Here is a 57,145-nt window from a genome sequence, read left to right as displayed (position 1 = left end):
GGGACGGCGGGCAGCGGCTGCTCGATGAACTGCCGCTGGCCGCCGTCGCGGTGCAGCGCGAAGACGAGCCTGCGGCTGACGGCGACCGCCGCTTGCGCGCCGTGGTCGCGGCGGATCAGCTCCAGGCACGCGTCGAGGGCGGCCGAACTGCCGGCGGCGGTGACGATGTCGCCGTCGTCCACGAACAGCACGTCCGGATCGAGCCGTACGGCGGGGAAACGGTCGGCGAACTGGCGCGCCCAGCGCCAGTGGGTGGTAGCCCGCCGGCCGTCCAGCACCCCGGCGGCGGCCAGCGTGAACGAGCCGCTGCAGAAGCTGACCAGCCGGGCGCCACGGGCGGCGGCGCGGCGGACGGCGTCCAGCACGGCGGGCGAGGGCGGGGTCTCGGGGTCGGGGCGGTTGGGCGCGATGACGGTGTCGGCCCGGTCCACGGCGTCGAGCCCCGCGACACCGGAGAGCTGGAAGAAACCGGAGTGCATCCGTACCGAGGGGGACTCGGCGCACAGCTCGAAGTCGTACCAGGGCCCGTCGATCTCCGGCCGGTCGAGTCCGAACATCTCGGTGGCGACGCCCATCTCGAAGGGGTTGGAGCCGTCGGCGACGATCATGACGACCCGGTGCGAGGAATCTTGCGGCATACGCGATTCCTAGCACTCACGCGACGGGGCGGGCAACACCCACGATGGAGCCATGACCACTGAGCGCACGCAGCCCAGCACCCGGCCCATCGCCCTGGCCGCCGCCCTCGACTCCTTCGACGCCGTGTGGAGTCCGCGCATCGTGACCCGGGTCAACGACTACGACATCCGTATCGCCAAGGTGGTGGGAGAGCACATCTGGCACGTCCACGAGCAGACGGACGAGTTCTTCCAGGTGCTGGAAGGCGAGCTGCTGATCGGGCTCCGCGAGGACGGTGGCGAGCGGACCGTCACCCTGCCGCGCGGTTCGGTCTTCACCGTGCCGCGCGGGATCTGGCACAAGCCGTCCTCGGCCGGCGGCGCCTCGATCCTGGTCGTCGAGCCGAGCGGCACGCTCTCGGTGGGCGACCGGCACGACGAGGTGCCCGGCCATGTCGACGCCACGACGGGGCACGCCCTGTGACCGCCGCGCGGCGGCTGAGCCACCTGCTCGAACAGAGGTGCCCGACCCGTACGCGGGCTGAGAGCGGCGGCGGTCAGCGGTGGCCCAGCCGCGCCGAGAGGGCGTTCGCGCCGTTGGACGCGAGCTGGGCCAGCTCGCTCTCCCGCTCGTCGCTCCAGCGGATCATCGGTACGGAGATGGACAGGGCGGCGACGACCCGGCCCCTGCTGTCGCGGACGGGCGCCGCCACGCAGCTGACGTCGGGGTTGGACTCGCGGTGCTCAACCGCCGTACCGCGCTCCCTGACCCGGTCCAGCTCGGCACGGAGCGCGGCCGGGTCGGTCAGGCTGCCGGGGGTCATCGCGGCCAGTTCGCGGCCGGCGAGCCGCGCCTCCAGTTCGGTCCGCGGCAGCATGGCGAGCAGCATCTTGCCGACCGACGTGCAGTGGGCGGGCAGTCTGCGGCCCGCGGCCGAGACCATGCGGACGGCGTGGGTGGAGTCCACCTTCGCGATGTAGATGACGTCCGTGTCCTCCAGGACGGCGACATGGACGGTCTCGTCGCAGGTCTCCGCGACCTCACGGGCGACCTGCTGTCCCTCGGCGGCCAGGTCGAGTTGTTCCGCGTAGCGGCTGCCGAGCTGGTAGGTGCGTACGCCGAGCCGGTAGCGGCCGGGCTGGTCCGGCAGGGCGACCAGGTACGAGCGGGCGGCGAGCGTGGTGAGCAGTTCGTGCACGGTGGTGCGGGGCAGCCCCAGCCTGCGGATGACGTCGGGCGCGGTGAGGGTGCCGTCGCCGTCCAGGAACAGCTCCAGAATGTCCATCGCCCGCGTGACCGCGGGGACCAGCCGTCCCATGTCCGACCACCAACCTCGTTCGGTGTTCCGGCCGTTGGCCGATATGACGAACACAGGTTAGCTCTCGGCACACCCATTGACACCCCTCGGTGGAGCTGAATACGGTCACGCCCAGCATTTCGAACGCTTGACGAAATTTCGAACAAGCTCTGCGGACCGGGCTCGACGGAGAGGCCAACTGCCTTGCGGATCACCGGAATCAGCACGCATGTCGTCGGGACGCCCTGGCGCAACCTCACCTACGTCCTCGTCCACACCGACGAGGGTCTGACCGGGGTCGGCGAGACCCGGATGCTCGGCCGCACGGACGCGCTGCTGGGCTATCTGCGGGAGGCCGAGGCCAACCACATCGCCGGGTCCGACCCGTTCGCGGTGGAGGATCTGGTCCGCCGGATGAAGTACGGCGACTACGGGCGGGCCGGCGAGATCGTGATGTCGGGCATCGCGGTGGTCGAGACGGCCTGCTGGGACATCAAGGGAAAGGCGCTGGGTGTCCCGGTGTGGCAGTTGCTCGGCGGCAAGGTGACCGACCGGGTCAAGGCGTACGCCAACGGCTGGTACACCACCGAACGCACCCCCGACGCCTACCACAAGGCCGCCGAGGCGGTGGTGGCGCGCGGCTACCGGGCCCTGAAGATAGACCCGTTCGGCACCGGGCACTTCGAGCTCGACCGGGCCGCCTCCAACGAGGCGGTGGCGCTGATCGAGGCGGTGCGCGACGCGATCGGGCCCGACGCCGAGCTGATGCTGGAGATGCACGGCCGGTTCAGCCCCGCCACCGCCGTACGGCTGGCGCACGAACTCGCGCCGTTCGCACCGGCCTGGCTGGAGGAGCCGGTGCCGCCGGAGAACCTGAAGGCGCTGCGCAAGGTCGCCGACAAGGTGGATCTGCCGATCGCCACCGGCGAACGCGTTCATGACCGGATCGAGTTCCGCGAACTCTTCGAGTCGCAGGCGGCCGACATCATCCAGCCGGACGTCGGGCACATCGGCGGCATCCTGGAGGCCAGGAAGCTCGCCGCCACCGCCGAGACCCACTACGTACTGGTCGCCCCGCACAACGTGGGAGGTTCGGTACTGACCGCCGCCAGCCTGCAACTGGCCGCCTGCACACCGAACTTCAAAATCCTTGAGCACTTCAACGACTTCGCGGACGCCGACATCAAGAAGGTCGTCACCGGTGCGCCGGAGGTCGATCCGCGGACGGGGTGCTTCGAGGTGTCGCACGCACCGGGGCTCGGTGTCGAGTTCGACCCGGAGGCGGCGGCCGAATTCCCGCAGCAGCAGGCGCGGTTCGACCTGTGGGCGGACGGCTGGGAGAAGCGCGCACCGAAGGCTCCGCGATGAGCAGCCGGGCGATCGTCGTCGAACGGCCCGGCGCGCACCGGCTGGTGACCGGTCCGGTGCCGGTACCGGGCCCCGGCGAGGTGCTGGTGCGGGTCGCCGCCGCCGGGATCTGTATGAGTGACCGGGAGGTGTACGACGGACGGCGCGACGCGGGTTACGTCCGCTACCCGGTCACCCCGGGCCACGAGTGGTCGGGGACGGTCGAGGCGGTCGGCGAGGGCGTCGACCGGCGGCTGACCGGACGCCGGACGGTCGCCGAGGGGTTCCGTAACTGCGGGGTGTGCGACCGGTGCCGCGAGGGCGAGACCTCGCTGTGCGCTGCGGGGTACGACGAGACGGGGTTCACCCGGCCCGGCGCCTTCGCCGACCATCTGCTGGTGCCCGCCCGGCTGTTACATCCGCTGGACGACGCGGCGGACCTGCGGTCGGCGGCGCTCCTTGAGCCGGCCGCCGTGGTGGCGGCCGCCGTAGGGGCCGCCGCTCCGCAGCCGGGTGAGCGGGTCGTCGTGGTGGGGACGGGAACGCTGGGCCTGCTCGCCGTCCAGTTGCTCGCCCGCTACTCCCCCGCCGAGCTGACGGTCGTCGACCCACGGACCGAACGGGCCGAGCTGGCACGGGAGTTCGGCGCGACGAGCGTGCGCACCCCCGAGACGGCCACGGACGAGCACGGCCGCTACGACCTGGCCCTGGAGACGGCGGGCGCCCCGGCGACAGCGACCGCGGCCTGTGCGCTGGCGCGGCGCGGCGGCCGGGTGCTGCTCACCGGCATCTTCCCGCCGGACGCGACCGGCATCGACCCGGCGAACCTGACGCTGCGTCAACTCACCGTGCGGGGCGTCTTCGGCGCCCCGACCGCGGCCTGGGCCTTCGCCGTACGGGCGTTCACCGCCGGGCTGCTCGCACCAGGACCGCTGATCAGCCACGAGTTCCCGCTGGAGAAGTACGCCGAGGCCGTGGCGCTGGTGGGCGGCGGCGGCCCCGGCACCGGCAAGGTGCTGCTGCGCCCCTGACCACGCCGGGGCCCTGGCCCGGCACGCCCGACGTTCCGAACCTCGTCCGGTATGTCGAACAAAGAAACCGACCGAAGGACTCGTCCGTGACCGACGCATCAGCTTCCGTCCCCCGGCGCCCCGGCGAAGAGGCACTCGCCGCGCTCGGCCTGGCCGCCCCCGAGCACAACCCGGCGGACACCTCTCCCCACGCGTTCCCCGACGGCGGCAGATGGCGCACCGAAATTCCCTCGGTGGAGGGGCCCGAGGCCCTTGCCGAGGTGTTCAAGGAGTCGGCGCGCCTCGATGTGCCGATCCACCGGGTGAGCCAGGGCAGCGGCGTCTGGATGCTGTCCGACACCGACATCACCGACATGGCCGACGCGTGCGCCGCGCGCTCCGTCGAGCTGTGCCTGTTCACAGGCCCGCGCGGCACCTGGGACATCGGCGCCGCCACCCGCAGCGACTCGGGCGGCGCGGGACTGCGCGCCCGCGGCCATGACGCGCTGGCCGGCTGCGTCGAGGACGCGGTACGCGCCGCCGAGTTGGGGGTGCGGTGTCTGCTCGTCGCCGACGAGGGGGTCCTGTGGACCCTGCACCGGCTGCGGGAGCGCGGCATCCTGCCCGCCGACACCACGCTCAAGGTCTCGGCGCTGGTCGGCCCGGTCAACCCCGCGTCCTACGCGGTGGTCGAACAGCTCGGCGCCGACTCGGTCAACATCCCCTCGGACCTGTCACTCGCGCAGCTCACCGAGATCCGCCGGGCCAGCCGGGCGCCGATGGATCTCTACATCGAGGCGCCCGACGATCTGGGCGGCTACGTCCGGATGTACGAGACGGCCGAGCTGATCAGGCGCGGTGCGCCGCTCTACCTCAAGTTCGGCCTCTCCAAGTCCCCCGGTATCTACCCCTACGGAGCCCAGCTCCGCGAGACCGCCCTGAGCAGCGCCAGGGAACGGGTCAGGCGCGGCCGGCTCGTACTCGATCTGCTCGGCAGGCTCGGCGCCGACGGCGGTATGTCACCGCTCGGCTCCCGGCTGCCCGGGCCGCTCAACCGCTTCCCACTCCTCCACGAAAAGGACTGATGCCGTCATGCGCACCCGCGGATCAACGCTCGCCGTCGTCGCCACGGCCCTCGCCCTCTCGCTCGCCGCGTGCGGGCAGAGCAGCGAGGGGGGCAGCAAGGCCGAACAGAAGGACGGCGGCAAGGGCGGCACCATCGGCATCGCCATGCCGACCAAGTCGTCGGAGCGCTGGATAGCCGACGGCAACAACATGGTCGCCCAGTTCAAGAAGCTCGGCTACAAGACCAATCTGCAGTACGGCGAGGACGACGTCTCGCAGCAGGTCTCCCAGGTCGAGAACATGATCACGACCGGGGTCGACGTGCTGGTGATCGCCGCCATCGACGGCCGCGCGCTGAGCGACGTACTCCAGCAGGCCGCCGACAAGGACATCAAGGTGATCTCGTACGACCGGCTGATCCTGGGCACCAAGAACGTCGACTACTACGCCTCGTTCGACAACGAGAAGGTCGGGGTCCTGCAAGCGTCGTACATCGTGGACCGGCTCGGTCTGGCCAAGGGCGCGAAGGGCCCGTTCTCCATCGAGCTGTTCGCCGGGTCGCCGGACGACAACAACACCCGCTACGTCTTCGACGGCGCGATGAAGACGCTCAAGCCGTACCTCGACAAGAAGCAGCTCGTCGTCAGGAGCGGCCAGACCCGGCTGAACCAGCTCACGACGCTGCGCTGGGACGGCGGCACCGCGCAGAAGCGCATGGACAACCTGCTGACCAAGGCGTACGGCTCGCAGGACGTGGACGCCGTGCTCTCCCCGTACGACGGCATCTCGATCGGCATCCTGTCGGCGCTCAAGTCCGACGGCTACGGCACGGCGGCCAAGCCGTACCCGGTCGTCACGGGGCAGGACGCCGAGGTGGCGTCGGTGAAGTCGATCATCGCTGGGCAGCAGACCCAGACGACGTTCAAGGACACCCGGGCGCTGGCCAAGCAGGCCGTGCAGATGGCCGACGCGATGCTCACCCACAAGAAGGTCGAGGTCAACGACGAGACGACGTACGACAACGAGGCCAAGGTCGTGCCGGCGTTCCTGCTGAACCCGGTGAGCGTCGACAAGTCCAACTACAAAGCCGAACTCGTCGACTCCGGGTACATCAAGGCGAGTGACCTCGGGTGACCGCTCCGGTGCTGGAAATGCGGTCCATCGTCAAGACGTTCCCCGGGGTCAGGGCGCTGTCCGAGGTCTCCCTCACGGTGGCGCCCGGTGAGGTGCACGCCGTCTGCGGGGAGAACGGCGCGGGCAAGTCCACGCTGATGAAGGTGCTCAGCGGCGTCCATCCGCACGGCAGTTACCAGGGCGAGATCCTGTTCGAGGGCACGCCCTGCGCCTTCAAGGACATCGGCGCGAGTGAGGCGCGCGGCATCGTGATCATTCATCAGGAGCTGGCCCTGATCCCCTACTTGTCGATCGCGGAGAACATCTTCCTCGGCAACGAGCGGGCGACCCGGTCCATCATCAGCTGGAACGAGACGCTGCGGCAGGCGGCGGCGCTGCTGAAACGGGTGGGGCTCGACGAGCATCCGCAGACGCGGGTCGCCGACATCGGCGTCGGCAAGCAGCAGCTCGTGGAGATCGCGAAGGCGCTCGCCAAGAAAGTGCGGCTGCTGATCCTGGACGAGCCGACGGCCGCACTCAACGACGGGGACAGCGCGGCGCTGCTGCGGCTCATCCGGGAGCTGAAGGCGCACGGCATCACCTCGATCATCATCTCGCACAAGCTGAACGAGATCGCCGAGGTCGCCGACTCCGTCACCGTCCTGCGGGACGGCAGGACCGTCGAAACCCTCGACGTGGGCGCGGAGTCCACGACCGAGGACCGCATCATCCGCGGCATGGTGGGCCGCGATCTCGACCACCGTTTCCCCGAACGCACCCGTTACGAGGGCGATCCGGGGACGCATCCGGCGCTGGAGGTGCGGGACTGGACCGTGCACCACCCCATCGACCAGCAGCGCAAGGTGGTCGACGGGGTCTCGTTCCAGGTCCGCAGGGGGGAGATCGTCGGTCTCGCCGGGCTGATGGGCGCCGGCCGCACCGAGCTGGCGATGAGCGTCTTCGGGCGCTCCTACGGCCGCGACATCAGCGGCACCGTCCTCAAGGACGGCCGGGAGATCCGGACCCGGACGGTGCCGGAGGCGGTCGGGCACGGCATCGCGTACGTGACCGAGGACCGCAAGCGCTACGGGCTGAACCTGATCGACACGATCGGCCGGAACATCACGCTGAGCGCGCTGTCCAAGGTTTCCAACCGCGGCTTCGTCGACGGGCACGAGGAGCGGCGGGTCGCCGAGTCGTACCGCGCTTCGATGAACATCAAGGCGCCGACCGTCTTCGAGCAGGTCGGCCGGCTCTCGGGCGGCAACCAGCAGAAGGTCGTCCTCAGCAAGTGGATCTTCGCGGGTCCCGAGGTGCTGATCTTGGACGAGCCGACCCGCGGCATCGACGTCGGTGCCAAGTACGAGATCTACACCGTCATCGACCGGCTGGCCGCGCAGGGCAAGGCGGTCGTCCTGATCTCCTCCGAACTGCCCGAACTGCTCGGTATGTGCGACCGGGTCTACACGATGGCGGCCGGCCGGCTGACCGGCGAGGTGCCGAGGGCCGAGGCGACCCAGGAAGTCCTGATGCGCCACATGACCAGGAACGTGAGGTAGTCGCCATGGGTCAGGACACCACCGGGGCGCTGCTGCTGGAAGCGGCGCGGCGCAACATGCGGCAGTACGGGATGCTCGTCGCGCTCTGTCTGATCGTCGTCCTGTTCGAGATATGGACCGACGGCGTGCTCCTCAAGCCCAACAACGTCACCAATCTGGTGCTGCAGAACAGCTACATCCTGGTCCTCGCCATCGGCATGATGATCGTCATCATCGCGGGCCACATCGATCTCTCGGTCGGCTCGCTGGCCGCCTTCGTCTCGGCCGCCTGCGCGGTGATGATGGTGGAGCACCAGGTCCCCTGGGTGCTCGCGCTGGTGCTGGGGCTCGCCATCGGGGCGGTCGCCGGGGCCTGGCAGGGCTTCTGGATCGCGTACGTCGGCATTCCGTCGTTCATCGTGACGCTCGCGGGCATGCTGCTCTTCCGCGGCGGCACCCAGATCCTGCTCGGGTCGCGGTCGCTCGGTCCGTTCCCGGAGGGCTTCCAGAAGATCTCGACGGGCTATCTGCCCGAGGTCGGCCCGGACACGAACTACCACAATCTGACGCTGCTGCTGGGCCTCGCGCTGCTGGCCTTCGCCGTCTTCCAGGAGGTCAGGGACCGGCGCAGGCAGCGGGCCTACGAGCTGGAGGTGCTGCCCCGCAATCTGTTCCTGCTCAAGTGCGGGGCGCTGGCCGCCGCCGTGCTCGCCTTCACGATGACGCTGGCCAGCTACCGCGGCGTCCCCGTCGTCCTGCTGCTGCTCGCCGCGCTGCTCATCGGGTTCGGCTTCGTCATGCGCAACGCGATCGTGGGCCGTCATGTGTACGCGCTCGGCGGCAACCAGGCGGCGGCGAAGCTCTCCGGGGTCAAGGACCGGCGGGTCACCTTCCTGGTCTTCGTCACCATGGGGGTGCTCGCCGCACTGGCCGGGATCGTGTACGCGGCCCGGCTCAACGCGGGTGTGCCGCAGGCCGGGGTCAACTTCGAACTGGAGGCCATCGCCGCGGCCTTCATCGGCGGCGCCTCGATGAGCGGCGGTGTCGGCACGGTGTTCGGGGCCGTCATCGGCGGTCTGGTGCTCGGCGTGCTCAACAACGGCATGTCCCTGGTGGGCGTCGGCACCGACTACCAGCAGGTCATCAAGGGTCTCGTGCTGCTGGCCGCCGTCGGCTTCGACGTGTGGAACAAACGAAAGGTGGGTGGCTGACGCGCGGCGGGCCCGCCCTCTCGGCGATGATCGGTACCGGCCGGGTGACCTCCGCGCCGACCGACACGAAGGGCGGTTCACTGGATGAGGCTGACGATTCTGGGCGGTGGCGGTTTCCGGGTGCCCCTGGTGTACGGCGCGCTGCTCGGCGACCACGGCGAGGGCCGGATCACCCGGGTCACGCTGTACGACGTCGACCGGGGGCGGCTCGGCGCCGTCGCCCGGGTGCTGGCCGAGCAGGCGGCGGGCGTGCCGGGGGCGCCGGAGGTCGTCGCCACCACGGATCTGGACGAGGCGCTGCTCGGCGCCGACTTCGTCTTCTCCGCGATCCGGGTCGGCGGGCTGGAAGGGCGCGCCGCGGACGAGCGGATCGCCCTGGCCGAGGGGGTGCTCGGGCAGGAGACGGTCGGCGCGGGCGGTATCGCGTACGGGCTGCGCACGGTCCCCGTCGCCGTCCGTATCGCCGAGCGGGTGGCGGCGCTGGCGCCCGACGCCTGGGTCATCAACTTCACCAACCCGGCGGGGCTCGTCACCGAGGCCATGTCGCGGGTGCTCGGTGACCGGGTCATCGGGATCTGCGACTCACCGGTGGGGCTCGGCCGGCGGGTCGCCCGGGTGCTGGGCGCCGATCCGGATCAGGTCTGGATCGACTATGTGGGGCTGAACCATCTGGGCTGGCTGCGCGGGCTGCGGGTGGCGGGCAGGGACGAGCTGCCCCGGCTGCTGGCCGACCCGGCGGCGCTGGGCTCCTTCGAGGAGGGCCGGCTGTTCGGCCCCGAGTGGCTGGCCTCGCTCGGTGCGATCCCCAACGAGTATCTGCACTACTACTACTTCAACCGCGAGACCGTACAGGCCTACCGGTCAGCCGAACGCACCCGTGGCGCCTTCCTCCGCGACCAACAGGCGGGTTTCTACGCCGGGTTGGCCGGACCCGAGAGCACGGGGTCCGCGCTGGACGCGTGGCACCGTACGCTCTCCGAGCGCGAGGCCACGTACATGGCGGCCAACCGTACGGCGGCCGGGGTGGGCGAACGGGACTCCGCCGACCTGGAGCCGGGCGGCTACGAGAAGGTCGCGCTCGACCTGATGCGGGCCGTCGCACGTGACGAGCGGGCGACCCTGATCCTGAACGTCCGCAACGGCACGACGCTGCGGGTGCTGGACGCCGACGCGGTCATCGAGGTGCCGTGCCTGGTCGACGCGAACGGCGCGCATCCGATGACGGTCGGTCAACTTCCCGGCCACGCGGTGGGGTTGGTCACCGCGGTCAAGGCGGTCGAGCGCGAGGTCCTGGAAGCGGCGAGCGGCGCCTCACGGGCGAGCGCGGTCAAGGCGTTCGCCCTGCATCCCCTGGTCGACTCGGTGACGGTGGCCCGGCGGCTGCTGGACGGCTACACGGCGGCGCACCCGGGGCTCGGCTATCTGCGGCGGAGCTGAGTCGCCCGGCTCGGACCGCGTCCGGAAATGACGCGTGCGATGCCGCAGCGCACCTGAAAAGTGCTGCGGCACCGCACGCGTACCCCACCCGTTCTCTCTATGGTTTGCGTGCCACGCCCGCGTAGCCCGGTATCGGTTCGCCGCCGGGTGCGGAGGTGGCCTCTCCCGGATCCGGACGCCACCGCTCGGCCAACGCGACGCCCGGCTCGACGAGTTCGAGTCCGGTGAAGAACTCGGCGAACTCGTCACGAGAGCGCAGGGCCAGCGTGAGGCCCCGGTTCTCGTACAGGGAGCGGGCCTGTTCCGCGCTGTCCGGGGTGAAGTCCCCCGTTGCGTGGGAAAGGACGAGATAGCTGCCCGGAGACAGCGGTTCGAGCAGTCGCCGCACCAGGTCGTGCGCGCCGTCCTCGTCGGAGACGAAGTGCAGCAGCGCGACGAGCGACAGGGCGACAGGCCTGTCGAAGTCCAGGATCCCGGCCGCGGCCTCGATGATGGCATCGGGTTCGCGGGCGTCGGCCTGGACGTACTCCGTGGCGCCCTCCTGGGTGCTGCGGAGCAGCGCCTCTGCGTGCCGGAGGACTATCGGGTCGTTGTCGGTGTAGACGACACGGGAATCGGGGGCGACCTCCTGGGCGATCTGATGGAGATTCGGTTGGGTCGGGATACCCGTCCCGATGTCCAGATACTGCCGTACTCCGCCGGTGGTACCGAGCCAGCGGGTGGCGCGGTGCATGAAGCCCCGGTTGACCTTGGCCATCTCGTGCGCCCTGGAGTCCAGGGTGAGCAGCTGCCGCCCCATCTCCTCGTCGACGGGATAGTTGTCCCGCCCGCCGAGGAGCCAGTCGTACACCCGGGCCGGATGCGGCTTGCTGGTGTCGATGGGGAGGTGCCCGGTCATGCGCGCTCCATGAGTCTCAGGGTCTGTGGGCAGGATCTGCGGAACAGGAGTGGCTGCGGATCAGGTCAGCAGGAAGTCCGCCTGCCCTGACTTGGCCCCCTGGATGAAGGCCTCGATCTCGCCGGTCGTGTAGATCAGTGCGGGGCCTTCAGGGTCGGCCGACTGACGCACCGCGACTCTGCCGTCGGCCAGCTTCATGGCCTCGATGCAGTTGCCGCCGTTGCCGCCGCTCCACGGCTTGTGCCAGCCATCGGCGCCAAGGTCGGTGGCGGGCATGCCGTTGTATATGGGATCCATTCACAGCTCCTTGCGGACATCCTTGAGGATCTCCTTCGTGCGTTGTGCAGTCGCGGCCTGCGCCGCCATCCGGTCCATGACCTCCAGGTGAGTGGCCACCTCCGGGCGTGCGTCGAGATAGACCGCGCCCGTCAGGTACTCGCTGAAGACCATGTCCGGAAGTTCTGGTACAGCGAAACGGAAGATCACGAACGGCCCGTAGGTGCCGGGATGGTGCCCGCTCGCGAATTCCGCGATCTGTAGCGTCACATTGGGCAGGTCGGCGGCTTCGAGCAGCCGGTCGATCTGCTCCAGCATGATGTCCGGGTCGTCACCGACGGGCCGGCGCAGCACCGTCTCGTCCATGACCACCCAGAATCTCGGTGCGTCCTCCCGGGTGAGCAGCGACTGGCGCTCCATCCGGAGTGCCACGTGCCGTTCCATCTCCGCCGGCTGGGCCTGCCCCACGGCCCCCGCGTGCATGACGGACCTGGCGTACCCCTCCGTCTGGAGCAGCCCGGGAACGAAGTGCGGTTCGTAGGCCCGCAGGAGGGATGCGGCGCCCTCCAGGCTGACATACATGCTGAACCAGTCCGGCAGGATGTCGTGGAAGCGCTGCCACCAGCCGGGCTTGTTCGCCTCCTCCGTGAGGTCGACGAACGCGTCCGACTCCTCCTGAGCGACCCCGTAGGCCCTGAGCAGCACCTGTACATACGGGATCTTCAGCGTGACCTCGGCCGTCTCCATCCTGCGGATCGTGGCCGGCGCCACGCGGAGCAGCTTGGCGGCCTCTTCGCGTTTCAGGCCGGACCGCTCGCGCAGGTCCTGCAGACGTCTGCCGAGCACGACCTGACCCACGGTCGGGGCTGACCGCGGTTCACTCACTTTGGAGACCTCCCCACGCACGATTGGCAGCAGTCTGCCATGACTCCACGACGAAGAACACGGCACTCTGGAATTTTCAGAGTGCCACTTGCCAAGTGTCCCCGACGGGTGGAGAGTGGATGAGTGAACCAGTTCACGCGATTGTCGCGCTGTGCCGTGGGAGAGGCGTCACGCGCAGCAGTCGCTTCCCCACCGTTAGGAATCGGTCGTGGCACCTGGTAACGCGCTCACCCCCCAGCTGATCACCGTGTGCCCTGGCAACGTTGTCCGACGCTACGGATTCGAGTTGCCCGCCCGTGCGGAGTCGGTAAGCCGTGCTAGAAAACTGACCCAGGACCGGCTACGCCGGTGGGAGGTGGCCGAGGAGACCTGTGAGACCGCCGTCCTGGTGGTGTCGGAGCTGGTCACCAACGCCGTGGTGCACGCCGCCGGCGACCACGTCATCTGCGAGATACGCGAGGAGCAGGGGCGGCTGCGGATAGCGGTCGAGGACCAGGGTTACGGACCGACCGGCCCCCAGCTGCACCGCGCGGCCGAGGACGAAGGCGGACGGGGACTCTTTCTCGTCGATTCGATGTGCAGCTGCTGGGGAGCGCACGACACATCCGGATACGGACCCGGGCGTGTCGTCTGGGCCGAGCTCTCACCGGAGAAGGAGACGGAGGCCCCGTGCTGAGGACCGCGCTGCACCGCTTCACCCAGGGCCTGCGCGCCGAGCACGCCGGCCGGGTGCAGCTTCCGCTGCCGGCCACTCTCCCGGCCTCGCTGGGCTGTGACGCGGTGGGCGTCCCGGCCCGGCACGGTTTCCGGCTGATGGCCCGGTTGCCGCGCAGCGGCTGTGTCTTCGCCGACGCGGACTGGTGGTGGTGGATCGTCCCCGCCGGCTCCGACCTGGAGCTGGCCTGGCCCGAGCCCGCCCGCTACGTGGAGGGGACCAGCGTGCCGGCGGCGCGCCCCCGGCTGATCCACTGGCCGGACGACCCGACGCCGTACACGCCGCCGATCCCCTTCTACCTCATGGTGTGCCAGCTGGCCGGCACGGCGCCCGCCTGGGACTCGCAGGTCCCGCGCACCGTACCGACCCCTCGCTGACCGCCTCTCCCGGCCGGCTCTCCCGGCCCGGGCAGAGCCGCCAAGGCCGTCAGGGCTGTCAGGGCTGTCAGGGCTGACCGAGTACGAACAGCGCCGCGCGTGCCACCGCGGCGTCCGGGCTCTCCCAGCCCCGTACCCGCACCGTCACGCTCTCGCCCGGCAGCAGCGTCAGCAGCCCCTGGTCGGCCACGGCCGCAGGGGCGAGCCTGTCCGCCTGGAGCAGCAGGTCCCGCAGCAGCGTGTGCGCGGTGATCACGACGCCCACGCCCTCTCCCGTACCGTCGTCGGGCGCCAGCGCCACCTCGTACTCCGGCACGGGGTAGCGGAACGCGAGGTCGCGGACCGGTACGTGCAGGGCGCGCAGTCCGTCCGCGTCCGCGACGAGGTACTCCTCCCCGGAAGCCGCGTCGGGCAGCAGCGCGTCCGGCACCGGCGCGCTCGCGACCGTACGGGCCTCGGCGACCAGCGTCACCCGCTCCCGGCCGAGCACGTCGCCCGCCGCCGACATCCGCCGCAGCTCCACCTCGGCGTGCCACGGCCGCGCCGACTGGTTGACGGCGTGGACGACCGGGCGTCCTTCCCTGAGCTGTACGGTCAGCAGCCGGTCGGCGTAGAGCCTGCGCAGCTCGTACCAGAGCGGTTTCAGCCTGGCGTCGCCGTCGACGGCCGCCCACGAGGTCACCGGCCAGCAGTCGTTGAGCTGCCAGACCACGGCGCCCGCGCTCAACGGCCAGTGCGAGCGCCAGTGTTCGACGCCCGTGGCCACCGCGCGCACCTGGTTGACCTGCGTCAGGTAGTGCCAGCGGTCGAAGTCTTCCGGGATCTCGAAGTGCCTGGCGAGACCGCGCTCCAGCTTGCCGTTGCCGTCGGACGCCTTCTGGTGGTGCAGCATCCCCGGTGAGTCCGGGCGCAGTTCCTCCCCGGGCAGGGCGCGCCGCAGCGTCGCGTGTGCGGGCGGCGCCTGCCAGCCGAACTCCGCGACGAAGCGCGGGACTTCGTCGAGGTAGTCGGTGTAGTCGGCGACGTTCCAGACGTCCCAGGAGTGCGTGACGCCGTGCGCCGGGTCGTTGGGGTGGTGGTCCCACGACCCCGACCAGGGGCTGCCGGCCCAGTACGGCCGGGTCGGGTCGGTGTCGGCGACCACCCGCGGCAGCAGTCCCAGGTAGTAGCCCTCGCCCCAGGAGTCGCCCGCCAGCCGCTCCTCCCAGCCCCAGTCCCGGAACGCCCACAAGTTCTCGTTGTTGCCGTTCCACAGCACCAGACTGGCGTGCGGCATGAGCCGCGCGACGTTCTCCCGTGCCTCCGCCTCGATCTCGGAGCGCAGCGGCTGCTCCTCCGGGTAGGCGGCGCAGGCGAAGAGGAAGTCCTGCCAGACCATCAGGCCCAGTTCGTCGCAGACGTCGTAGAAGTCGTCACGCTCGTAGATACCGCCGCCCCAGACGCGTACCAGGTCCACATGGGCCTCGGCGGCCTGGCTCAGGCGCTCGCGGTAGCGCTCCGTCGTCACCCGGGAGGGGAAGATGTCCTCCGGGATCCAGTTCACGCCGCGGACGAACAGCCGCTCGCCGTTGACGACGAACGTGAAGCCGCTGCCGTGCGCGTCGGCCGAGGTGTCGATCTCGACGGTACGGAAGCCGACGCGGCGTGACCACCGGTCGAGGGCGGCGCCGTCCTCGTCGTGCAGGGTGACCTCGCAGTCGTACAGCGGCTGCGCGCCATGGCCGTTGGGCCACCACAGGTCGACGTCCGGTACGACGGCGGTCACCGTCGCCGCGTCCCCGTCGAAGCTCCCGGAGACCTCCTGGCCGCCGACCCGGACGGTGGCGGTGAGCGTACGGCCCGCCGCCCGGTCGGTGCGCTCCACGTCGAGCCGGATCTCCACCCGCCCGGCGGATCCCTCGACGGTGACCAGCGGGCGTACCCGGTCCAGCCGCGCCGTGGACCAGTGGTCGAGCCGTACGTCCTTCCAGATGCCCGCGGTGACCAGGATCGGTCCCCAGTCCCAGCCGAAGGCGCAGGCCATCTTGCGGATGAAGGGCGCCGCCTCGGGATACGCCTCACGGCGCGCCCCGATCTGTTCCCTGACGGCGTCGGCCGCGGCGTAGGCCGAGGTGAACCGTACGGAGACCGGGGTCGCAGCGCCGCCGGCCGCGTACCGGCCGGTGATGTCGAACCGGTAGCCGCGGTGCATGTTGGCCGTCCGGCCGATCACCTCGCCGCCGACGCTGATCTCGGCGGCCGTGTCCAGCCCTTCGAAGACCAGGTCGGTCCGCTCGTGCGCCGTGTCGCGCGCGCCGAGCGTCGTCTCGTACTCCCAGTCGGTGCGGCCCACCCAGTCGACGTCGAGTTCGTTCCGTCCGATGAACGGGTCGGGGATCCGGCCCGCCGCGAGCAGGTCGGTGTGGACACAGCCCGGCACCTGGGCGGGCAGCGCCTCCCCTTCGTGCCGCAGCGTCCAGCCCTCGGTGTGGGGAACCGCTTCCCTGCTGCGGGGGCGGTGGTTGTCGGTATTCATGGTGATCACCTCACGACTCGCGATTTCGTGCGTTCAGGCCTGTCGTTCAGAGCTGCCGTTCCGGGCTGCCGTTCAGAGCCGTCGTTCAGGGCTGTACGCGCCGGACCTCGAAGAGCAGGGCCTGCGCGGGGGCCAGCGTGGGCAGCGGCACCCCGGCGCCGGCGAGCACGGCGCCGGGCAGGGTGACCCAGCCGTCGAGTGCGGCGGTGTACCACGCGGGGCCCGACACCTGGTGGGCCACCGGCAGGCCCGCGTCGTCGCGGACCCGTATCTCGTAGCGCGCCGCCGGGTCGAGGCCGGGCAGCCGGGTCCTGCCCGACTGGCCGTCGCCCGACGTCCCGGTCCTGGCCCAGCAGTAGAGCGCCGAGCCGCCGTCGGCCGCGACCACGCCGTGCAGCAGTACGGCGTCGTCCGCCAGGTCGGCGCGGACCACGCGACCGCTGTGCAGCAGCGCCCGTACCGCCTTGTACAGCGCCACCCAGCGGCGCAGCGCGGTCAGTTCCTCCGGTGTGCGGGCGGTCAGGTCGTCCTCGATCCCCGCGTGCCCGAAGAGCGCGGTGAGCTGACGGAACGACGCGTCGGTCACCCGGCCCGTGGTGTGGCTGCGGGGGCCGCCGACATGGGTGCCGATCAGCTCGGGCGGCAGCAGCTGGCCGGTCCAGCGCTGCACCGACTGGCGCTCGACCGGGTCGTTGCAGTCGGACGCCCAGACCCGGTCGGTGCGGGCGAGGATGCCGAGGTCGACCCTGGCCCCGCCGGACGAGCAGCTTTCGATCTCCAGCCGGGGGTGGCGCTCCTTGAGTGCGTCCAGCAGCCGGTAGGCGGCCTCGGTCTGGGCGTGCACACCCGGCCGGTCCTGACCGCCGGGACCTCGGCCGACCGCTTCGTGCAGATCGCGGTTGTGGTCCCATTTGAGGTAGTCGATCCGGTAGCGGGTGACCAACTCGTCCAGCGACGTGAGGAGATGAGCGAAGGCGTCGTCGTGCGCCAGGTTCAGTACGTACTGATGGCGCGCGCTCGGGCCGAGGCCCACGGACGGGCCGAGGATCCACTCGGGGTGCTCGGTGGCCAGCCGCGAGTCGAGGTTGACCATCTCGGGTTCGACCCAGAGGCCGAACTGCATGCCGTGGCCGTGCACCCGGTCGGCCAGCGGTCCCAGTCCGCCGGGCCACACCTCGGGGTCCACGGCCCAGTCGCCGAGTCCCGCCGTGTCGTCACGGCGGCCGGTGAACCAGCCGTCGTCCAGGACGAGCCGTTCCACCCCGATGTCCGCCGCCCGCTCGGTGAGTGCCAGCAGCCGGTCGACGCGGTGGTCGAAGTAGACCGCCTCCCAGGTGTTCAGCGTGAGCGGGCGCGGCGTCACCGGGTGCTGGGGACGGGCCCTGAGCAGGGCGTGGAACCGGTCGGCGAGCGCGTCGAGGCCCTGGTCCGACCAGACGAAGTGGCAGACGGGCGCCGTGTAGCTCTCCCCCGGTGCGAGACGGATCTCGCCGGGGGCGAGGGACTCGCCGCCGCCGAGGACCGCGCCGTGCACCCCGGCGCCTTCCGGTGAACGCTCGGCCAGCCAGCGCTGGTTGCCGCTCCAGGCCACATGCAGGCCCCACACCTCACCGGTGCGGAAGCCGAAGCCCGGCACCCCGACGGTGAGCAGATGGGGCGCGTCCTGTCCCGGCTTGCCCCGGCGTACCTCCCTGACATGGCTGCCGTGCGCGAGGGTGCCGCGCTGGGGTGCCCGCTCGCGGCACCACTTGCCGGTGAAGTCGAGGATCTCGACGGCCCGTGCGGGCAGCGGCAGCAGCGTGGTCACCCCGGCCAGGTCGTACGGGGTGGCGTCCTGACCGTCCGTCAGGACCTGCCGGGTGAGTTCGGTCCGCACGCTCAGCACCCCGGAGAGCTCCAGCAGGTAGCCGAGCGTGATGTCGAGTTCGCTGACGTCGTCGGCGAGTTGGAGCACCAGCTCGCCCGCGCTCTCGTGCGCGACGACCAGCCGCAGCCGGGGGGTGGTCGCGACGCCGCTTCGGTGGCCCTGGTGGGCGGGGGTGCCGGACCAGTTCTCGGCCTCGGTCGGCCAGACGGTGAACTGCCGTACGGAGTCGGGCGCGTTGTTGAGGACGACGCCTTCGGCGGTGCGGCTGAGCGCCGCGAGGTCGTCGTCCGTCAGGGGGCCGAGGTCCGCGCCCCAGTGCAGTACGCGGGGCAGCGGCCCGGTCAGCTCGACGGCGAAGCTCACTCCGGCCGCGCGCAGATGGGCGATCCGCGCGGTGGTGCGGGTCATGCGGTGGGTCCTTTCGAATCAGCGGACACGACCTGGGCCCTGTCCGGTCGACCGCCGCGGGCCCGCGAAGATCGGCCGGACAGGGCCTAGTCCTTCACGGCCAGGAGCTTCTTGGTCTGCTGGGTCATGTCCTTGAATATCTCGTCGTTCGCGTCGTGCGCGAAGAAGTTCTGGAACATCGGCTCCAGCACCGAGCCGATGGCCGTGCCGTTCGCGTAGGGCGGGTAGGCCAGGAGTTCACCGTCCTTCTCCGCCTTGATGAAGACCGACAGGTCGACCCCCTTCGTCGCCATGGACCTCGCCGAAGCGTCCATGGAAGCCGGGATGGAGGGGAAGAAGCTGCCGGACGCCGACGCCTTGGACTGGCACGCCTCCGAACCCATGTAGGAGACCCACTTCCAGGTCAACGCGGGGTGCTTGGTGCCGGTCCAGATGACGTTCCCGTTGGAGTTGCTGCTCGTGCCGCGCTTGCCGCCAGGGCCGGCCACGTTCGGCGAGATACCGACCTTGAGCTTCGGGAGCTGGGCGAACTGGGTGGCCTCCCAGGAGCCGCCCGGGTAGATCGCCACCTTGCCCGAGCCGATCATGTCCGTACCGCTGGGGGTGTTGCCCGCCGAGGCGAACTCGCCGTCCTTCGGGGCGAATCCACGGTCCGTGAGCTGCCGGAAGTAGTTCATCGTCCGCACGAAGCGCGGGTCGGCGTAGTCGAACTTGCCGGGCCAGGACGGCTTGTCACCGAGCCGCCAGCCGAGCGACGAGACGAACGGGCTCCAGGTGGTCTGGCCCGTGAAGTCCTTCGTGGCCATCGTCCCGATGCCGTAGGTCTTGACGTGCTTCTTGTCGAAGCCCGGCTGGTCGCCGCGCACGCCCTTCTTGTCGACGGTCAGATGGGCGACCATCTTCTGGAACGTACCGCCGTCGTCCGGGTTCCAGTTGAGCGCCCTGACGTCGGCGGGGGTGTAGCCGGCCTTCTTCAGCATGTCCTCGTTGAAGTAGAGCGCGGCGGACGCCCAGTCCATGGGCAGCCCGTACTGCTTGCCGTCGGTGTACTTCCACGCGTCCACACCGACCGAGAACTTGCCGATGTCGAAGTGGGTCTTCTTCATCAGCTCGTCCAGCGGCATCAGCTGCTTCAGCGAGGCGTACTGCTGGAGGTACTGGACGCTGTTCATGAACGCGTCCGGCGCGGTGCCCGCGACGAAGCCCGCCAGCAGTTTGGTGAAGTAGTCCGCGCTGTCGTACTGCGAGATCTTCACCGTGACCCCGGGGTTGGCCGCCTCGAAGGCGGTCGCGCACTCCTGGTAGCCGGCCGCCTGTTTGTCGTCCCAGGTCCACCAGTTGAGTGTGGTCCGGCCCGCCGGACCCGCGTCCGCGCCGCAGCCGCTGAGCAGTGCGGCGGTCGCCGAGAGGACCAGGCCGGCGGTGAGCTTGGCCCGTACGCGTCGTGTGAACCGGATCGTCATCGTTCCTCGATTTCCTGGGCCGGTGCGGAGCGGAAGGCGGCGAGCGCGTCGGCCACGTCCTGCGCGCCGCCCGCCTCGTGTCCGTTGAACTCCCACGTACGGATCGACTTGGGCCCCCGGTAGGCGTGGTAGGCGCCGAAGGCGGTGGACGGCGGGCAGATGTCGTCCATCAGCCCGGTGGAGAAGTGGCCGGGCGCCTGGGCCCTGCGGGCGAAGCCGACGCCGTCGAAGTAGCCGAGCGTGCTGAGGACGGCGTCCGCGGCATGCCGGCGCGCGCCGAGGTAGCCGGTGAGTTCGGCATAGGGGAAGGTGCCGGTGACGGCGAGCGCGCGGCGGATGTCGGTCAGGAACGGCGCCTGGAAGTGTCCGGCCGCCAGGTCCGGCACCAGACCGGCGGCGGCGAGCGCGATGCCCGCGCCCTGGCTGTTGCCGGTGACGGCGACCCGCGCCGGGTCGACGGTGTCCAGGGTGCGTACCGCGTCGATCGCGCGGACCGCGTCGGTGAAGACCCGCCGGTAGTAATACGTCTCCTTGTCCTCGACGCCCCGGGTGAGGAAGCCCGGGTACGCCGGGCCGCTGCCGACCGGGTCGGCGGTGTCGCCGCCCGCGTGCGCGCCGCCCTGGCCGCGCGTGTCCATCAGCAGGTGCGCGTAACCGGCACTGGCCCACACCAGGTCGTCGTACGGGCCGCCCCGGCCGCTGCCGTACCCGTGGAACTGCACGACGGCGGGCAGCGGGCCCCCGCGCTCGGCGGGCAGCCGCAGCCAGGCGTGCACGGGGTGCCCGCCGTAACCGGCGAAGACCAGGTCGTACACCTCTACCGTGCGCAGTTCGGTGCGGACGGGCGTCAGCACCGGGTCGCCGCCCGCCGCGCGCGCCTCGGTGAGCGTGGCGCCCCAGAACGCGTCGAAGCCCTCGGGTTCCCGGTAGCCGCTGCGGTACGCGTGCAGCCCCGGCAGGTCCAGGTCGCTCAGCATGCGGGCGCCAGCTTCCCGTCGAGGACGATCTCCTGGCCGGCCGCGATCCGGACCGAGACCAGCGCGTCCCCGTGGCGCAGCCGGACCGGGCTCGTCCCGTCGCCGGAGATCCGGCGGACGGTCACCGAAGTGAGCGTGCCGTCCTGCCAGTCGAGGTCGGTCTCCAGACCGCCCCGGCAGCGCAGCCCGCGCGCCTGTCCCGCCGGCCATCGCGCGGGCAGGGCGGGAAGCAGGGTGATTGTCTCGCCGTGGCTCTGCACGACGAGTTCGGCGAGGGCGGCGGTGAAGCCGAGGTTCCCGTCGATCTGGAAGGGCGGATGGCTGCTGAAGAGGTTCGGCAGCAGACCGCCCCACCGCGAGCCGTCGACCGGGGCGTGTTCCGCCGGGTCGTACGACAGCGGGCGTACGGCTTCCAGGAAGAGGTCCCTGGCGATGTCGCCGTCGCCGAGGCGGGCGCGCAGCGCGATCTTCCACGCCCAGGACCAGCCCATCGCGCCCGGCCCGCGCCGGTCGAGCACCGTGCGGGCCGCCGCGGCGAGTTCGGGGGTGGTGTCCGGGTCGATCTGGCCGAGCGGGTAGACGGTGACCAGCTGTGACATGTGCCGGTGCGCCGGGTCGACCTCGGGCAGGTCGGTCGCCCACTCCTGGAGCCAGCCGCCCTCGGTGACGGCGGGGGTGCGCAGCCGGGGCAGCGCCGCCCTGATCTCCGTACAGAGCGGGTCGTCGATGCCGAGCACGTCGGCCGCGGCCAGACAGCGCTCGAACAGGGCCCTGATCAGGCCCATGTCCATGGTGGTCGAGCGGGTCAGGGACGCGGGGGTGCCGGCGGCCGAGCGGAAGAGGTTCTCGGGCGAGGTTGCGGGGAGGGTGTCGAGCTGTCCGTCGTCGCCCTCGACCAGCCAGTCGAGACAGAAGGCCGCCTGGCCGCTCAGCAGCGGCCAGCCGCGCTCGCGCAGAAAGTCCGCGTCGCGGGTGAAGTCGTAGCGGTCCCAGCCGTGTTGGACCAGCCAGGCACCGCCCATCAACCAGAATGCCCAAGAGGGGTTGCCGTGTTGCCTGCCGACCGGCAGGGACCAGCCCCACATGTCGGTGTTGTGGTGGGTGACCCAGCCACGGGCCGCGTACAGCTCGCGGGCGACCGGGGCGCCGTTCTCCGCCGCCCGGTCCAGCAGGTCGAACAGCGGCAGATGGCAGTCACCGAGTCCGGTCACCTCGGCGGCCCAGTAGTTCATCTCCGTGTTGATGTTGACGGTGTAGTTGGACGACCAGGGCGGCCGCAGTTCTGCGTTCCAGATGCCCTGGAGGTTGGCGGGCGGCCCCGCGCCCGCGCGTGACGCGGAGGCCAGCAGATAGCGGCCGAGCTGGAACATCACCGTGGCGGCGAGCGCGTCGTCCGCGCCGGAGAGGAGATCGCGCTCGACGTCGAAGGTGCCGCTCCCGCGCTGTCCGACGCGCAGCGAGGTGGCGCCGAGCAGTGCGCGCAGGTCCCGCTGATGCTCCGTCATGAGCTGCTCGGCGCCCAAGGCGAGGGCAAGTTCGGCCCGGGTGGCCGCGTGCGCGCGGTGGCCGGCGCGGGTCCTGCCGTCCTGGCCGGGGGTGTGCGTACGGGACCAGAAGTCGGCGCCCGCCGTGGAGGAGGCGACGGTGATCAGTGCGCGGGTCATCCCGCGCACGGCCCAACCGCCGTCCCGCGCCGTGACGTCGCCGTCGGTGTCGACACGGACGGCGAGCGCCGCGTACGGGTCGTAGCCCGCGCGCTCGGGGCCCTCGGACGTCGACTCGTCGGCGTACCGCAGCGGTTGGGCCATGTCCTCCTCGTGCAGCGGCGCGCCGTCGACCGGGACGGCCACACCGATGAGGATGCCCGACTCCCCCGTCTCGCGGTGGAGTTCGCGCAGCGGGCTGGCGAGGTCCAGGGCCAGGTCGACCTGACCGTCCGTCACGGCGATCTCGACGCACAGGGCGCCGGCGGGCCGGTCGGCCCAGGTCTGTCGGCGCAGGGTCCGGGCGCCGTACCGGATCTCCTCCTCGACGACACCGTTGTCGAGGTTGAGGGTGCGGCCCGTGAAGCTGCCGGGCTCCGCCGCTTCGAGCCTCATGGTGAGGTCGGCGAAGGGCAGGAACTCCTGGGTGTAGTCGCCTTCGAAGGACATCACCAGGGCTTCGGCGCGCGGGTGGTCGCCCGCCGTGACGGCGGCGCGGATCTCGGCGAGCCGTTCGGGTCCCGCACCGGCGGCGCGCACCGCGTCCAGGGCCTGCGCCGGGCCTTCGGGGGTGCCGGACCAGAGGGTCGAGTCGTTGAGCTGGATCCTGGCGGTTTCGACGCCGCCGAAGACCATGGCACCGAGCCTGCCGTTGCCGACGGGCGCCGCCTCGTTCCAGTCGGCGGCGGGCCGTGCCCAGTGGAGCCGCAGATCGTCGGGGGTGCTGACGGGTTTCACAGATCCGTACATGGGTCCGTACTTCCTACTTCAGGCCGGTGAAGCCGATGGAGTTGACGATGCGGCGGCCGAAGACCATGAACAGCACGAGCATCGGCAGGGCGGCGATGAGGGTCGCCGCCATCAGCCCGGCCCAGTCGGGCGCGGCCTGCGGGGACGACTGCTTGAAGACGCCGAGGGCGAGGGTCAGCGGCCTGGCGTGCTCGCCGTTGGTGACCAGCAGGGGCCAGAAATAGTCGTTCCAGGTGTTGATGAACGTCAGCAGGGAGAGCGTCGCGATCGGGGCGGCCGTCATCGGCAGGGTGATCTTGAAGAAGATCCGCATCCGGGAGGCGCCGTCCACGATCGCGGCCTCCTCGATCTCGGTGGAGAGCCCGAGCATGAACTGCCGCAGGAAGAAGACGTTGAACGCGGAGAACAGGGCGCCCGGCAGGATCAGTCCGGCGAACGAGTCCATCAGCCCGAGGTTGCGTACGAGCACGAAGTTCGGCAGCAGGGTGAGGATCCCGGGCACCATCAGCGCGCAGAGCAGGACCGTGAAGACCGCGTCACGGCCCTTCCAGCGCAGCCGGGAGAAGGCGTAGGCGGCCATCGCCGAGAAGAAGACGACCAGCGCGGTCTGGACGGTGGCGTAGACGATCGAGTTGCGCAGGTAGAGCGCGGTGTCGAGGGAGGCGCCGGAGCCGCCCTGCGACTGGGCCTCGGCGGTCGAAGCGAGGCCGAGGGCCCGTTTGAAGGCGCCGACGGTGAAGTCGACGGGGAGCAGGGACGACGGATCCGTGGGCAGGGCCACGTTGTTGGAGAAGGCCGTCCGCAGGATCCAGTAGAACGGGAAGATGGTGACGACGAGCACGACGACGACATAGATCCAGGCGACGGCCTTGCCGGGGGAGAATCGCGGGCGCGCTCCCGCTGCCGGGCGCGGCCCGGCTGTCGTGGCGGATGACGACAGGGTGGACATGGTCCGGCTCCTCAGCTCAGGTCGGATTCGTTGGCGCGGGCCAGCCGCATCTGGGTGAAGGTGATCGCGATGAGCATCACGAACAGCGCCAGCGACATCGTCGAGGCGTAGCCGAAGTCCAGTTCCCCGAAGGCTTTCTCGTAGATGTACATCTGGAGCACGTTGGAGGCGTTGGCCGGGCCGCCCTTGGTCGTGACCTGCACGATGTCGAAGACCTGGAAGGATCCGATGACGGTCAGGATCACCACCATGACCAGGATCGGCCGCAGCAGCGGCACCGTCAGCCTGCGGAACATCTGCATCTCGCTCGCCCCGTCGAGCCGGCCCGCCTCGTAGACCGTCGGCGGGATGGTCTGCAGCCCGGCGAAGATGAGTACGGCGTTGTAGCCCATGGACTTCCAGATGCTGATCGCGGCGAGCGAGGGCACCGCCCAGTGGCTGTCGCCGAAGAACAGCAGATGCTGCCCGGTGACCTTCTCGATCAGCGCGCTGATGATGCCGAGCTGCGGGTCGAGCATCCACTGCCAGACCAGGGCGGCGACCACGCCCGAGATCAGGAACGGCAGGATGATCAGGCCCCGGATCACGGTGGAGTTGGTCAGCCGGTGCAGTACGACGGCGGTGATCAGCGAGAAGAGCACCCCGAGGACGACGGAGACCGCGACGAAGTAGGCGGTGACGCCCAGCGAGTGCCAGAAGACGCTGTCGTGGATCAGCTCGCGGAAGTTGGCGAGGCCCACCCACTTCGCCGGGGTGAGGATGTGGAACGTGGTGAAGCTGAAGTAGAGGCCGCGCACGGTGGGGTACGCGAAGAAGACCAGGAACCCGACGACGGCCGGGGTGATGAGCAGCCACGCCAGCTTCGCGTCGCCGCGCCGGTGGGTGGCCACGGCGCCCGGCCGCTGCGAGCGGCGGCCCAGGGGCCCGCGTACGGCCTTGAGGCCGGGCGGCGCAGTGCGAGCTGACAGTGCCATGGCTGCTCCATTTCGCCGCTTCGTCGCGGCTGTTCCGTGGCTCCCTGAGTGAGGGGGAGCGCCGCGACCCTAGTCAGGGTTTCCTTCCAGGGTCAATATATTGACCCCCACTGTTTGCGGCGGATTTACGGCTGGTCGGAGCGTGAAGGATCGCAATAGCGGTCCATTACCTGCCCTGAGAAGGTAATATTCCGGCCGTGAGTCTCTCCCAGCAGCCACCCGCCGCCGCCCTGGTGTTCCAGACCCTGTTGACGCAGGGGCCGCTGACCCGGGCCGAACTCGGCCGCAGGACCGGACTGTCGTCCGGAGCCGTCACCAAGGTCTCCACCCCGCTGCTCGCCGACGGCTGGATCACCGAGATCGGCCAGCCCGTCGGGGAACGGCAGCCGGGCAGGCCGGCCACGCTCGTCGCCGTCCGGCCCGACCGGGCGCGGTTCGTCGGCGTCAAGGTCACCGCCGACGAGCTGATCGGCGTCCTGGCCGACCTGACGGCGACCCCGCTCGCCACCCGCCGGGTCACGCTCGGCTCCCGGGACGTCGGCACGGTCGTGCGGGCCATCGCACGGCTGGTGGGAAAGCTCGCCGCCGAGCCCGGCGGGGAGCACGCGCCCGAGGTGCACAGCGTCGGTGTGACCATCTCGGGCGATGTCGACGGGCACACCGGGGCCGTACGGTACTCACCGTTCCTGGACTGGCGCGGTGTGCAGCTCGCCGCCCTGGTGGAGAGCGCGACGGGCATCGCGACCGTCATCGACAACGACGTACGGGCGCTGACGGTGGCCGAGCAGTGGTTCGGCTCGGGAGCGGGACTCTCCTCGTTCGCCCTGGTCACCGTCGGCGCGGGAATCGGCTGCGGAATCTCGATCAACGGCCATGTGGTCTCCGGCGCGCACGGGGTGTCCGGCGAGATCGGCCATCTGCCGGTGGGCGGCTCCGACCGGGTCTGCACCTGCGGCAACACCGGCTGTGTGGAGGCCATCGCCTCGGCCCAGGCGATCGTCGACCAGGTCAGGGAGGAGACCGGGGACACCGCGCTCACCCTGGCCGACGCCACCCGCCTCGCCCACAACGGCGACGAGGCGGCCCGCCGGGTCTTCACCCGGGCGGGCAGGGCGCTGGGTCTCGCCATAGCGTCGGTGGCCAACCTCTTCGGACCCGAGCGCATCATCATCTCCGGTGAGGGCGTCGCCTCGTACGACCTGTTCAGCGACGAGATCCGGCGGGCCTTCGGCGCCCAGGCGTTCGGCACGGCGGCCGACTGCGATCTGGTGGTGCGCCCGCTGCCCTTCGAGGCGTGGGCGAGGGGCGGGGCGGCGGTGGCGGCGCAGCGGCTGTTCGCGCCGGGCCGGACGGCCGGATCGGCGCTCCCCGCCGGATGAACCGGCGGCCGTCACGGCGCGACGGACGGGTGCCCCGCGGCCTCCGTCGTGGGGCGGACCTGCCAGGACACCCCCTGTGCGCAACGCCGATCACATAGGCTCGTCAGCGACATGAACAACAACCACACATCCCTCGGCCCCAAAGCGGACAAAGAGACAGTGCGCCGGCACAATCTGAGCCTTGTGCTGCGCGCGGTACGGGACGAGGGCGAGGCGACCAGGGCCGGGGTCGCCGCGCGCGTGGGACTGACCAGGGCCGCGGTGTCGTCCCTGGTCGAGCAGTTGCTGGAGAGCGGCTTCCTCTCCGAGTCCGGCAAGACGTTCAGCGGACAGGCGGGCCGGCCGGGCACGGTGCTGAAGGTGACCCGTTCCGGGCCGGCCGGGATCGGTGTCGAGATCAACATCGACTACGTGTCGGTGTGTGTCGTCGATCTGTCCGGCACCGACCGGGTCCGGCTCACCGAGCACATCGACAACAGGGGTGCGCTGCCCGCCGAGGTGCTGGCCCGTGGCGCCCGTATCGCCGCGCGCACCCTGGAGTCCGCCGCCGAGCAGGACTTGCTGCCCGTGGGGGTCCAACTGGCGCTGCCGGGGCTGGTGTCGGGCGGTACGGTCCGGCAGGCCCCCAACCTCGGCTGGAACCGGGTGCCCGCCGAGGAGCTGTTCGCGCGCGCCTTGGCCGAACTGCAGCCGGAACAGCCCGTGCTGCCGGTGAGTTCGGAGAACGAGGCCAATCTGGCGGCGCTGGCCGAGCTGTGGTTCGGCGGCCTCGGCCCGTTGCGCTCGTTCCTGTATCTGACCGGTGAGATCGGCGTCGGCGGCGCGCTGGTCCTCGACGGTGAACTGCTGCGCGGCGCGCACGGCTTCGCCGGGGAGATCGGCCATGTGGTCGTCGACTCCGAGGGTCCGCTGTGCCGTTGCGGTTCGCGCGGCTGTCTTGAGCAGTACGCGGGCCAGTCGGCGCTGCTGCGGGCGGCCGGCATGGACGAGAACTCCGGGGTGCCGGGCGTCGCGGAGCTGGAGCGCAAGGCGCGCGGCGGTGACGCGCAGGCGGTGGCCGCCGTCGAGCAGGCGGGCACGATGCTGGGCCGCGTCCTGTCGGGCGCGGTGAATCTCTTCGACCCTGACGCGGTCGTACTCGGCGGGATCTACCGCGAGTTGATGCCCTGGCTGTCGCCGTCGGCCGACCGGGAGCTGACGGCCCGGGTGGTCTCGGGCCTGTGGCCGCGCGACAGCGGCCGGCTGCGCGCCTCCTCGTCGGCGGGCGACGCGGCGCGCGGCGCAGCCGCCCTGGTCGTACGGGCCGTCCTGGCCGACCCGGTGGCCTATGTACGGCGCGAGGCGAACCGCTGACAGCCGCGTGAGCGCGGGCAGCCGGAGGCCCGGGCAGCGGGGCTGCCCGGGCCGAACGGCACCCTCGCGAACGCGTCTGCCCGGAAGGCGGACGGGTCAGCGGGCGCCGAGCAGGTGGTCCATCGCGAGCTGGTCGAGCGCCTCGAACGCCATGCCGCGCTCGGCGGCGGCGTCGACGTCGAAGTCCTCGAAGGCGGCGCGGTCGGCGAGCAGCGCCGCCACTCCGTCGGCCGCCGTGGGCTGGGCCAGCTCGTCCAGGCGCGCTGCCCGCAGCGCCTCCTGGACCTGCGGGTCGGCGCGGAACGCGGCGGCGCGCTCCTTGAGGATCAGGTAGTTGCGCATGCAGCCGGCGGCCGACGCCCACACCCCGTCGAAGTCCTCGGTGCGCGGCGGCTTGAAGTCGAAGTGCCGCGCGCCTTCCCAGCCCGCGCTCTCCAGCAGGTCCACGAGCCAGAAGGCGGCGCGCAGATCGCCGGCGCCGAAGCGCAGGTCCTGGTCGTAGCGGGTGCCGTGCTGGCCGTTGAGGTCGATGTGGAAGAGCTTGCCCGACCACAGCGCCTGCGCGATGCCGTGCTGGAAGTTGAGCCCGGCCATCTGCTCGTGCCCGACCTCCGGGTTGACGCCGAACAGCTCGGGGCGCGCGAGGCGGTCGATGAAGGCGATGGCGTGGCCGACGGTGGGCAGCAGGATGTCGCCGCGCGGCTCGTTGGGCTTCGGCTCGATGGCGAACTTGATGTCGTAACCCTGCTCCGTGACGTACTCGGCGAGCAGGTCGAAGGCTTCCTTCATCCGGTCGAGCGCGAGGCGCACGTCCTTGGCACCGCCCGACTCGGCGCCTTCCCTGCCGCCCCAGGCGACGAAGGTCTTGGCGCCCAGCTCGGCGGCGAGGTCGACGTTGCGCAGGACCTTGCGCAGTGCGTAGCGGCGCACGTCACGGTCGTTGGCGGTGAAGCCGCCGTCCTTGAACACGGGGTGCGTGAAGAGGTTGGTGGTGACCATCTCCACCGTGATGCCGGTCTCTTCGGTCGCCTGCCGGAACCGCTTGATGTGCGCCTCGCGCTCCGCGTCGGTCGAGCCGAACGGGATGAGGTCGTCGTCGTGGAAGGTGACCCCCCACGACCCCAGCTCGGCGAGGCGCTTCACGGACTCGACCGGGTCCAGGGCCGGGCGCGTGGCGTCACCGAAGGGGTCCTTGCCCTGCCAGCCCACGGTCCACAGGCCGAAGCTGAACTTGTCCTCGGGGGTGGGGGTGAAGCTATCCGTCATCTCTGGCCGCCTTCGACACCTCAAGGTCCGGCACGTGCCGACCTTTTGTTTCCTGACATGACTAATATGGCACGGCGCCCCCGGTACGCAAAAGCCCCCGTTCGCGCTCATCTGTGTCCGACCGGTCGAACGTGCACGGGCAGGACCACGGAGAGTCAATGATCGCCGCCCCGGTTCCGGTGCGGCGCCCCATCGCGTAATTTGTTTTTCCCACGTCCAAAACTGTGTTCCACAGCCGGTCAGGAAGAGGTACGTCCATGTCGCGGAGCCCGGTCGTGATCGGCGTCGACAGCTCCACCCAGTCGACCAAGGCGGCGTTCACCGACGTCGAGACCGGCAAGCTGCTCGCCGTCGGGCGCGCCTCGCACCGCGTCACCGGCGAGGGCGGCGCGCGCGAGACCGACCCCGAGGTGTGGTGGAGCGCGCTGCGCGAGGCCGTCACCGCGGGGCTCAAGGAGTCCGGTGTCGACGCCTCGGCTGTGACCGGTATCGCCGTCGCCGGCCAGCAGCACGGACTGGTGGTGCTGGACCGTACGGGACGGCCGCTGCGTCCGGCGATGCTGTGGAACGACACCCGCTCCGCCCCGCAGGCAGCGGCGCTCACCGAGGCGCTGGGCGGCGCCGCCGCCTGGGCGGCACGCACAGGTTCGGCGCCCGTCGCCTCGATCACCGCCACGAAGTGGCAGTGGCTGCGCGAGAACGACCCCGCCGTCGCCGAGGCGACGGCGGCGGTCCGGCTCCCCCACGACTTCCTCACCGAGCGGCTGGCCGGCACGGCCGTCACCGACCCCGGTGACGCCTCGGGCACCAACTGGTACTCCACGGCCACCGGCGCGTACGACCCGGAGCTGCTGGCGCTGCTCGGCCTCGACGCCGCGCTGCTGCCGGCCGTCGCGACCACCGGCGGCGCCCGGATCGGCTCGCTCACCGCGGGCGCCGCCGCCGAGCTGGGACTGCCCGCCGGTATCGCCGTCGCGGCCGGCACCGGCGACAACATGAGCGCGGCCGTCGGCCTCGGCCTCGGCGGCGCGGGGCTGCTGGACCACCCGGTGCTCAGCCTCGGCACCTCGGGCACGGTGTTCGCCGCGACCCGCACCCGCCCCACCACCCCCGCGCTGTCCGGCTTCGCCGCGGCCGACGGCACGTACCTGCCGCTCGGCTGCACCCTGAACTGCACCCTCGCCGTCGACAAGGTCGCCGAGCTGCTGCGGCTCGACCGGGAGGACGCGACACCGGGCGGCGAGGCCGTACTGCTCCCCTACCTCGACGGCGAGCGCACCCCCGATCTGCCCACCGCGGCAGGCCTGTTGACCGGACTGCGGCACGACACCACACCCCAGCAGCTGCTCGGCGCCGCCTACGAGGGCGCGGCGGTGACCGTACTGCGCGCCCTGGACGAGGTACTGGCCGCGTGCGGCCTCGACCCGGCGGCCCCCGAGGTCGCGAGCCGTCCACTGCGCCTGATCGGCGGCGGCGCGCAGGGCCGGATGTGGGTGGAGACCGTACGGCGGCTCTCGGGCCGCGGCCTGGTCGTCCCGCAGAGCGGCGAACTGGTCGCCCTCGGCGCGGCGGCCCTGGCGGCGAGCGCGGCGACGGGCGAGGACCCGGTGGCCGTCGCGACGTCCTGGCAGTCCGGCAGCGGCCCCGAACTGGAGCCGGTGACACGGGACCTGGAGACCTGGGAGCGGGTCAACACGGTACTGGACCGCGCGGCCCCGAGCCTGCTGTCGTAACCGGGCCGGCCTGAGCCGCCCGCCCGGACGGGATCAGTCCGTCGTCAGCCCCGACGCCGCCCGTGACAGCGCGTCCAGGACCGGGCGGATCAGTGGGTGGTCCTCCGCGCCGCTGCGTACCGCCGCGAAGACGCGGCGGGTGGCGGCCGGGCCTGCTACCGGGCGGACGACCGTGCCCTTCAGGTCCATGCCGCGCAGCGCCGAGCGGGGGACGAGTGCGACGCCCGCGCCCACCCCGGCGAGGGCGACGACCGCGCGGAAGTCGTCGGACGAGTGCACCAGACGCGGCTGGAAGCCGGCGAGTTCGCAGGCGAGCTGGATCACCTCGCGGCACGGGTTGCCCGGGGAGTGGCCGATCCAGTCGCTGCCGGCGAGTTCGGCCAGGACCACCTCGGCAGACAGGGCCAGCGGATGGCCGGCCGGGAGCACCGCGTCGAAGGGCTCCGCGTACAGCGCCACCCGGGCGAGCCGCAGGTCGTCCTCGCTCGGCGCGCCCCGGTAGTCGACCGCGACGGCCAGGTCCGCCTCGCCGTCGAGCACCATCGGCAGGCTCTCGTCGCCCTCGGCGTCCCGTACCCGTACCCGGATGCCGGGGTGCGTCCCGGACAGCGCCTGGACGGCAGGGGCCAGCACCTCGGCGATGCCGGTGGCGAAGGCGGCGACCGTGACCTCTCCCGCGGCGCCGCCCGCGTACGCCGCCAGCTCGGCCTCGGCCCGTTCCAGCTGGGCGAGGACGGCATGGGCGTGGCCGAGCAGGATCTCCCCCGCCGCCGTCAGCCGTACACCACGGCCGCTGCGGGTCAGCAGGGCGTGCCCGGTCTCCTGCTCCAGCGCGGCGAGCTGCTGGGAGACGGCGGACGGGGTGAGGTACAGCGCGGCAGCCGCCGCGGTCACCGTTCGGTGGTCCGCGACGGCCCGCAGGATGCGCAGCCGCCGGGGGTCGATCACCCAGCCATTTTGCCAGGTCCGGCCGGTGGACGGCGGGGCCGGTCGGTGCGGGGCCGGTCGACCGCCGGGCCCGTCGGTGCCGGGCCGGTCAGCCGTGCAGGGCGGCGCGGGCCTCGACGAAGGCGGCGACCGCGCGCTCCACGTCGGCGGTGGAGTGCGCCGCCGAGAGCTGGACCCTGATCCGGGCCTTGCCCATGGGCACCACCGGGTACGAGAAGCCGATCACGTACACGCCGCGCTCCAGCAGCAGTTCGGCCATCCGGCCGGCCTCGGTCGCGTCACCGATCATCACCGGGGCGATGGGGTGGTCCCCCGCCAGGATGTCGAAGCCCGCCTCGGTCATCTTCGTCCGGAACAGCGCGGTGTTGGCGCGCAGCCGCTCGCGCAGCTCGCCCGCGCTCTCCAGCAGGTCCAGCACCTTGATCGAGGCGGCGGCGATGACCGGCGCGAGCGAGTTGGAGAACAGGTACGGGCGGGAGCGCTGGCGCAGCAGGGCGACGATCTCGGCGCGCGCGGCCACATAGCCGCCGGACGCGCCGCCGAGCGCCTTGCCGAGGGTGCCGGTGATGATGTCGACACGGTCCATGACCCCGTGCAGCTCGGGGGTGCCGCGGCCGCCGGGGCCGACGAAGCCGACCGCGTGCGAGTCGTCGACCATGACGAGCGCGTCGTAGCGGTCGGCGAGGTCGCAGATCTCGGCGAGCGGCGCGACGTAACCGTCCATCGAGAACACGCCGTCGGTGACGATCATCCTGCGGCGGGCGTCCTGCGACTCCTTGAGCCGCGCCTCCAGCTCGGCGAGGTCGCGGTTGGCGTAGCGCAGCCTGCGGGCCTTGGACAGCCGGATGCCGTCGATGATGCTGGCGTGGTTGAGGGCGTCGGAGATGACGGCGTCCTCGGCGCCGAGGAGGGTTTCGAAGACGCCTCCGTTGGCGTCGAAGCAGGAGGAGTAGAGGATCGTGTCCTCCTGTCCGAGGAAGGTGGAGAGGCGCTGCTCCAGCTCCTTGTGGATCTCCTGGGTGCCGCAGATGAAGCGTACGGACGCCATGCCGTACCCCCAGCGGTCCAGGGCGTCCTTGGCGGCGGCGACCACCTCGGGGTGGTCGGCGAGGCCCAGGTAGTTGTTGGCGCAGAAGTTGAGGACGTCACCGGAGGCGTCGCCGCCGGTGACGGCGACCGACGCGCTCTGCGGGGTGGAGATGACCCGCTCCGGCTTGAAGAGTCCGGCCTCGCGGATCTCGTCGAGGGTGGCGCGCAGGTCGTCACGGGTGGTGGTGTACATGGCGGGCTCCTGGGGGTACGGCGGGGTCGCGGCAGCGGGCGGGATCGCGGCGGACAGCAGGCGGCGGGCAGCGGGCGGAGTGGCGACGGTGGGTCAGGCGTCCCAGTTGAGAATGATCTTGCCGCTGCGGGCGGTGGCCGCCTCGTCGAAGGCCGCGTCGAAGTCCCGGTAGTCGTAGCTGCCGGTGATGACGGGGGCGAGGTCGAGACCGCCTTCGAGCAGGACGGTCATCGCGTACCACGTCTCGAACATCTCGCGGCCGTAGATGCCCTTGATCGTGATCATGGAGGTGACGATCTTCGACCAGTCGACGGCGAACTCCTCGGCCGGCAGGCCGAGCATGGCGATCCGGCCGCCGTGCGTCATGTTGTCGACCATGTCCCGCATGGCCTCCGGCCTGCCCGACATCTCAAGGCCGATGTCGAAGCCCTCCTTGAGGCCGAGCTGGTGCTGCGCCTCGGCGATGCCGGTGTGCGAGACGTCGAGGGCGAGGGTGGCACCGACCTTGCGGGCCAGTTCGAGCCGGTCGGGGCTGACGTCGGTGATCACGACGTTGCGCGCCCCCGCGTGCTTGGCGACCGCGGCTGCCATGATCCCGATCGGTCCCGCGCCGGTGATCAGGACGTCCTCGCCGACGAGCGGGAAGGAGAGCGCGGTGTGCACCGCGTTGCCGAACGGGTCGAAGATCGCGGCGACATCGAGGTCGACCTCGGCGCGGTGCACCCAGACGTTGGACGCGGGGATCACCACGTACTCGGCGAAGGCGCCGTCACGCCCCACGCCGAGGCCGACCGTGCTGCGGCACAGATGCCGGCGGCCGGCCAGACAGTTGCGGCACTTGCCGCAGACCAGATGGCCTTCGGCGCTCACCAGATCGCCGACGGCGACCTCCTGGACATCGGCGCCGACCGCGGCGACCTCGCCGACGAACTCATGGCCGAGGACGAGCGGTGTCTCCACCGACTGCCGGGCCCAGCCGTCCCACGACCTGATGTGCAGATCGGTGCCGCAGATGCCGGTGCGCAGCACCTTGATGAGCACGTCGCCGGGGCCGTGCTCGGGCTCGGGGACGTCCATGAGCCACAGTCCGGGCTCGGCCTTCTGCTTGACAAGTGCCTTCATCGGCGCGGCTCCCGGCGGGTGACGGTACGGATCGGTGGTCACCCACCAATCTGCCGAGCCGGGACCGCGCAGTCCATCGAGAGTTTCTTAAGCCGCCCCACAGCGCAGCTTCACGCCCGGCAGTGGCTGTGCGGCGACGGCGGCCGCTCCTCGTGCTCGTCGGCCGTGCCCAGCGGGTTCTGCGGCGCGTCCCGCGCCGTCTCCGGCGCCTCGGGCAGGTCGTCGGAGGCGTACGAGCCGGGCAGCAACAGTACCGGGATGGGTGCGCCCCAAACGATGGCACCGGCCATCGCGGAGCGGGCGGCGGCGACCCGCTCCCGGCCCTTGGACGGCTGCGCGGGCACCCCTGACACCAGCGGGACGACCGGCTCCGCTGCCATGGCGGGGCGTCCTGCCGCGGGCATCCGGACCACGTGCATCGCGGGTTCGGTCCGCCGCGCCGGCTCTGTCCGCATCACGGGCTCGGGATGCGGACGGGGCTCCTCGGGCGCCGGCCCCGCAGGCTCCGGCTCCCCCGTCACCGCCGAGCTGCGGGTCAGCAGGAACACACCGCGCGCCGCGACCACCGCGCCGACGGCCGCCGCGGCGATACCGAGGGCGCCGCCCTGGAGGCGTTCGCCGAGCAGCGTCAGGCCTATGGCCGCCGCCGCCACCGGGTTGGCCAGAGTCAGTACGGCGAGCGGCGCGCCGAGGCCGCCCCGGTAGGCGGTCTGGGACAGCAGCAGGCCGCCGGAGGCGAACGCGGCGACCATCAATGCCACCAGACCGACCTGCCAGAGCGGCAGCGCCGTCGTCCCGCCGACGGCCGCGGCGACCGTCACCGTCTGGGTGAGCGCCGAAGCGACGCCCGATGTGATGCCGGAAGCGGCGGCGTGGCGCAGTCCTGGCCGGGCGCCCGGCCTGGTCAGGACGCCGACGAGCGCGAGGGCGACGGCGGCGACGCCGAGCGCCTGCCAGAGGGTGAGTGTCTCGCTCGGGGCCGTGCCGGCGGCGGCGAGCAGGATCGCGGCGAGCCCGACGAGGGTGAACGCGGTGCCCTGCCACTCGCCCTTGCTGACCTGCCGTCCCGCCCTGCGCGCGCCGAGCGGTACGGCGGCGACGAGGGTCAGGGCGCCCAGCGGCTGGACCACGGTGAGCGAGCCGTAGGTGAGCGCGACGACATGCAGCAGCGCGCCGGCCGCGTTCAGACCGACCGACCACCACCAGGCGCCGCGCCCGAGCAGCGTGAGCAGCCCGGTCTTCGGTTCGCTGCGGGCGGCCAGCCGTTCCTGGGCGACGGCCGCCGTGGCGTAGGCGACGGCGGAGACCAGCGAGAGTCCCACCGCCGCGAACATCGCACCGTTCATCGGTGGCCCCCTGACGAGGTGACGAGTGGGATCGCGCGGGCCGGTACGGACGACCGGACCACGAGTGAGGGGGACTGCGCCGCCGGCGGCCGGAGGAACGCGAGCGCGCCGGCCAGCAGGGCGGCGGCCACGATCGCGTCGAGCCAGTAGTGGTTGGCCGTGCCGACGACGACGAACAGGGTGATCAGCGGGTGCAGCAGCCACAGCAGGCGCCACCGCGAGCGGGTGGCGGCGATCAGGCCGAGCGCGACCATCAGGGCCCAGCCGAAGTGCAGCGACGGCATCGCGGCGAACTGGTTCTCCAGCGAGCCCGAGGTGGGTGTCGCGCCGTACACGGTCGGGCCGTAGACCTTGGCCGTGTCGACGAGGCCCGCGGCGGTGAGCAGCCGGGGCGGGGCGAGGGGCAGCAGCAGATGGAGGGCGAGCGCGGCGCCGGTCACGGTGGCGAGGACCCGGCGGGCCCAGACGTAGTGGCCGGGCCGGCGCCAGTACAGCCAGCACAGGAAGAGGACGGTGGCGGGGAAGTGCACCGCCGCGTAGTACGTGTTGGCTATGTGCACCAGGGTGTCGCCGTGCAGGAGGAGTCCCTGGACGGCGCCTTCCCCGGGCAGCCGCAGGTCACGTTCGAGATCCCAGACGCGGCGCGCGTTGTGGTACGCCTCGGCGGTGCGTCCGTTGGCGGCCTGCCTGCCGAGCTTGTAGACGAGGAAGAGTCCGACGACGAGCAGCAGCTCGCGGGCGAGGGGCGGTCGGGCGGAAGCGTTCCGTTTCCGTTCGGCGGGCCCTGTTCGGGCGTTCATTCACCCGACCCCCTTGCATGGACGACACGGCGCTGGGCGGCGTCGTGGTGGTGCGGCGACGCGGTCCGCACCACGCCCTATCGATACGCCAGTGTACCGATACGCGCTCGTATCGGTACACTGGCGTATCGATACCGGGTGTGCGGGATAGGTCACAGGACCCGGGACAGGTCGCAGGACCCGAGAGCCACAGGACCGAGAGGGAGAGACGATGACGTCGACGGGCCGCTCCAAGATCACGCCGGAACGTGAGCTGGAGTTCTACGAAGCGGCTCTCGACCTGTTGCGCGAGGGCGGCTACGAGGCGCTGACGATGGAGGGCGTCGCCGCGCGCACCCGCTGCGGCAAGTCGACCCTCTACCGCCAGTGGCGCACCAAGCCGCAGCTCGTCTCGGCCGCGCTGCGCGGCACCCGCTGCGTCAAGCTGGGCGAGGTCGACACCGGGTCGCTCGTCGGGGATCTGCTGGCGACGGCGCGCGGCATCGCCGCGGGCTCCGGCCGGGACACCGCGCTGATGATGGGTCTCAGCCATGCGGCGCTGCAGAACCCGGAGCTGCTGTGCGCGCTGCGCGAGGGCTTCGTCGAGCCCCAGGTCGCCGGCATCGAGGCGATGACGCGGCGCGCCGTCGAGCGCGGTGAGGTCGCCGCCGACAATCCGGCGCTGGAGTTCGTGGCCGCACAGCTCATCGGGGTGGTGCGGGCCCGTCCGGTGCTGGAGGGACAGCACGCCGACGAGGCCTATCTGGTCCGCTTCCTGGAGTCCGCCGTGTTCCCCGCGCTCGGCCTGCGAGTCCCCTCGCCCTGATGACCGGCGGGCCGTCGTCCCAGCGGATGGCAAGGCCCGCCCGCGCCGCACCGTGGGGACGGGGGCGGCGCACCTTCCGGCCGGTGGGCCCTTCTCCTACGGGGAGGGCCCACCGGCCGGTTCGTAGCCGGAGCACACCCGGCCGTCCCACCGGCCGACCGGACAACGACGTACAAGACACGGTCAAGTTGCGACTAAAAGAAGACCGAATGCGCCATAAACGGCTCCGCTCGAACGGCACTCTTCCGCCACCGCGGCGACCGGTTTCGGTGCGTGGAGAGCCGTTCCTGCCCGGCATCTCCGGGGGCCGACCGTGTGACACTGTGTCAATTTCAGCCAAGTACTGTCCAAAAAAGCGGTAGTTGACGACGGAACCCAGCCAGATACGCTCCACCGGAATGGCACATCCTTGTCCCGCGCCTGGAGGCCGACCATGACGCTTGTCTCGGAACAGACTTCGGTCCTGCGGCTGCCCGCTGTGCCGTTCTACTGCCCCGTCCCGGCCGCCAGGCACCAGTCGATCGACCTGCTGAACGAGCTGACCGTCCACTGGATGCTCCAGCAAGGGCTCGACAGCGACGAGCGTCAGCTCAAGCGGCTCGCGGTGTGCGACTTCGGCGGCCTGACGGGTGCGACGATGCCGTACGGGCGGCTCGAACCGCTCACGCTGATGGCCAAGTTCCACGCCGTGCTCTTCTCGCTCGACGACGGCGTGTGCGACGAGGCGGACGCCACGGCCGATCTGCTGGCCAGGGAGACCTCGCGGATCATGCGCGCGGTCGAGGCCCCCGGCGGCCCCTCCCCCACCGACTCGCCGCACACCGCCGCCCTGCGCCGACTCCGCGCGGAACTGGCCCTGTTCGCCTCCCCCGCCCAGCTGCGCCGGTGGACGGACGCGATGCGCCTGTACACCTCGGGGCTGGTGTGGGAGGCGTCCTGGCGGCGCGACCCGCTGCTGCCCCCGCTCGACGACTACGTGACGATGTGGATGCGGGCGATAGGGATGGCGCCCTCCACGGCGATGATCGAGATCGTGGGCGGCTTCGAGGTCCCCGACAGCGATCTGGCCGACCCGCGGGTCCAGGCCCTCACCGAGATCACCTGGACCCTGGTGAGCTGGGACAACGACCTGTACTCCCGCAACAAGGAGCTGCTGCGGGCGGGCGACAACCTCAATCTGATCGATGTCCTGTGCCAGGAGCTGGACTGCGACCCGCACCGCGCACTGGTGCGGGCGGTGGCGATGCGGGACCGGGTGATGGTGCTCTTCGACCGGCTGGCGGCCCAGGTGCTGGAAGACGCAGCCGGCACGGCCGACGCGACGCGCCAATACGTGCGCGGCCTCGCCCAGTTCGTCCGGGGCCATCTCGACTGGGCCTCGGTGTGCCCCCGTTACACCGAGGACACCGGGGCGAAGGCGACGCCCGGCGGATGGTGGAAGCAGCACCCGGCCGACGACGCCACGGAGCCGCTTCCCCTTCCCTCGATCGCCTGGTGGTGGGACCAGCTGGACACCGCGCGCTGATCAGTACCCGCGCCACCAGCGCACGGCGGAGCGCCACAGGCGGCGCGGCGCCGAACCACGGCCGCGCTGCTGCCCGGGCGCGTCGGACGGGAACGGCCCTGCCGAAGCGGCCGGTTCGGCCGTCGGCAGCTGCCCCCGCGCTCCCGGCTCCCCCGGCACACCGGGCGCCCCGGGCACACGCGGCCCCCCGGACACCCCGGCAGGCTCCGGCGGGCGCGGTGCGCCGCCCGGCCGTGGCGAGTCGACCCGCCAGGGCACCCGCGGGGCCGACACCACCGGGCTCGGCGGCCCCGACACGTCCTGCGGCGGCCGGGGCGCGAACGCCACCGGCAGCGCGTCGAGCTGACGGGACATCAGAGCGGCCGTCCAGCTCAGCTCCGACTCCTCCACGGCGAGCTGGAGGTCGGGCAGCCGCAGCAGCAGCGCGTCGATCCCGGTGTCGGCGATGGCGCGGCCGATGTCCTGGCCCGGGCATTCGTGCGGACCGCCGCTGAAGGCGAGATGCGCCCGGTTGCCCTGCATCGACGCGCTCCGGTCGGGACGTACCACCGGGTCGACGTTGGCGGCGGCGATCCCCACGACGAGCGCGTCGCCCGCCTTGATGTGCTGGCCGCCCAACTCGGTGTCCCCGACGGCCCAGCGGCCGAAGATCGTGGTGAACGGCGGCTCGTCCCAGAGGGTTTGCTCCACGGCCTCGGGCAGCGTCATATGGCCGCCGCTCAACTGCGCCCTGAAGCGGGGGTCGGTGAGCACCATCCGCAGCACGTTGGCGATCAGGTTGGCGGTCGTCTCGTACGCCGCGATCAGCACGAGCCGCAGATGCTGACTGCACTCGGCGTCGGTGAGCCCGGCCGGGTGCTCGGTGAGCCAGGTCGCGAAGTCCTCCTCGGGGGCGTTTCTGCGCCGGGCCACCAGCCGGTCGAGCGCCGCCATCACATAGGCGTTGCTCTCGTTGGCGGTCGCCGTGCCCTTGATCATGTCGCGCGCGGCGTCCACGAGCCGCTGGTTGTACTCCTCCGGCATGCCGATGATCTGCGCCATCACCATCATCGGCAGATGTTCGGCGAACCGGCTCACCAGGTCGGCCTTGCCGTCCTCGCAGAACTCGTTGACCAACCGGTTGCTGTAACGGTTGATGTAGCGCCGCACACCGCGGTGGTCGATGCGGGCGATCGAGTCGGTGACGGCGCCGCGCAGCCGCTCGTGATCCGCGCCGTCGGCGAAGACGCAGATCGGCTGCCAGGTGAAGACCGGCGCGAGCGGGTGGTCGGGAGGCACACTGCCGTCGTTCAGGGCCCGCCAGCGGCGCGAGTCCCGGGAGAACTGCGAGGGCGTACGGGTCATGTGCAGGTTCTCGCTGTGGCCGAGTACGAGCCAGGCGGGCGCGTCGCCCTGGAGCAGCACGGGTGCGACGGAGCCGTGTTCGGCGCGCAGCTTCTCGTAAAGACCCATGGGGTCGCGCTCGGCCTCCGGCCCGTAGAGCCGGCGCAGTCCGTTGGGGGTCAGGCCGCCGGTCGCCATGCCGTGGGCGGGGCAGCCGGGGGGCGGTACCGCGTGGTCGTCCGTTCCTGGCAGATGCGAATAGGGGGTTGTCACGGTCACTCCTGTGATGAGGCAGGGAAGTTGGGGGCTGGGGGCTGTCCGGCCCGCTCCGGCCGGAAGCCCTGGCGGCGCCGGTCAGCCGCGCGGCAGCGCGAGCGAGTGCAGATAGCGCATCAGCGTCAGCAGCACATCGCGGCTGGACGCCCGCAGTCGCGCGTCGCAGTCGACCATCGGGACCTCGTCGGGCAGGTCGAGGGCGGAGCGCAGCGCCTCGACGGGGTGGCGCGGCGCGTCGGGGAAGGTGTTGATCGCGACGACGAACGGCACACCGCGCTCCTCAAGGCGTCCGATCACGTCGAAGCTGACTTCGAGCCTGCGGGTGTCGACCAGCACGACGGCGCCGAGCGCGCCTTCGAAGAGGCCGTTCCACAGGAACCAGAAGCGCTCCTGTCCCGGGGTGCCGAAGAGGTAGAGCACCAGTTGTTCGGTGATGCTGATCCGGCCGAAGTCCATGGCGACGGTGGTCGCCGTCTTGCTCTCGACGCCGGAGTTGTCGTCCACGCCGACGCCGGCCTGGGTCATGGTCTCTTCGGTGGTGAGCGGTCTGATCTCGCTGACCGAGCCCACCATGGTGGTCTTGCCGACCCCGAACCCGCCCACGATCACGATCTTCACCGCCGAGGTCGCGGTGGTGGGGAGCACGTCCTCGCTCCGGGGTCCGGTGATCGTGTCAGAGTTTCTGAAGTCCATGCATCACCGCTTCGAGAAGGGACCGGTCGGGCAGCGCGGCACGTGCGACGGGCGCGCGCGACTCGACGAGTTCGGTGCCGAGGAGTTCGGTCAGCAGCGCGGTCACCACGCTGAAGGGCAGGCTGAGATAGGCGGACAGTTCGGCGACGGACAGCGGCGCCCGGCACAGCCGCAGGATGGCGGCCTGTTCGGGCGGCACCGTGGGCGACGGCGGGACCCGGGCGACGATCATGGTGACCAGGTCGAGAGGGGCACGTTCGGCGCCGTCAGGTCCGCCGGTGATCACATAGAGCCGTTCCGGATCCCCCACGTCCGCCCGGGGGCTGCGGCGCTCGCGTTGGGGAGGGGTCATCCGCCCTGCCCGTCGTGGCGCGGCGGACTGGTCAGATGGGCGCCGATCCGTACGACCATGTCCCGCATCCGGGCACCCACCAGACCCGCGTCCACCGTGTCGTCGGCGAGGACGGCGAGATACGCGCCCGCGCCCGCCTCCATCAGGTAGAAGAAGCCGCCGCCGACCTCGATGACGACGAGCCGCATCCGGCCGTCGCTCATCGGGATCTCGGCGGCGACGGCGGCCGCCAGGCTCTGCAGCCCCGCGCAGGCCGCGGCGAGCCGGTCGGCGACATCGGGGTCGCCACCGTGCCTGGCGATCCTGAGCCCGTCGGCCGAGAGCACCACGATCTGCTGGATCTGCGGCACCCCGGTGGCCAGCTCCTTGAGCATCCAGTCCATGTTCGCCCGCTGCTGGATCACTTCAGGTCCCCCTTGCCCCACGTGTCATCGGAATCGTCTTGCCCGCCGGCGCTGCCCGGCTGCTGTCCCTCGTCGTGCGACGGCTCCTGCGGGGTGCCGTTGACCGCCTTGGTGAACGCTTCGAGCCAGATGCCGGGGCCCGGCCGGCGGCCTTGCCCGTCACCGCCGTTGGTGCCGTTCGCACCGCCGTGGGTGCCGTTGGTCTCCGCGGCGGGTGGCGCCGACGCCGCCGCGGCGTTCCGGGCGACGAGTCCCAGATTGTGCGAGCCCAAGGGGGCCCGGGTCCGGCTGCGCCGCTGCGGCAGGCCGTTCTCGGTCCACTCGGTCACCACCGGAACGTCGTCCTCCAAGGCCGCCATCACTTTCGGTGCGGAGCGCGGCGCCGGGGCGGGAGCCGGTACGGACGGCTGCGGGCCGGTGACCGGCCGGGGCGGCGGCGGTCCGTCGACGGAGCGCAGGGCCTCCTTCAGCGGCAGGGCCATACCGGTGCCGCGCGGCAGCGCGGAAGCGCCGATGCCGTGGGCGATGCCGGGCGCGGGTCCTGTGGTGACGACGTCGCGCGGCACGACGAGCACGGCGCGTACACCGCCGTACGCCGACTGCCGCAGCGAGACCTGGAGGTTGTACATCTGGCAGAGCCGGCCGACGACGGCCATGCCGAGCCTGGGCGTCTCACCGAGGTCGTTGAGGTCGATACCGGCCTGCGCCTGGGCCAGCATGCGCTCGGCCCGGGTGCGGGCCTCTTCACTGAGGCTGACTCCGCCGTCCTCGATCTCGATCGCGATGCCCGTCTGCACCTCGACGGCGGTGACGTGCACCCGGGTCTGCGGCGGCGAGTAGCGGGTGGCGTTGTCGAGGAGTTCGGCGCAGGCGTGGATGAGCGGTTCGACGGCAGTGCCGATGATGGCGACCTTGGCGATCGAGTGCAGATCGACGCGCTGGTACTCCAGGATCCGCGACATCGCGCCGCGCAGCACGCTGAACAGCGGTACGGGCCTGGGCCATTGGCGGCCGGGGCGGGCCTTGCCGAGCACCGCGATGCTGTCGGCGAGCCGGCCGATCAGCGCGGTGCCGTGGTCGATCCGCAGCAGGTCGTCGAAGACCTCCGGGTTACGGCCGTGGTCCTCCTCCATCTCGCGCAGTTCGCTCGCCTGTTGGTGCACGATGGCCTGGACGCGGCGGGCGATGTTGACGAAGGAGCGCTGCGCGGATTCCCGCATGGCTTCCTCGTTGTCGACGATCTCCAGGATGGCGCGGAGCAAGGCGCGCTGCGCGTCGGGGAGTTGCCGGTAGCGGTCGTCGCCGTCCACGACGGCGCGGATCACTTCGAGCGGTGACTCGCCCTGCCGCAGCCGGTAGATGGCTGCGGGCATCAGCTCCTTGCCGAGCCGCACCAGGTCGTCGTCGTGCTCGGCCACGCAGCGTTCGAGAAAGCCGAGGCGCTGCGCGTACTGCTCGCGCAGGGCGCTCGCCATCCGGCCGCGGTGGATGATCTCGGCGGCGCACCAGGTCACGGTGACGGTGGCGAGCGCGCCGTAGATCACGACGGGTATCCGGGCGGAGCCGTCGACGAAGGCCACCAGGGCGGCCGTGGCGGCCACCATCAGCACGGCGGGAACCACAAGCGCGCGGACAACGGGGGGTGTCTGATCATTCGGGGGTGCTTCGAGACGAACCATGTAAGCCCTCTGGCGGTCGATTCAGGTCGGATTATTCGAACCATCAGGGCACGGGGGAACAAGTGCCTGATTTCGTGTCAACTCGGCGCGCTCCGCGAGAGCTTAGCCCCGGCCGATCAGCGCATCGGCATATTCACGCAACCCTCTGCGCGACCCCTGCCGAGAGGCATACACTCGCCCGTTTCGCACACTACGCAGCGGTCACGGCACGAAGAGTGAGCACACACGTGCGGCCGAAGCCCTCCGATACGAACGTATGAGCGATTCACGGTGACGGCGCGCCGTCACCGTGTGTGGGCGAGCGGCGCCAGGCAGTGTCCGGCCGACCCGCTGATACTGGAGAAATGACCCGACACGGAGAGCTGGGCACGGCCCTGCACCGATGGCGTGACCGGATCGCACCGGCCGAGGCCGGGCTGCCCGCCGAGGAGTCCCGGCGGGCGCCCGGGCTGCGGCACGAGGAGCTGGCGGAGCTGGCAGGTCTGTCAGTGGACTACGTCGTCCGGCTGGAAGAGGGGCGGGCGACCTCCCCCTCGGTCCAGGTACTGAGCGCGCTGGCGCGCGCCCTGCGGCTGTCCGAGGAGGAACGCAGACATCTCTTCCTGCTGGCGGGCCAGTCCCCGCCGGCGGCCGGCCGTATCCCGGCCCATATCCCGCCCAGCGTCCAGCGGCTGATCGACCAGCTCGGCAGCACACCGATCGGTGTCTACGACGCGGCCTGGAACCTGGTCGCCTGGAACCCCCTGTGGGCGGCGCTCGTCGGCGACCCGGCGGCGGCGACGGGCCGCGACCGCAACGCGGCGTGGCGGCACTTCACCGGCCGGCCGAGCCGGGTCAGCCACACCCCCGAGCAGGAGGCCCGCTTCGAGGCCGCCCTGGTCGCCGACCTCAGATCGGCCGCCGACCGCTACCCCACCGACGCGAACCTGCGCTTCCTGGTCGGCGAGCTGCGCCGGCTCAGCAGCCGGTTCAGCCAGCTGTGGAAATCGCACATCACCGGCTTCCACGAGAGCGACATGAAGACCGTCCACCACCCGGACGTCGGCCCTGTCACGTTCGACTGCGACACCCTCACGGCGCCCGGCAGCGATCTGCGGCTGGTCGTCTACTCGGCGCCGCCCGGCAGCGAGGCGGCGGAGACCCTGCCGCTCCTCGACGTGATCGGCACCCAGCCGATGCCCGCGGCGCAGTCCGGAAGCTGATCTCCGGTACGTCGCGTAGGCCCCCGTCACCCGTTCGTCCTAACGAGGGCCGGCCGGCCCGGCGCCGCCGGGCCGGGACGGGCGGCCACGGGGAGTGATACGTCCGGTCGGCTCAGGTGGCGGTGCGGGATACCCGGACCGTTCCTACGGTGGCTGAATGATCATCAGATCCGTGACGCGCTCCGCGCTCGCCGGGACGGTGGCTCTCGCCGCCGGCCTGCTGGTCCTCGTACCGGCGCCGTCCCCGGCAGCCGCCGACCCCCGAACCGATCCGTCAGCGCGGCCCGTGCAGGGCGCGCGGTCCGACCGGGCAGCGCTGCCCGCCGACCCCGCCCTGCTCTACGGGTCCGGCACCCAGGTGCGCACGGCGCCCGGCGCGCCCGCGCTCCCCTCCGAGGTGTCCGCCCTGTCCTGGCTGGTCTCCGACGCGGACACGGGCGCCGTGATCGCCGCCCACGACGCGCACCGCAGACTGCCGCCCGCCAGCACCCTCAAGACCCTCTTCGCCCTCACCGCCCTGCCGCATCTGCCGGCGCAGACCCTGCACAGGGTCACCAGCTCCGACCTCGCCGGCATCGGCGAGGGCAGCAGTCTGGTGGGGGTCGTCCCCGGCCACACCTACCGGGTCGCCGACCTGTGGCGGGGCGTCTTCCTCAGCTCCGGCAACGACGCCGTGCACGTACTCGCCGCGATGAACGGCGGCGTGGAGTCGACGGTCAGTCAGATGCAGCGCAAGGCACAGCTGTTGGGAGCCCTCGACACCCATGTCGTCTCCCCCGACGGGTACGACATGCCGGGGCAGGTCTCGTCGGCCTACGACCTCGCCGTCTTCGGCCGGGCGGGCCTCGCCAACCCGCAGTTCGTGGGGTACTCCTCGACCGCCGACGCACAGTTCCCCGGCGACAAGACGGCCACCTTCGGCATCCAGAACACCAACCGGCTGCTCAGCGGGGCCGACGGGGTCACGCGCTACCCGGGGCTGATCGGGGTCAAGAACGGCTATACGACGAACGCGGGCAACACCCTGGTCGCCGCGGCCAGACACGGCAGCCGCACCGTGCTGGTGACGGTGATGAACCCGCAGTCGGGCGAGTCGAACGCCGTGTACGCGGAGGCCAGAAGGCTGCTGGACTGGGGCTTCGCCGCTGCCGGGCACGTACGTCCGGTGGGCTCGCTGCAACCGGCCCCGGTGGTGCCGCCGAAGCTGCCCACCACTCCTGACACGGTACGCACCGGCACCGGCGCGTTGCAGAAGGCGCTGGATACGGCGCACGGCGCGCACGGGGCGCATCCGGCGGCTCTCGCGGGGGCCGACGCGGCCGAGGGGGAGCCGGCGTCGGCGTACATCCTGCCGCTGGCGCTCACGGGTTCGGCCGCCCTGGGATCGATCGCGCTCTTCGTCTTCCGCCGCACGGGCCGCCGCCGCGGCGGCGGCCCGACCGATCAGTGAGCCGGCTGCCAGTGCGCGGGCCGGACGAGTGAGCCGGGCAGCCGGGTCGCCGCGTCGCCCTTCGCCGCCTGGAGCTGCGGCTGGGTGAGGAAGATCGCCCCGGTCAGATCGGCGCCGCGCAGATCGGCGTCCCGGAGGTCGGCGCCGATGAGATCGGCGAGCCGCAGATCGGCGCCGCGCAGGTCGGCGGCGATCAGATACGCGCCGCGCAGATCGGTCCCGCGCAGATCGGCGCCCTTGAGCCGGGCGCCGAAGAGGTCCGCCCCCCTGCGGTTCTTGCGCTTGCCCGGCACCTGGGCCCGTACGAGTTCGCTCGTACGGGCCAGCAGGACGCTGACGCCCTGCCGGTGCGCCGCCACGTCAAGCGCCAGCAGGGAGTCCGCGTCGCCCAGGGTCAGCCGCTCCGTCGCCGCCAGCTCACGGGCCAGGTCGGCGCGGAGCGGACGGGCCTGCGGCAGCGTCGTCGCCTCGGTGAGATGGCGGAGCATCTCCTGGAGCTGGCGCATCACGGGCAGCAGGGCGAACATCTGCCCGGCGCTCTCCGGTGCCTCGCGCCAGTCGCGGCCGCCGAAGGTGTGCTGGGAGATCTTCTGTCCCGCGCCGAAACAGTCGTAGACCGTGCAGCCCGCGTAGCCGCGCGGGCGCAGGTCGTCGTGGATGCCGCAGCCGAAGCCGGTCCCCAGATGACGGCAGGGCTCCCCCGCCTTCTTGGCCACGGGGAAGTCGGCGGAGACCGAGAAGGTCAGGGCGACACAGCACAGCCCGAAGCAGGCACCGCAGTCGGCCCGCAGGGCGGGATCGGTCGGCTGGGGCATGGCTCTGCTCTCCTGCGTGGAACGGTGGCAGGGCCAGAATACGGGGTGCCGGCGACCGGCCAGGGCCTGATCCGGACGACGAGACTGCGCGGACACGACCTAGCGGCGCAGGCTGTCCGACTCCAGCGCCCGGCGGGCCCGGGCCACCACCCCGTCCGCGCCGCAGGCCTCGGCCAGTTCCAGCCCCGCGGAGAGTTCGGCGACGAACCCGGCGGCGATGCCGTACTCGACCCTGGCGTGGGCGAGTTCGTAGGCGCACGGGGAGGCTTCCAGATGGGAGACGGCCTGGGCGAGCAGTTCGACGGCCTCCGGCCCTTCCTTGAGGGACGCCGAGCAGCACAGGGCGACGCCGATGGCGGTGTGCGTACCGAAGCGCTCCGCCCGGTCGCGCGCGTACGCGGCGAGCTGCGCCGCCTTCGCCGGGTCGTGTTCGGCGAGGGCGGTCGCGAGGTCCAGGGCCCACGGCGCCATGATGATGTTGTGCCGTCCCCGGGACGTCAACGCGTCGCCGGCCGCTTCCAGTTCGGCGATCCCCTCGGACGTACGGCCGAGCGCCAGCAGCAGCCGGCCACGAACGGACGGTGCGTCAGGAATGACGATGGTGGACGAGTACGGCGGCGCGAACGCGTACTGTTCGGCGGCCTCCCTGGCCCGGTCGACATGTCCTCGGGCGAGGAGTGTGTCGATGAGCATGCAGGCGGCGTCCCAGTGCATGGGCAGTCCGTCACCCACCCGGTCGGCGAGCCGCAGGCTCTCGCGCAGATACGTCTCGGCCTCGGCCAGCCGGCCGCGCCTGCGGTTGAGATACCCGACGAGTGTGTAGGCGAAGGCCAGATGGCCGCCGCTCCAGCCAGAGATCTCGAAGGCGCGCAGCCCTTCGGTGAACAGGCTCTCCGCGCGGTCCAGCCGGTCGGCGAAGGCGTAGGCGAGCCCCAGCAGCGCCGGCGGTTCGAAGCCCCACGCGGTGTCGGTCCAGCCGGTGCCCGGCGCCAGCATCCCGTCCAGCAGGGCCCGTTCGGCGATCTCGACGATCTCTTCGGCGTTCTCGCCGCGCGCCGTCGCGTCGGAGGCGCGCAGCATCAGCATGACCCGCTCGGTGTTGTCACGGCCGCTGAGTTCGCCCGCCATCTCGGCGAGCCGGGCGGAGCGGGCGTGGCCGTCCTCCTCGACGGCCTGCACGCCCTCCCACAGGAAGTGCGCGGTCTGCAGCCGCATCCTGGCGGGGCCCTGCGGGGTGCGGGCCGACTCGGTGGCGAGCAGGTGCGACGCCTCGCCGGTCTGGTTGTTGTGGGTCAGGGCCTGGGCGAGGTGGAACACCACGTCGACCCGCAGCTCCTCGTCCAGCTTCTTCGTCTCCAGCGCGGCGCGCAGATGTCCGGCCGTGGTGGCCGGTGAGGTCAGCAGGGTGGCGCAGCCCAGCTCGTACAGCACACGGGCCCGCACCCGGGGCAACGGCGGCTCTGCCAGGGCGCGTTCGAGGCATCTGCGGGCGGCGTCGGGGGCCCCGATCGCCAGGTTCTCGGCGGCCGCGTCACGCAGCTGCTGGACGAGTTCCGGGTCCTCGTCGGGCTGCACCTCCAGCAGGTGCGGCGCCGCTTCGACCACGCCACGGCCGCTGTTCACGATCACCCAGGCGGCGACGCCGTGCATCGCGGTACGGGTCGCGTGAGGGATCGACCGGTAGACGTCGTTCGCGATGAGCGGGTGGACGAACTCCAGCGGGTCGGTGCCCACCAGGATCCGGGCCGCGCGCAGCTGTTCGGCACATTCGGCGGCGAGTTCCCGGTTCATACCGGTCAGTTGTGAGGCGAGGTCCATCGAGATGCCGGTGCCGAAGATGGCGGCCGCCCGGGCGAAATTCGTTGCGGGGACGCCGAGTTCTTCGAGCCGGGTGATGAGTCCCTCACCGTGCGAGCTGGCGCCGAGGGCGCGCAGCAGGCCCGCGGAACTCTCGACCGGCAGGAGGGCGCTCTCCCGTACCCGGGCGAGCAGTTCGACCGTCTCGTACGCGTTGCCCGCGGTGACCGCCCAGACTTCGCGGCAGAACGGGTCGTCGGCCGCCTCGCCGAGCGCGGCGCGCACCAGGCCCGCCGTCGCGTCGGGGGTCAGCTCGCGGAGGGTGACCTGCAACTTGGCCGCGGCGCCGAGGAGCTGGAGGTATTCCTCGGCGGGGCCGCCGGCCTCCTCGGTGCGGTAGGCCACCACGACGAGGACGGAGCGTCCGCCGGTGGGGCGCCGGGTGTACGAGGTGAGCCAGGCAAGGGTTTCGGGGTCGGACCACTGCGCGTCGTCGACGACGAGTACGAGCGGTCCGTACTCCTCGGCGAGCCGGTCGACCAGGGCGTCCAGCGCGTCCCTGACCCCTTGCGGGTCGGCGTGCTGTTCACCGGGCGGCGCTATGCCGAGCGCGGGTCCCGCGATCTCGTACCGGTCGCCGAGTAACTCGCGCGCGTCCGGGACCTGATTGCTCGTCAGGGCGACGTGCAGCAGTTGCCGTACGACGTGGAAGGGAACGGAGTTGACGGTCTCGCCGCCCCGCGCCGTCCACACCGTGCAGCGTCCGTCGGCGAGTTTCGCGACTTCGGAGAGCAGGGCCGTCTTGCCGAGTCCCGCCGCTCCCCGGTAGACGAGCAGCGCCGCCGAAGGCTCGTCGGCGCACAGCGCGTCCAGGGCGTGGGAAGCTGCGGCGAGTTCGGATTCACGCTCCATCAGCGGAAGGGTGACCGATTGCTCCGGCCGGGGCGCCATCGGCCCCTCCCCTCTCCTCAATCCGGTGCGCAGTCCTCGGTACGGTGCGCAGGTCAGATGACGAGGGTAGCCCCAGCCGTCCGGTGTGGCGCTCAATCCGCGCGAATTCGGCCGAACGGCTGCGGAAGTCCCTTCGCGTCAGGGCGGTTTCCCGCTCACGGCCGGTTCGCACCGCCACGACGGAGGAGTGAACCGGCCGTTTCGCGCATGCCTTCGGCGTCCCCCGGGGCGATCCCGGCGGTCGTCAGGGCCGCGCGGAAACGTTCGGGGCGGGCCAGCAGCCTGCGGCCGTCCGCCCGGCCCGCCGCCCAGCCGAGCAGCCAGCCGGCCAGCGCGTGCGGGTCGTCGGGGTGTGCGCGCAGGTCGGCGGCGTACCGCGGCAGTGCGGCGGCCTGGTCCCCCGAGGTGAGGAGTTCGTCGGCGCTCGCCCCCGCGCCGTACGTCACGGGCGGCAGGCCGTAGAGCCTGACCCGGTCGTCCTGCCAGTACGCGTCGTCCGAGCCGTCCCCCGAGCCGTCCCGGGCGCCGACGGGCGTCCCGTCGGCGGCGATGTTGCGCAGCCGCCACTCGACCCGGTGGCTGACGGCGGCCGCGCGGGCCCGCGCCACCGCTTCCGGCGCGACCGGCTCCCGCAGCCAGTCGTCCAGGGTCGCGGCGAGCCCGGACACCAGCCGCCGCCCCTGCGGGGTGAGGACGGCCCGGGTGGCGAGGGTCCGGACGACGAGCCGGGTCTGGAGGCGGCGCAGGGCGAACTGGAAGGGGGCGAGTCCGGTGGGGTCGGCCTCCTTGTCGCCGAGCCGCTCGCGCCAGAATCCGGCGACGCCGGTGAAGGCGTACGCGCCGTGCAGCAGCCCGGGCAGATGTCTCGGGTCGGGGCGCCAGGGGGCGTAGTGGCATTCGTCGCGGTTGTCGCCGAGGAGCGGGAAGAGGTGGAGCAGCGCGCCGAGTTTGCTGTGCTGGAACTCGTGGACGAGGGTCTCGGCCAGATCGAGGGCGCCGGGCGGCCGGGCGATCATCATGGAGCCGAACGCGTCGCCGGTGGAGGCACTGAGCCGGACGCCCGGAGTGGTGCCCGCGTCGGTGCCGCCGGGGCCGGCCGGGTCGTGGGTGACGTCCGGTGACGTCTCCAGCAGCCGTGGTGCCGGGCGCCAGGGGACGATCCTGCTGATCTCCTCGGGGCGCAGTCGCCCGGGTTCGGGTCCCGAGGGCCGCAGGATCTCGACCGCTTCGTCCAGCAGCGTCTGCCAGGCCCGCGTCTCGGCGGCTTCGAGCGGCGCGGGGCCGACCGGTTCGTCCAGGTCCCGGTACGGGTCGAGGTCGTCCAGCCAGATCGGCGGGCCGCCGGGACCCGCGCGCAGCGTCCGCAGCGGGAGCCAGTGGGCGCCGCGCTCGTCCTCCAGCGGCCGGACGGTGACGGTGCGGCCGGCAGGTCCCACCGTCACCCGGCGGTCCCGGACGACGGCGGGTACCCAGCGCGCTCCGTTGTCGCCCTTCTCCGTTGGGCCGGGGAGCAGCATCAGGCCGAGCGTGGGCAGGTTGACGCTGCCGGCGAGCGCGGGCACCCGCAGATCGGCGTCCGTACCGCTGCGCACGCAGGCGACCAGAGCGAGCGCGGCGAGCTGGCCGGCGTCCGCCCACAGCGGCGGGCCCGAGGCGGTGCCGTGCAGCCGCCGCAGCATATGGGCCAGCCAGCTGCCGGCCTGCGGGCTGAGCAGCAGCGCCTCGACCGCGTCCGGGGCACGCAGGGCGGCCTCTTCGACGTACCGCCAGATCGAGGCGGCCGGGCCGCCGAGGACGTCCGGCTGTTCGTCCAGCCGGGCGAGCAGTTCCCGCAACAGCAGGAGCCTGCGGGTGCGTTCACTCCGCAGCAGAAAGGCGACCGCCTCGGCCGAGCCGCCGCCTTCGGCGAGTTCGTCGAACAGGCGGCCGGGCATGCGAAAGCGTTCGTACGGCTCGTCCGAGGTCATGGACCGTCTCCGTCAATCCGTCACACGGCCCAGCCGGGCGGGTTCGTGCCACCCAGTGCGTTGCTGCGCGGCCGTCCTATCTCGTCGAGCAGCCGCCGGTTCGGCGCTGGGGCGGCGAGCCCGCGGAGCGCGGCGATACTCACCGCGGTCAGATCCGTCACATCGGATTCGACATGCTCCGGCGTTATGTCGGCATCCACCAGCTGGTCCAAGACGTGCTCCCCCTTCGCGCGCGGCGGCACAAGATGCCACCGCCTTCTCCCATCATGACCACAGAGCACCGGTACTGAAACCCTGCTTTTGCGCCGGGCGATCAGCGGGGGCCGCCGGTACCGCCGTTCAACTCACTGATCGCCCGCCGCAGTTCGTCGCTCCTGCGCGGGTCGTCGTCGAGCAGCGTGACGGCGTCGTACAACTGCCACAGGTCGTCGGGCCGGCGGCCCAGGGTGCGTGCGAGATTGACGAGATCGGTGCGCGGCACCGCGTGCCGGGGCAGCCGGGCGACGATGCCCGGGTCCAGGGCGCTGACCAGGGTCTGCCGCTCGTCGCGGTCGCCCATCATCGGGTAGGCGAGCAGCGCCTCGACCAGCCGCAGCATGGGGCTGCCCGCGCCGGGGCGGGCCTGCGCGCGCGGTGCGGGCAGGGATGTGTCGAGCCCGGGGCCGCGCAGGAAGACGGACGGGGTCTGTTCGGTCACGCCGTCGGCCCGTAGCGCTTCCATCCGGGCAGCGACCCGGGCGAAGAGCGGCCCGGGCTCCGGCGCCGCTTCGGCGCCCAGTTCGCCGAGAACAACGTCCGAAAAGAGACCCGTACGTCCGACCGGATCGTTGGCCGCGCGCTGGCCCCGGGTGACGGCGAGCAGCAGCGCCTGTTGGTGGGCGTGCACCCGCTCGCCGGCCGGCAGGGTCTCGGCGGGCAGCGAGAGGGGGAAGCCGTGCCGCTCCTCGAAGGTCTGGCAGGCGTCCACGACCCAGGTCTGCCGGGCGAATCCGGGCAGGGCGTCACTGGACAGCGCCCGCCGGGCGGACTCCAGGTCGAGGTTGCGCCGGTCGGCCTCGGTCGCGTCGGCGCAGTACAGCCGGATCCGCTCGTCCTGGTCGAGTACGCCGTGGCCGCCCCACCAGATCCACAGCGCGTCACCGCGCAGCGCGGGCAGTTCACCGACGAGGGCCCGCCGCAGGGCGGCGTGGTCGGCGGGGCGGTACGCGACGCCGGGGTCGTAGCCGTCGGCCGGGGCGAGATGCAGCAGGATGTTGTGTTCCGGCACACCCGCCGCGCGCAGCCAGGCGCGGAACCGCACCGCGTCCCTGGCGGGCCCCGGCAGTGTCCAGGTGTCGCCTGCCGCGTACCGCTCGATCCCGACGACCAGGGCGAAGACACGTGCGGGGGCGACTGCCGTGTCCGTCACGGCAGTTGCTCCGCGATGGCGGTGTAGACGGCCGGGTCGGACCAGTAGGCGCTGTGCGCAGCGGGGAAGGGCTGGCGGTTGTCGGTCTCGACGTCGGTGACCCGGCCGGGGAAGACGGGCGCGCCGATGTAGCCGAGCAGGTCCCTGCGGTCGTGGAGGTTGAGCCAGGCCGGGACGTGTGCGGGGAGCGGGTCGGGGTGGTCGAGTCCGGGCAGCGCGCCGGTCTCGTACAGGAACGGCGCCTGCGACCCGACGGTCACCAGCAGTTCGACGCCCGGCAGCGGTCCGGCCAGCAGGGTGTCGAGGGCGATGATCCCGCCGAGGCTGTGGCCGAGCAGCACGACGGGCGGCGCCAGTTCGGCCACCAGTTGCCGCAGCCCGTACCGCATCGGCTCGCCGCGGGCGAGATAGCGCAGGATGTCACCGGCCGCCGGGTGTGCGGCTTCGGTGAGGGCGCGTCTGCGGCGTACGACGTAGTGTGACCCGGCGCGTACCACGGGACGCCCGAGCAGCTTCAGCACGGGACCGCGCTCGGTGCCCTGCGGGGGCGCACCGAGCGCGCGGGCCAGCCGGTCGACCGCCGCGTCGCGGGTGTCGCCGTCGCAGACGACCGGCAGATCCGCTTCGAGTGCGCCGCCGATGACGGTGGCGGCGAGGGCCCTGGCGAGGGTCGCGGCCAGGGTGCCGGCGTCGAGTGCCCGGGCGGCCGCGGGCAGCAGCGGGTCGCGGGCGAGGGCGCGGGCGGCCTCGTCCAGTCCCGGACCGATCTCGTCGAACTCACCTGCTTGGGAGTCGAGTTGACCGAGCAGGGCACGCGGCCGCTCGTCGGGGAACGCGGCTCCGGGTGGTGTCACGACCGTGCCGGACCCTGCTGCGGCGAGGGCCAGTTCCGACGTCGGCTCGCGGTACAGCCGCGCCCAGGCTTCGGCCTCCTCGTCCGCCCGGTCGGCGGGGGCGCGCGGATCACGGCTGTCAGCGCCCCTGCCCGGCCCCGGGATGCTCGCACCGCCCGAACCCAGCCGCGCACCGTGCGGTGTGCCCCAGTCGTACGGCACGACACGCGCGGCAGGAGCCAACGGGCCGAGCCCGTGGGCGATTCTGGTACAGAGATCCGTGAAGTGCGGTTCCCTTACCCCGGTACCGTGAACGAAGACCACAGATGTCATGAACCGCCCCGCCGTCGGCTGCCGTCACCGCGCTGCCCGAACCACTGTTCACCTGCATGAATCAGCGTCAAATTATCAGTACTCTCGCGGAGATACCGCTGCTTTCCGTATCTGCGCGAGCACGTCGGGCTTTCGTACGGCCGGGGGCGGGGCACGCTTCCGGCAAGGGACCGAACCAGGGGGTACCCCATGAACCCAGATGTGATGATCACTCATCTCGTCGGTGCGTCCGCGCTGATCGTGCTGGTGGCCCATCTGGCGGGCTGGGCGGCGCGGCGCGTCGGACAGCCGTACATCGTCGGCCAGTTGGTCGCCGGCATCGCCCTCGGTCCCTCACTGCTCGGTGAGATCTCCCCTTCGCTGCGGGCCACGGTGTTTCCCCCCGCCATCGCTCCGGTGCTCAGCGGGCTCTCGCAGATCTCGCTGGTGCTCTTCCTGTTCGCCGTCGGGTACGAACTCGACCTGCGCGTTCTGCGCGGGCGCACCCGCGCGGCCTTCGGTGTCTCGATCGCCTCGTTCGCCGTGCCGATGGCAGCCGGCTGCGGCGGGGCGCTGATCTTCCAGCGGCAGCTGCACGCGCTGGGGATGCCCCGGCATCTCCCGGTGGCGTCGGTGCTGTTCCTCGGTGTCGCCCTGTCGATCACGGCGGTTCCCGTGCTGACGGCGATCGTGCGGGAGAACGGCCTGTCGCGCACGGTGCCCGGGGTGATCGCCGTGTCCGCGGCGGGGATGCTGGACGTGCTGGGCTGGACGGTCCTGGCGGGCACGATGCTGCCGACGGCCCCGGACGGCGCCCTGTCCTGGCAGGTACGGCTCGGCCTCGCGGTCGCCTTCGTCACGGCGATGCTGCTCGGGGGCCGGCGGCTGCTGCTGGCGACCCTCTGGCGGATCCAGCTCGATCCGTCGCTGCGGCTCGCCCTGCTGGTGGGTTTCGCCCTCGCCTCCGCGTGGGTGACCAACGCGCTGGGGCTGCATGTCATCTTCGGCGCACTGCTCGCCGGGGTGGTGGTGCCGCGTGAGCGGGGCGGCACACTCGACGCGGACCTGGTGCGCCCGCTGAACGAGATCAGCTCGCTGCTGCTGCCGTTCTTCTTCGTGGTGTCGGGCCAGGCGGTCGCCGTGGGCGGCCTCGACGGCGCGGGCCTGGTCACACTGGTCGCCGTGACCGTGCTGGGCATGGCGGTGAAGATCGGCAGCGGCACGGTGACCGCGCGGCTCAGCGGTCTCGACAAGCACGACGCGCGGACCGTCGGGGTGCTGCTGAGCACCCGGGGCCTCACCGAACTGATCGCGCTCAGCGCCGGGCTCCAGGCGGGCCTGCTGAGCCGGCGGCTCTACACGATCCTGGTGTTCATGGCGCTCGCCACGACGCTGCTGACCCAGCCGCTGCTGAAGCTGGTGCGGCGGCTGCGCCTGCGGGAGCGGGGCGCCGAGGCCGACGGTCCCCAGGAGCCGCTGCCGGTACCGGAGGCGCCCGCCGCCGGCTCGGGTGAGCCGGCGGCGGGAACGGGCTGATCAGGAGCGGGCTGCCGTCAGGGGCCTTCCGGCCGCAACGGCTTCGGTGTCACAGCGGCATCGGCGCGATGTCGCACTCGATCCGCTGGTACAGCCGGGCCGCCGTCGGACGGGGGTGGTCGTCGCCGAGCAGGCGGGTGAGCCCTTCGACCGCCTTGGCGTTCAGCTCGTCCGCCTCCGCCACCCGGCCCAGTCCGCGCAGGTCCAGCGCGAGATTGGCCGTGCAGGACAGGGTCAGCGGATGGTCGGGCCCCGCGCTGCGCGTCAGCGGGCCCAGCGTCGCCTCGTCCACCTCCAGGGCGCGGGCGAAGTCCAGCCGGGCGTAGTGGTCGTTGGCGAGACCCATGGCCGCGGTGAGTGTGGACACGTGCCGTTCGCCGAGGGTGGCCCGGAACCGCTCGGTCGCTTCCCTGTCCAGCGCCTCGGCCTTGTCGAGCTCGCCCAGGGCGCGCAGGGTGGCGGCGAAGTTGACCATCGTGCCGAGCGTGTACGCGTGAGTGTCGCCGAGCGTCGCCCGGTAGCGCGCCAGGGTCTTCTCCCCCACGTCGCGCGACGCGGCGAGATCACCGCCGAGCCTGCGGTCGACGATCGCGTTCATGGCGGTGGCGAGGGTGTCGGGATAGTCGGTGCCGTAACGGGTGGTGAACCGGAGCAGGGTCGCCTCGGTCAGCTCCCCCGCCTGGCTGAGCACCCCGGCCCTGCGCCGGCAGACGGCCAGGTTCCGCGCCGCGCGGATGGTGGCCGCGTTGTCCTCGCCGAAGTGGGTCACATACGTCTGGTAGGTGGACTCCTGGAGGATGTGCGCCGCCCGGTAGTCGCCCGCCTCACGCACGTCGATGGCGAGCGCGTTCAGGGTGTTGAGCGTGAGGCCGTTGGTCGGGCCGAGCAGCAGCTCCCACTGGTGCGCCGTCTCCTCGTCCAGCCGCCTGGCCTCGGCGAACTCACCGCACATCCGCATCGAGATGCCGTAGTCGTGGGCGGCCCGCAGCGTCTCCGGGTCCTCGGGGCCGAACAGGTCGCGGGCCCGCTCGTCCGCTTCCTCGTCCAGTGCGCGCGCCTCGTAGAACTTGCCCTCGTAACGCAGCGCGCTCGCCATCTGGCACATGGAGTCGATGAGTTCCTCGTCGGGAACCTGCGCGGTGCGGGAGATGGCCAGCGCCGACTCGTTGAGGGTGAGCGCCTCCGCACCCCGGCC

Annotated in this window: 46 protein-coding genes and 2 pseudogenes (2 of these 48 only partly in view); 18 read left to right on the top strand and 30 right to left on the bottom strand. The window is 71.7% G+C overall.

The window, feature by feature from the left end; all coding sequences use genetic code 11:
• Positions 1-638, bottom strand: partial view of a helix-turn-helix domain-containing protein gene (locus OHS57_RS31690; RefSeq protein ID WP_328584124.1) — the 5' portion only. Its footprint begins 364 nt before the window's first position; 638 of the gene's 1,002 nt are visible here — the first part of the coding sequence; its start codon is at positions 636-638; its stop codon lies off the left edge, out of view.
• Positions 639-690: 52 nt separating this feature from the next.
• Here OHS57_RS31690 and OHS57_RS31685 point away from each other — a divergent pair, with 52 nt between their 5' ends.
• Entirely contained in the window at positions 691-1,101 is a 411-nt protein-coding gene (locus tag OHS57_RS31685; RefSeq protein WP_041993028.1) for a cupin domain-containing protein, read from the top strand.
• 73 nt (positions 1,102-1,174) lie between these two features.
• Here the strand turns inward: OHS57_RS31685 and OHS57_RS31680 are convergent, their stop codons facing one another.
• On the bottom strand, positions 1,175-1,936 hold the full coding sequence (locus OHS57_RS31680; protein WP_328584123.1) for an IclR family transcriptional regulator: 762 nt from the start codon (positions 1,934-1,936) through the stop codon (positions 1,175-1,177).
• Positions 1,937-2,119: 183 nt separating this feature from the next.
• Between OHS57_RS31680 and OHS57_RS31675 the strand changes: the two genes are divergently transcribed.
• From OHS57_RS31675 to OHS57_RS31645, 7 genes and pseudogenes are all read left to right on the top strand, one after another.
• Complete coding sequence (locus OHS57_RS31675; RefSeq protein WP_041993020.1) at positions 2,120-3,283, top strand: mandelate racemase/muconate lactonizing enzyme family protein; 1,164 nt, start codon at positions 2,120-2,122, stop codon at positions 3,281-3,283.
• Entirely contained in the window at positions 3,280-4,293 is a 1,014-nt protein-coding gene (locus tag OHS57_RS31670) for a zinc-dependent alcohol dehydrogenase (RefSeq protein WP_328584122.1), read from the top strand. Before OHS57_RS31675 ends, OHS57_RS31670 begins: the two co-directional genes overlap by 4 nt.
• 86 nt (positions 4,294-4,379) lie before the next feature.
• Positions 4,380-5,357: a hypothetical protein gene (locus tag OHS57_RS31665; RefSeq protein WP_041993017.1), complete on the top strand. Its 978-nt coding sequence runs from the start codon at positions 4,380-4,382 to the stop codon at positions 5,355-5,357.
• 7 nt (positions 5,358-5,364) lie between these two features.
• Entirely contained in the window at positions 5,365-6,471 is a 1,107-nt protein-coding gene (gene chvE, locus OHS57_RS31660) for a multiple monosaccharide ABC transporter substrate-binding protein (RefSeq protein WP_041993014.1), read from the top strand.
• Positions 6,472-6,539: 68 nt separating this feature from the next.
• A pseudogene (mmsA, locus tag OHS57_RS31655) lies at positions 6,540-8,009 on the top strand (multiple monosaccharide ABC transporter ATP-binding protein); the annotation flags it as partial.
• A 5-nt stretch (positions 8,010-8,014) separates the two neighbouring features.
• Entirely contained in the window at positions 8,015-9,199 is a 1,185-nt protein-coding gene (gene mmsB, locus OHS57_RS31650; RefSeq protein ID WP_041993010.1) for a multiple monosaccharide ABC transporter permease, read from the top strand.
• Positions 9,200-9,283: 84 nt separating this feature from the next.
• Positions 9,284-10,636, top strand: a complete 1,353-nt coding sequence (locus OHS57_RS31645; RefSeq protein ID WP_328584121.1) for a 6-phospho-beta-glucosidase — start codon at positions 9,284-9,286, stop codon at positions 10,634-10,636.
• Between the two features lie 97 nt (positions 10,637-10,733).
• On the opposite strand, the gene OHS57_RS31640 is transcribed toward OHS57_RS31645, so the two are convergent.
• From OHS57_RS31640 to OHS57_RS31630, 3 genes are read right to left on the bottom strand one after another with little or no spacing between them, the layout of a single operon-like run.
• The gene (locus OHS57_RS31640; RefSeq protein WP_041993005.1) at positions 10,734-11,534 is read right to left on the bottom strand and encodes an SAM-dependent methyltransferase; all 801 of its coding nucleotides are present in this window, start codon (positions 11,532-11,534) and stop codon (positions 10,734-10,736) included.
• A 60-nt stretch (positions 11,535-11,594) separates the two neighbouring features.
• The gene (locus OHS57_RS31635) at positions 11,595-11,831 is read right to left on the bottom strand and encodes a DUF397 domain-containing protein (RefSeq protein WP_041993002.1); all 237 of its coding nucleotides are present in this window, start codon (positions 11,829-11,831) and stop codon (positions 11,595-11,597) included.
• The gene (locus OHS57_RS31630; RefSeq protein WP_041992999.1) at positions 11,832-12,695 is read right to left on the bottom strand and encodes a helix-turn-helix domain-containing protein; all 864 of its coding nucleotides are present in this window, start codon (positions 12,693-12,695) and stop codon (positions 11,832-11,834) included. It abuts the gene before it with no gap.
• 208 nt (positions 12,696-12,903) lie between these two features.
• Here OHS57_RS31630 and OHS57_RS31625 point away from each other — a divergent pair, with 208 nt between their 5' ends.
• On the top strand, positions 12,904-13,371 hold the full coding sequence (locus OHS57_RS31625; protein ID WP_041992996.1) for an ATP-binding protein: 468 nt from the start codon (positions 12,904-12,906) through the stop codon (positions 13,369-13,371).
• On the top strand, positions 13,365-13,787 hold the full coding sequence (locus tag OHS57_RS31620; RefSeq protein ID WP_041992993.1) for a hypothetical protein: 423 nt from the start codon (positions 13,365-13,367) through the stop codon (positions 13,785-13,787). The genes OHS57_RS31625 and OHS57_RS31620 overlap by 7 nt, the downstream gene beginning before the upstream one ends.
• Positions 13,788-13,854: 67 nt before the next feature.
• Here OHS57_RS31620 and OHS57_RS31615 read toward each other — a convergent pair whose 3' ends face one another.
• The 7 genes from OHS57_RS31615 to OHS57_RS31585 form a co-directional block, all read right to left on the bottom strand.
• Complete coding sequence (locus OHS57_RS31615; RefSeq protein WP_328584120.1) at positions 13,855-16,302, bottom strand: glycoside hydrolase family 2 protein; 2,448 nt, start codon at positions 16,300-16,302, stop codon at positions 13,855-13,857.
• Between the two features lie 85 nt (positions 16,303-16,387).
• Complete coding sequence (locus tag OHS57_RS31610) at positions 16,388-18,577, bottom strand: alpha-galactosidase (RefSeq protein ID WP_328584119.1); 2,190 nt, start codon at positions 18,575-18,577, stop codon at positions 16,388-16,390.
• An 86-nt stretch (positions 18,578-18,663) separates the two neighbouring features.
• Positions 18,664-20,040: an ABC transporter substrate-binding protein gene (locus OHS57_RS31605; RefSeq protein WP_328584118.1), complete on the bottom strand. Its 1,377-nt coding sequence runs from the start codon at positions 20,038-20,040 to the stop codon at positions 18,664-18,666.
• Positions 20,037-21,017, bottom strand: coding sequence for an acetylxylan esterase (locus OHS57_RS31600; protein WP_328584117.1), 981 nt, complete (start codon positions 21,015-21,017; stop codon positions 20,037-20,039). Before OHS57_RS31600 ends, OHS57_RS31605 begins: the two co-directional genes overlap by 4 nt.
• Positions 21,011-23,470, bottom strand: a complete 2,460-nt coding sequence (locus OHS57_RS31595; protein ID WP_328584116.1) for a glycosyl hydrolase family 95 catalytic domain-containing protein — start codon at positions 23,468-23,470, stop codon at positions 21,011-21,013. The genes OHS57_RS31600 and OHS57_RS31595 overlap by 7 nt, the downstream gene beginning before the upstream one ends.
• Positions 23,471-23,483: 13 nt before the next feature.
• Positions 23,484-24,419 (bottom strand): carbohydrate ABC transporter permease, encoded by a 936-nt coding sequence (locus OHS57_RS31590; protein WP_078863786.1) that lies wholly within the window; start codon positions 24,417-24,419, stop codon positions 23,484-23,486.
• 11 nt (positions 24,420-24,430) lie between these two features.
• Positions 24,431-25,393, bottom strand: a complete 963-nt coding sequence (locus tag OHS57_RS31585; protein WP_041992975.1) for a carbohydrate ABC transporter permease — start codon at positions 25,391-25,393, stop codon at positions 24,431-24,433.
• A 197-nt stretch (positions 25,394-25,590) separates the two neighbouring features.
• Here OHS57_RS31585 and OHS57_RS31580 point away from each other — a divergent pair, with 197 nt between their 5' ends.
• Positions 25,591-26,772: an ROK family transcriptional regulator gene (locus OHS57_RS31580; protein WP_328584115.1), complete on the top strand. Its 1,182-nt coding sequence runs from the start codon at positions 25,591-25,593 to the stop codon at positions 26,770-26,772.
• A gap of 111 nt (positions 26,773-26,883) precedes the next feature.
• Complete coding sequence (locus tag OHS57_RS31575) at positions 26,884-28,125, top strand: ROK family transcriptional regulator (RefSeq protein ID WP_328584114.1); 1,242 nt, start codon at positions 26,884-26,886, stop codon at positions 28,123-28,125.
• Positions 28,126-28,221: 96 nt separating this feature from the next.
• On the opposite strand, the gene xylA is transcribed toward OHS57_RS31575, so the two are convergent.
• Positions 28,222-29,391 carry a xylose isomerase gene (xylA, locus tag OHS57_RS31570; protein ID WP_041992967.1) on the bottom strand — a complete coding sequence of 390 codons (1,170 nt, stop codon included), beginning with the start codon at positions 29,389-29,391 and terminating at the stop codon, positions 28,222-28,224.
• Positions 29,392-29,648: 257 nt separating this feature from the next.
• Here xylA and xylB point away from each other — a divergent pair, with 257 nt between their 5' ends.
• Complete coding sequence (xylB, locus tag OHS57_RS31565) at positions 29,649-31,124, top strand: xylulokinase (protein ID WP_328584113.1); 1,476 nt, start codon at positions 29,649-29,651, stop codon at positions 31,122-31,124.
• Positions 31,125-31,157: 33 nt separating this feature from the next.
• On the opposite strand, the gene OHS57_RS31560 is transcribed toward xylB, so the two are convergent.
• The 5 genes and pseudogenes from OHS57_RS31560 to OHS57_RS31540 all read right to left on the bottom strand — a co-directional run bounded on the left by OHS57_RS31560 (position 31,158) and on the right by OHS57_RS31540 (position 36,622).
• Positions 31,158-32,072: a LysR family transcriptional regulator gene (locus OHS57_RS31560; protein WP_328584112.1), complete on the bottom strand. Its 915-nt coding sequence runs from the start codon at positions 32,070-32,072 to the stop codon at positions 31,158-31,160.
• Between the two features lie 88 nt (positions 32,073-32,160).
• Complete coding sequence (locus OHS57_RS31555; RefSeq protein ID WP_328584111.1) at positions 32,161-33,354, bottom strand: glycine C-acetyltransferase; 1,194 nt, start codon at positions 33,352-33,354, stop codon at positions 32,161-32,163.
• A gap of 93 nt (positions 33,355-33,447) precedes the next feature.
• Complete coding sequence (gene tdh / locus OHS57_RS31550; protein ID WP_041992956.1) at positions 33,448-34,476, bottom strand: L-threonine 3-dehydrogenase; 1,029 nt, start codon at positions 34,474-34,476, stop codon at positions 33,448-33,450.
• A gap of 344 nt (positions 34,477-34,820) precedes the next feature.
• A pseudogene (locus tag OHS57_RS31545) lies at positions 34,821-35,822 on the bottom strand (DMT family transporter); the annotation flags it as partial.
• Positions 35,819-36,622 (bottom strand): phosphatase PAP2 family protein, encoded by an 804-nt coding sequence (locus tag OHS57_RS31540; protein ID WP_041992952.1) that lies wholly within the window; start codon positions 36,620-36,622, stop codon positions 35,819-35,821. The gene OHS57_RS31540 and the pseudogene OHS57_RS31545, both read right to left, overlap by 4 nt.
• A gap of 211 nt (positions 36,623-36,833) precedes the next feature.
• Between OHS57_RS31540 and OHS57_RS31535 the strand changes: the two genes are divergently transcribed.
• Together OHS57_RS31535 and OHS57_RS31530 are read left to right on the top strand one after the other, a co-directional pair.
• Entirely contained in the window at positions 36,834-37,427 is a 594-nt protein-coding gene (locus OHS57_RS31535) for a TetR/AcrR family transcriptional regulator (protein ID WP_041992949.1), read from the top strand.
• Between the two features lie 433 nt (positions 37,428-37,860).
• The gene (locus OHS57_RS31530; RefSeq protein WP_041992946.1) at positions 37,861-38,952 is read left to right on the top strand and encodes a terpene synthase family protein; all 1,092 of its coding nucleotides are present in this window, start codon (positions 37,861-37,863) and stop codon (positions 38,950-38,952) included.
• Here OHS57_RS31530 and OHS57_RS31525 read toward each other — a convergent pair whose 3' ends face one another.
• From OHS57_RS31525 to OHS57_RS31505, 5 genes are all read right to left on the bottom strand, one after another.
• Positions 38,953-40,548 (bottom strand): cytochrome P450, encoded by a 1,596-nt coding sequence (locus OHS57_RS31525; protein WP_328584109.1) that lies wholly within the window; start codon positions 40,546-40,548, stop codon positions 38,953-38,955. It abuts the gene before it with no gap.
• A gap of 81 nt (positions 40,549-40,629) precedes the next feature.
• Positions 40,630-41,244, bottom strand: coding sequence for a GTP-binding protein (locus tag OHS57_RS31520; protein ID WP_041992940.1), 615 nt, complete (start codon positions 41,242-41,244; stop codon positions 40,630-40,632).
• Positions 41,225-41,596, bottom strand: a complete 372-nt coding sequence (locus OHS57_RS31515; protein ID WP_041992937.1) for a DUF742 domain-containing protein — start codon at positions 41,594-41,596, stop codon at positions 41,225-41,227. The genes OHS57_RS31520 and OHS57_RS31515 overlap by 20 nt, the downstream gene beginning before the upstream one ends.
• Positions 41,593-42,000: a roadblock/LC7 domain-containing protein gene (locus OHS57_RS31510; protein ID WP_041992935.1), complete on the bottom strand. Its 408-nt coding sequence runs from the start codon at positions 41,998-42,000 to the stop codon at positions 41,593-41,595. Before OHS57_RS31510 ends, OHS57_RS31515 begins: the two co-directional genes overlap by 4 nt.
• Positions 41,997-43,679: a sensor histidine kinase gene (locus OHS57_RS31505; RefSeq protein ID WP_328584108.1), complete on the bottom strand. Its 1,683-nt coding sequence runs from the start codon at positions 43,677-43,679 to the stop codon at positions 41,997-41,999. The genes OHS57_RS31510 and OHS57_RS31505 overlap by 4 nt, the downstream gene beginning before the upstream one ends.
• A 344-nt stretch (positions 43,680-44,023) precedes the next feature.
• Between OHS57_RS31505 and OHS57_RS31500 the strand changes: the two genes are divergently transcribed.
• Positions 44,024-44,881: a helix-turn-helix transcriptional regulator gene (locus OHS57_RS31500; RefSeq protein WP_328584107.1), complete on the top strand. Its 858-nt coding sequence runs from the start codon at positions 44,024-44,026 to the stop codon at positions 44,879-44,881.
• A 157-nt stretch (positions 44,882-45,038) separates the two neighbouring features.
• Positions 45,039-46,331 (top strand): D-alanyl-D-alanine carboxypeptidase family protein, encoded by a 1,293-nt coding sequence (locus OHS57_RS31495; protein ID WP_328584106.1) that lies wholly within the window; start codon positions 45,039-45,041, stop codon positions 46,329-46,331.
• On the opposite strand, the gene OHS57_RS31490 is transcribed toward OHS57_RS31495, so the two are convergent.
• The 6 genes from OHS57_RS31490 to OHS57_RS31465 form a co-directional block, all read right to left on the bottom strand.
• Positions 46,325-47,146, bottom strand: a complete 822-nt coding sequence (locus tag OHS57_RS31490; protein WP_328584105.1) for a pentapeptide repeat-containing protein — start codon at positions 47,144-47,146, stop codon at positions 46,325-46,327. The genes OHS57_RS31495 and OHS57_RS31490 overlap by 7 nt on opposite strands.
• A gap of 99 nt (positions 47,147-47,245) precedes the next feature.
• Positions 47,246-49,855, bottom strand: a complete 2,610-nt coding sequence (locus tag OHS57_RS31485; RefSeq protein ID WP_328584104.1) for an ATP-binding protein — start codon at positions 49,853-49,855, stop codon at positions 47,246-47,248.
• 194 nt (positions 49,856-50,049) lie between these two features.
• Positions 50,050-51,861 carry an HEXXH motif domain-containing protein gene (locus OHS57_RS31480; protein ID WP_328584103.1) on the bottom strand — a complete coding sequence of 604 codons (1,812 nt, stop codon included), beginning with the start codon at positions 51,859-51,861 and terminating at the stop codon, positions 50,050-50,052.
• A 20-nt stretch (positions 51,862-51,881) separates the two neighbouring features.
• Positions 51,882-52,073: a hypothetical protein gene (locus tag OHS57_RS31475; protein ID WP_041997168.1), complete on the bottom strand. Its 192-nt coding sequence runs from the start codon at positions 52,071-52,073 to the stop codon at positions 51,882-51,884.
• 101 nt (positions 52,074-52,174) lie between these two features.
• Complete coding sequence (locus tag OHS57_RS31470) at positions 52,175-53,269, bottom strand: effector-associated domain 2-containing protein (protein WP_328584102.1); 1,095 nt, start codon at positions 53,267-53,269, stop codon at positions 52,175-52,177.
• Positions 53,266-54,324 (bottom strand): alpha/beta fold hydrolase, encoded by a 1,059-nt coding sequence (locus OHS57_RS31465; RefSeq protein WP_328584101.1) that lies wholly within the window; start codon positions 54,322-54,324, stop codon positions 53,266-53,268. Before OHS57_RS31465 ends, OHS57_RS31470 begins: the two co-directional genes overlap by 4 nt.
• A gap of 300 nt (positions 54,325-54,624) precedes the next feature.
• Between OHS57_RS31465 and OHS57_RS31460 the strand changes: the two genes are divergently transcribed.
• Positions 54,625-55,950 carry a cation:proton antiporter gene (locus OHS57_RS31460; RefSeq protein ID WP_328584100.1) on the top strand — a complete coding sequence of 442 codons (1,326 nt, stop codon included), beginning with the start codon at positions 54,625-54,627 and terminating at the stop codon, positions 55,948-55,950.
• A 49-nt stretch (positions 55,951-55,999) separates the two neighbouring features.
• Here the strand turns inward: OHS57_RS31460 and fxsT are convergent, their stop codons facing one another.
• On the bottom strand, positions 56,000-57,145 hold the final stretch of the coding sequence (fxsT, locus tag OHS57_RS31455) for an FxSxx-COOH system tetratricopeptide repeat protein (protein ID WP_328584099.1). The gene runs 3,192 nt beyond the window's last position; only the last 1,146 of its 4,338 coding nucleotides appear in the window; the start codon falls outside the window, past its right edge; its stop codon occupies positions 56,000-56,002.

The sequence above is a fragment of the Streptomyces sp. NBC_00370 genome (genome assembly GCF_036084755.1).
In the GTDB taxonomy this organism is placed as follows: Bacteria; Actinomycetota; Actinomycetes; order Streptomycetales; family Streptomycetaceae; genus Streptomyces.
Note: the sequence above shows the minus strand (reverse complement) of the source record. Positions and strands in the feature narration are given on the sequence as shown.

Bases quoted from the DNA above. Each gene is read 5' to 3' on its own strand.
- OHS57_RS31685 (WP_041993028.1), top strand. From the start codon at position 691: ATGACCACTGAGCGCACGCAGCCCAGCACCCGGCCCATCGCCCTGGCC.
- OHS57_RS31680 (WP_328584123.1), bottom strand. From the start codon at position 1,936: ATGGGACGGCTGGTCCCCGCGGTCACGCGGGCGATGGACATTCTGGAG.
- OHS57_RS31670 (WP_328584122.1), top strand. From the start codon at position 3,280: ATGAGCAGCCGGGCGATCGTCGTCGAACGGCCCGGCGCGCACCGGCTG.
- chvE (WP_041993014.1), top strand. From the start codon at position 5,365: ATGCGCACCCGCGGATCAACGCTCGCCGTCGTCGCCACGGCCCTCGCC.
- mmsB (WP_041993010.1), top strand. From the start codon at position 8,015: ATGGGTCAGGACACCACCGGGGCGCTGCTGCTGGAAGCGGCGCGGCGC.
- OHS57_RS31645 (WP_328584121.1), top strand. From the start codon at position 9,284: ATGAGGCTGACGATTCTGGGCGGTGGCGGTTTCCGGGTGCCCCTGGTG.
- OHS57_RS31640 (WP_041993005.1), bottom strand. From the start codon at position 11,534: ATGACCGGGCACCTCCCCATCGACACCAGCAAGCCGCATCCGGCCCGG.
- OHS57_RS31635 (WP_041993002.1), bottom strand. From the start codon at position 11,831: ATGGATCCCATATACAACGGCATGCCCGCCACCGACCTTGGCGCCGAT.
- OHS57_RS31615 (WP_328584120.1), bottom strand. From the start codon at position 16,302: ATGAATACCGACAACCACCGCCCCCGCAGCAGGGAAGCGGTTCCCCAC.
- OHS57_RS31610 (WP_328584119.1), bottom strand. From the start codon at position 18,577: ATGACCCGCACCACCGCGCGGATCGCCCATCTGCGCGCGGCCGGAGTG.
- OHS57_RS31605 (WP_328584118.1), bottom strand. From the start codon at position 20,040: ATGACGATCCGGTTCACACGACGCGTACGGGCCAAGCTCACCGCCGGC.
- OHS57_RS31600 (WP_328584117.1), bottom strand. From the start codon at position 21,017: ATGCTGAGCGACCTGGACCTGCCGGGGCTGCACGCGTACCGCAGCGGC.
- OHS57_RS31595 (WP_328584116.1), bottom strand. From the start codon at position 23,470: ATGTACGGATCTGTGAAACCCGTCAGCACCCCCGACGATCTGCGGCTC.
- OHS57_RS31590 (WP_078863786.1), bottom strand. From the start codon at position 24,419: ATGTCCACCCTGTCGTCATCCGCCACGACAGCCGGGCCGCGCCCGGCA.
- OHS57_RS31585 (WP_041992975.1), bottom strand. From the start codon at position 25,393: ATGGCACTGTCAGCTCGCACTGCGCCGCCCGGCCTCAAGGCCGTACGC.
- OHS57_RS31575 (WP_328584114.1), top strand. From the start codon at position 26,884: ATGAACAACAACCACACATCCCTCGGCCCCAAAGCGGACAAAGAGACA.
- xylA (WP_041992967.1), bottom strand. From the start codon at position 29,391: ATGACGGATAGCTTCACCCCCACCCCCGAGGACAAGTTCAGCTTCGGC.
- xylB (WP_328584113.1), top strand. From the start codon at position 29,649: ATGTCGCGGAGCCCGGTCGTGATCGGCGTCGACAGCTCCACCCAGTCG.
- OHS57_RS31555 (WP_328584111.1), bottom strand. From the start codon at position 33,354: ATGTACACCACCACCCGTGACGACCTGCGCGCCACCCTCGACGAGATC.
- tdh (WP_041992956.1), bottom strand. From the start codon at position 34,476: ATGAAGGCACTTGTCAAGCAGAAGGCCGAGCCCGGACTGTGGCTCATG.
- OHS57_RS31540 (WP_041992952.1), bottom strand. From the start codon at position 36,622: ATGAACGCCCGAACAGGGCCCGCCGAACGGAAACGGAACGCTTCCGCC.
- OHS57_RS31535 (WP_041992949.1), top strand. From the start codon at position 36,834: ATGACGTCGACGGGCCGCTCCAAGATCACGCCGGAACGTGAGCTGGAG.
- OHS57_RS31530 (WP_041992946.1), top strand. From the start codon at position 37,861: ATGACGCTTGTCTCGGAACAGACTTCGGTCCTGCGGCTGCCCGCTGTG.
- OHS57_RS31520 (WP_041992940.1), bottom strand. From the start codon at position 41,244: ATGGACTTCAGAAACTCTGACACGATCACCGGACCCCGGAGCGAGGAC.
- OHS57_RS31515 (WP_041992937.1), bottom strand. From the start codon at position 41,596: ATGACCCCTCCCCAACGCGAGCGCCGCAGCCCCCGGGCGGACGTGGGG.
- OHS57_RS31505 (WP_328584108.1), bottom strand. From the start codon at position 43,679: ATGGTTCGTCTCGAAGCACCCCCGAATGATCAGACACCCCCCGTTGTC.
- OHS57_RS31500 (WP_328584107.1), top strand. From the start codon at position 44,024: ATGACCCGACACGGAGAGCTGGGCACGGCCCTGCACCGATGGCGTGAC.
- OHS57_RS31495 (WP_328584106.1), top strand. From the start codon at position 45,039: ATGATCATCAGATCCGTGACGCGCTCCGCGCTCGCCGGGACGGTGGCT.
- OHS57_RS31490 (WP_328584105.1), bottom strand. From the start codon at position 47,146: ATGCCCCAGCCGACCGATCCCGCCCTGCGGGCCGACTGCGGTGCCTGC.
- OHS57_RS31485 (WP_328584104.1), bottom strand. From the start codon at position 49,855: ATGGAGCGTGAATCCGAACTCGCCGCAGCTTCCCACGCCCTGGACGCG.
- OHS57_RS31480 (WP_328584103.1), bottom strand. From the start codon at position 51,861: ATGACCTCGGACGAGCCGTACGAACGCTTTCGCATGCCCGGCCGCCTG.
- OHS57_RS31460 (WP_328584100.1), top strand. From the start codon at position 54,625: ATGAACCCAGATGTGATGATCACTCATCTCGTCGGTGCGTCCGCGCTG.